The organism is Kocuria sp. ChxB, from assembly GCF_044359605.1.
GTDB classification, from domain to species: Bacteria; Actinomycetota; Actinomycetes; order Actinomycetales; family Micrococcaceae; genus Kocuria; species Kocuria rhizophila.
Window position 1 is genome coordinate 1,492,130 of sequence record NZ_CP121123.1, and the last position, 56,980, is coordinate 1,549,109.

Sequence of the window (56,980 nt, forward strand, 5' to 3'; positions counted from 1 at the left end):
CACGCACGGCTCGCCGGGCCGGAGAGGCGGCGGGCGTCGTCGTTCCCGCCACGCGGGGATGGGGGCCGGGTGCCCCGCTCGTCCCGGAGAAGAGTGACGCACCCACCCCGGACAGCAAAGAACCCCCGCGTGTAGAAGCCACGCGAGGGTTCAGTGGCTCCGACCGGCGTCGATCCGGTGACCTTACGATTTTCAGTCGTACGCTCTACCAACTGAGCTACAGAGCCAGGCACGCACCGGGAGGAAACCTCTCGGTGATATGCCGCGACGGCGCGAAAAGTTGCCTTTTCATCGCCGCCTGAGCGACCCTGACGGGACTTGAACCCGCGACCTCCGCCGTGACAGGGCGGCGCGCTAACCAACTGCGCTACAGGGCCTTGGTTGTTTCCAACGAGTGGATATCCTACCAGGACGAACGACTCACTGTGCAAATCGTGTTCCCGGCGGTGCTCCGAGTGGAAACCGTACCCCCAACGGGATTCGAACCCGTGCCGCCGCCGTGAAAGGGCGGTGTCCTAGGCCGCTAGACGATGGGGGCCAGAACTCCGTCCGACAGCACACAGGGCACCATGGGACGATGGACCTCCAACATCCTAGAGGCAAACCACCCGTTCCACAAACATCCCCGGCCCCCGCCGATCCGGGGCACTGATCCTGCAGGCGCCCTGGACGAACACTCCCGTTGTCACCCCGACCGGGTACGGGGCGGACCGGACGCACGCAGACGGCCCTTCCGGATAAGAGTGGCCCAGCCGGACCCGACCGGCTCCCCGGGCAACGTCCAGCGGGGCTGAGGCCCGTCACGGTGCACCATGGAACGGAGTGCCCGGGGCAGCGGCCCTCCTCTCGCGAATGACGCGGGCGGGAACCACCCAGTGCGGACAGCTGCGCCCTAGACCGCCACCTCGGGACGGTCCGCCAGCCGCGGGTCCTCGAAGGGCGGGACGATCATGACCGGCCCGGTGCAGTTGTGCAGCACCCCCTGGGACGTGGAGCCCAGGAGCATGCCCGCGAACCCGCCGCGACCGCGCGTGCCCGTGACCACCAGCTGGTTCCGGGCGGAGCGCTCCACGAGGGCGTCGATGGGCGATCCGTCCGCGAGCTCCCCGGTGATCTCGAGCCCCGGGAAGTGGCCGCGCAGCCACTGGACGCACACGTCCAGAGCGGCCCGCACCTCGCCCCGCAGGTCGTCGAAGTCCACGGGAGAGGGCAGCCAGGCGTAGGACCCGGCATCCGAGGGTGCGGCGCACAGCACCGTGAGCGGCACCCCCAGCTGCTCCGCCTCGTCCGCGGCCCACAGCATGGCGGCGCTCGCGTGGGGAGAGCCGTCCGAGCCGACCGTCACGCCGTCCACGAACGCCGGGCGGCGGCTCACGTTCTCACTGACCCGGTAGTCGGTGCCCCACTGCAGGGGGATGATCCCCACGGGGCAGTGCGCGTGGGCGGGCACCGCCGTGGACACCGAGCCCAGCAGCCGGCCCAGGAACCTCCCGTGGCCCCGGGACCCCAGGACCAGCAGCTGCGCATCCCTGCTGAGGTCCACGAGCACACCGGAGGGGTCCCCGGCCTGGACCGTGGACCGGACCTCCACGTCCAGCTCGGCCACGCGGCGTCGGGCGTCAGCCACGAGCTCCTCCACGGCGCGGCTCATGGCGGCGTCGTCGAACGCGGCGTAGCCCACGTCGAACGTGGACCCCCCGATCATGGGCACCGTGTAGGCGGTGACCACGTGCAGCGGTGCGCCGCGGCGCCGTGCTTCCCGTGCGGCCCAGTGCAGGGCGCCCAGGCTCTGCTCGGAGCCGTCCACTCCCACGATGATCTCGGCGTCTGGTGCCCTCACTGCTGTTCCCTCCCCGACCGTGGATTCCTGTTCCCAGCCTAGCCACCCGGTCACCGGCGGCGGGGCTGCGGTGAGATGATGGAGGCGTCCGGATCGCTGCGACGACGCCGCGGCGCACGTCAGGCCCGCACCGTGCGGTCCTGGCCACGCGACACGGCCGACCCCCGCGGTTCCGGGCGCCCGCGACGGCTGCGACGCACGCCGCAGGCAGAGCGTCAGCGGTGCGCCGGCGCGGGCGAGGGCACGTGCCGTGTCCGCACGGATGAGGATCGAGGGGGCTGAACGCCCCCGGAACGGAGACGAGCCGTGAGCACAGGCGGAGCACCGGGCATGACGGCCCGGGTGAAGAACGGCACGTGGCGGTCCTGGGGAGGCAACCTCACCGCGGATCCCACGGTGCGGGTCCGTCCCACCACCTCGGACGAGGTGCTGCGCGTGCTGAGCGAGGCGCAGGAGCACGGCCTGTGCGTGCGTCCGGCCGGCTCCGGCCACAGCTGCGCGCCCCTGGTCCCCACGGAGGGCGTCCTGCTGGACACCTCCGCCCTCAAGGGCCTGGTCTCCGTGGACGAGGACCACCAGCGGGTCACGGTGTTCGCCGGCACCACGCTGCAGGAGCTGAACCTGATCCTGGAGCAGCACGGGCTGGCGCTGGCCAACCTCCCCGACTCCTCGCACATGAGCGTGGGCGGCGCGCTGGCCACGGGCACCCACGGCACGGGCCTGGGGCAGCCGTCCCTGGGCGGTCAGGTGATCGGGCTGAGCCTGGCCACCCCCACCGGTGAGCTGATCTCCTGCTCGGAGACCCACCGCCCGGACCTGTTCGACGCCGCCCGGGTGCACCTGGGCGTGCTGGGCGTGGTGGTCTCCGTGACCCTCCAGTGCGTCAACGCGTTCCGGCTGCACTGCGCCGAGTTCCGCGAGCCGCTCGGTGCACTGCTGGACACCCTGCAGGAACGGATGTCCGCCGCGGACCACTTCGAGTTCTCCTGGATGCCCGGGACCACCACGGCCCACACCCGCATCCTGAGCCGCCTGCACCGCCTCCCGGACTCCTACACGCGCCCCGCCTCACCGATCTCCCGGGCGCTGCGCCGCGCGGACGACGCCGTTCTGCGCACCTCCCTGACCGCCGGGCTGGGCCACGTGGGGAACCTGATCCCGCGTGCCGTGACCGGGCTGAACCGCATCGAGTCCCTCGCGGAGAGCTCGCGGCGCTACACGGACGTGTCCTACAGCGTGTTCACGGTGGCCCGCCCGGTGCGCTACGTGGCCGCCGAGTACGCGCTGCCGTTGGAGGCCACGGCCTCCGCGGTGCGGGAGCTGAAGGTCCTCGCGGACGCCCACGTGTACGACCTCTCGTTCCCCCTGACCGTGCGGTGCGCCCCGCCGGACCCGGGACTCCTCTCCCCCGCCGGGGGGCGCTACACGGGGTGGATCAACCTGCGCCAGTACGGCAGGCGCCCCAGCCAGTCCTTCCTCACCGCCGCGGAGCGGATCCTGGTGGAGCACGGCGGCCGCCCCCACTGGGGCACGCTGCACACCCGCACCGCCGCGGACCTTGCACCGCTCTACCCGCACTGGGAGGAGTTCCTGGCACTGCGGGCGGAGCTGGACCCCCACGGGCTGCTGCTCAACGAGCACACCCACCGCGTCCTCGGCGTCTGATCCGCACGCCCGACGCCGCGGGGCGGGGCGGGAAGCCCGGGCGCACCCGGTGTTTCCCGCCCCGCCCCGTGGACGATGCGTGAGGGGCGGGCCTACTGGCCCGCGCCGTTGCGGGAGACGGAGATCATCTCGTCCCGCTCCACCACCTTGACGCGCTCGCGGGGGTTGCCCTCGGCGTCGTGCGAGGACTGGCCGAGGCTCTGCTCGTACTCGTCCAGGGCGAGCCAGCCGTCCCACGTGGTGTACTGCACGTCCTTGGACTCGAGCAGCTCCACCACGGCCTGGGGGTCCGGGTTGTCCGGATCGGCCAGGGAGGCACGGTCCGCCACGAGATGGGTCACGGTCTCCAGGGCGTCGGACTTGGTGGCGCCGATCAGCCCCACGGGTCCGCGCTTGATCCAGCCGGTGGCGTAGACGCCGGGGACCGGGGTGCCGTCCGCCTCAACCACGCGGCCCTCCTCGTTGAGGATGACCCCGCGCTCGGGGTCGAAGGGCAGCTCGGGCAGGGGGGAGCCCAGGTAGCCGATCGCGTGGTAGACGGCCTGCACCGGGTACTCGGTGTACTCGCCCGTGCCGGTCACGGAGGCGTCCCCGTTGAGGCGCGTGCGCTCCATGCGGATGGCACGGACCTTGCCGTCCTCGTCCCCGAGGATCTCGTCCGGGGTCTGCAGGAAGTGCAGGTGCAGCCGGCGGGACGCGGTCTTGGGGGTCTCGTCCTCACGCCACTTCTGCAGCGTCTTCATCATGACCTTGGTCTGGTTGTTCTCGGTGATGGCCTTCTCGGAGGCCTCGTCGAACTGGAAGTCCTCGTCGTAGACCACGATGTCCACGTCCCGGGACTTGGCCAGCTCACGCAGCTCCAGGGGGGTGAACTTGATCTGGGCGGGGCCGCGGCGGCCGAAGATGTGCACGTCCGTGACCGGGGACTGCTTCAGCCCCTGGTACACGTTGCCCGGGATCTCCGTGACCAGCATGTCGTCCGCGTGCTTGGAGAGCACCCGCGCCACGTCCAGCGCCACGTTGCCGTTGCCGATCACCGCGATCTCCTTGGCCTCCAGCGGCCACGTGCGCGGGTAGTCCGGGTGGCCGTCGTACCAGGCCACGAAGCGGGCCGCGCCGTAGGAGCCGTCCAGGTCCGCGCCGGGGATCTCCAGCGGGGCGTCGTTGACGGCACCGGTCGCGAAGATGACGGCATCGTAGTGGGTGAGGAACTCGCCCAGAGTGATGTCCCGGCCGTACTCCACGTTGCCGAAGAACCGGATGTCCCCGCGGCCCAGGATGGAGCGCAGCGCCGTGATGATCCCCTTGATGCGCGGGTGGTCCGGGGCCACGCCGTAGCGGATGAGACCGAACGGGGTGGGGTAGCGGTCGAACAGGTCCACGCTGACCTCGAGCTCGCCCTCGCGGACCGCCTCGGTCTTGGTGAGCATGTCCGCGGCGTAGATCCCGGCCGGGCCGGCGCCGATCACGGCCACGCGCAGCGGGCGGGAGGTGGGGGTTGTCACGGTGGTGATTCCTTTCGACGCGCACACGGATCCCGCGTGCAGACAGGGACTGGGATCAACGGTAGTGAACTCAGGTCAGTCCTGCCTAACCACGCGGCCGGCTGCGGAGGCGGAGCGGCAGCCCCGGATCCTGGCACCACCGGCCCTCCTGCCCCACCGGACCGGGGACCGTGGCGGGCGCTGCGGCACGGTGCGCGGGCGGCGTCGTCGTAGTATTTCTACACAAACACCCCCACCCGTCCCGTTCGGCGCGGCCAGCGCCCACCCGTGAGGATCTGCATGTCGTCTTCCACCCCGCCCGCTCAGCGCAGCGAGCCCCGAGGCGGGCTGGACCGCTTCTTCTCCATCACGCAGCGTGGCTCCACCGTGGGCCGCGAGGTCCGCGGCGGCGTGGCCACGTTCATCGCCATGAGCTACATCGTGGTGCTCAACCCGCTGGTGCTCGGCTACGGCCCGGACGGCGCCGGGAACACCCTGGGCGGCGAGCGCGTGGCCGCCATGACCGCGCTGGTGGCCGGCGTGCTGACCATCCTCATGGGTGTGTGGGCCAGGTCCCCGTTCGGCATGGCCGCCGGGCTGGGCGTGAACGCGTTCCTGGCCGTCACGATCGCCACGAACCCCGGGCTCACGTGGCCGCAGGTGATGGGTCTGGTGATCTGGGCCGGCGTGATCATGGTGGTCCTGGTGGTCACCGGGTTCCGCACAGCGGTGTTCAACGCGGTGCCGGACTCCCTCAAGACCGCGATCGTGGTGGGCATCGGGCTGTTCATCGCGCTGATCGGGTTCGTGAACGCCGGCTTCGTGCGCCGCATCCCGGACGCCGCCCACACCACCGTTCCGGTGCAGCTGGGCACCGGCGGTGAGCTCTTCGGCTGGCCCACCCTCACGTTCGTGGTGGGCCTGCTGCTGACCGTCGCGCTGATGGTGCGCAACGTCAGGGGCGGGATCCTGATCTCGGTGGTGCTCACCACCGTCCTGGCGCACGTGCTGGAGGCGGTCTCCCCCAGCGGCTCCTCCGTGGACAACCCGCACGGCTGGTCGCTCGTGGTGCCGTCCTCCCCGGAGGCGCTGTTCGCGGTTCCGGACCTGTCCCTGCTGGGCTCCGCCGCGCCCATCGACGCCTTCCGCGAGCTCGGCGGGATCGCGTGCGCCCTGCTGATCTTCACCATCCTGCTGTCCATCTTCTTCGACGCCATGGGCACCATGGTGGGGCTGTCCCGCCAGGCCGGGCTCGAGGACGCGGACGGTCAGATCGAGAACGTGGACCGTGTGCTCCTCGTGGACGCCCTCGGTGCCGTGGCCGGCGGCGCGGGCTCCGTGTCCTCCAACCAGATCTTCGTGGAGTCCTCCACGGGCATCGCAGACGGCGCCCGCACCGGCCTGGCCAACGTGGTCACCGGCGTGCTGTTCCTCGCCGCCATGTTCCTCACCCCGCTGGTCAACGTGGTCCCCTTCGAGGCCGTGGCCCCCGCCATGGTGGTGGTCGGCTTCCTCATGGCCCGCAACGTGGTGGCCATCGACTGGGCGGACCTGGGCGTCGCGATCCCCGCGTTCCTCACGTTCGCGGTCATGCCGTTCACGTACTCGATCGCCAACGGCATCGGCGCGGGCTTCGTCTCCTACGTGTTCATCCGCCTGGTGCAGGGCCGCGCCAAGGACGTGCACCCGCTCATGTACGTGGTGGCCCTGGCGTTCGTGGCGTTCTTCGGCATCGGCGTGATCGAGGGCTGGGCCGGCTGATCCAGCTTTCCTGACGACGACGACGCCGCTCGCCGCCCTCTCATGCGACGCGCGGACACCTCCCACGTATCGCCGCCCCGCCCGTCAGGCCGCGTCCGGACCCTCCGGTACCGGGTCCGCCGGCTTGTCGAGCCACGGCCGGGTGTCCGCCGCGAGCTCCCGGCACCACGCGGTGTCCTTGTACTGGGCCGGCAGGGAGCCGCCGAGCAGCTCGCGGCCCAGCGCGGCGGCGTCGGCGGAACCGGCTGCGGGCAGGGGTGCGTGCGAGGCGGCGAGCACCACGTTGCCGTAGCGGCGGCCCTTGAGCATGGGAGCGTCCGCGACGGCGGCGACGTGCTCGAAGACCTCCAGCAGCGCCGCGACCTCCGCCCGGGTGCCCTTGAGGTTGCGGGTGTCCCCCACGTTCAGCAGGTACAGCCCGTCCGGCGCGAGCACGCGGTCCACGTGGCGCGCGAACTCGAGCGTGCGCAGGTGCCCCGGGGTCTGCTCCCCGGCGAAGACGTCCCGGATCACGATGTCCCGCGAGGTCTCACTGAGGGACTCCGTGACCGCCCGCGCCTCCCCCGGACGGATCCGCAGCAGCGGCGCCCGCGGCAGGTCCAACCACTCGCGCACCAGGGTGGCCAGGGCGGCGTCGAGCTCCACGACCACCTGGCGGGCCTGCGGGTAGCGCCACGCGAGGTAGCGGGCCATCGAGCACGCGCCGCCACCGAGGTGCAGCACGCGCAGCGCGGTGGGATCCAGGTGCGAGGACACGTGGTCCTCGAGCACCGTGGAGAACCAGCGCATGTACTCGAACTCCAGCTGGTCCGGGCGGTCCGGGACGATGTGCGAGGACGGCACCCCGTTCACGCGCAGCACCCACGCGCCGGGCACGTACGTGTCCTGCTGCAGCTCCACGGTCCCGGTGTCCGTGGCCCAGGTGCGCTCCACGAGCCCCGGCGCGTCCGACGACGCCGCGGCGCCGGCTTCCGCGCGACCCGCCCGCTTGGCGTTCTTGCTCTTCCTGCTCACGAGGTGCGCGGGGCCGTCACTTCCGACCGGCGGCGTCGGAGCTTGCGGTGCCCTCGGGGCCGGCGGCGCCATCCGAGGCGGGGTCACCTTCGGAGGCGGCGGGGCCGTTCGAGCCGGCGGTGCCCGAGGTGATGCCGCGGCGCTCCTGCGAACGACCCAGCTCGTGGCGGGACAGCGCGGACTCCAGGCGCTCCAGCTTGCCCGTCAGCTCACCGGTGTGGCCCGGGCGGATGTCCGCCTTGAGCACCAGGGACACGCGCGGGCCGTACTCGGCGACCGCCGCGGTGGCCTCCTTGACCACGGCCATGCACTCGTCCCACTCACCCTCGATGGTGGTGAACATGGAGTCGGTGCGGTTGGGCAGCCCGGACTCGCGCACCACGTGGACGGCGGCGGCCACGGCGTCGTGGACGGAGGCATCGGGATTGTCCCCACCGCTGGGGGAGACGGAGAAGGCGACCAGCATGTGACCAGTGTGGCACCGGGGTCGCGGGAGCGCGAGCCCCTGGTGCGGCGCGAACCCTTCCGGCGGATCACCCCGGGACTCGGAGACCCCCCTCAGGAGCGGCTCCGGTCAGGCCGCAGGATTCAGAGTGCGTCGATGAGATCACGGACCAGTTGAGAGGCAGTGGTGTGCCGCGCCTGCGCCGCATCGTTGAGCTTCGCTCGGCGCGCGGCATCCAGGCGGAGGGTGAACGGCCGTGCCGCAACTCCCACGCTGATCGGGCGCCCGGGCACCGACGGCCCCTTGTGTCCTCCGGTGAACCCCTCTGCGGACTCCGCCTCCTCGGCCCACCGTTCCATGTCGTCATCGGTGAACGGCACCCCGTTCACATCCGTGTAGTCGTTCATGTCCCTACCTCCTCAGCCCGACTTCCACGAGCACCTTGGTTGTCACTGGCATCGCGTGGAAAACCAGCCATCCATCCGGTTCGTGCTCCACCGCGATGTACTCCAGCAGTCGCCCGCCAGCATCCGCACCGACGCCCACCCACTGGACTGGAGTGGTGTCCCGGGCGCGGGATCGCAACGTTCCCTCGAAAGCCTCGATCACCTGGTCCACCGTGACCTCCGGGTGACGCGCGACGACTCGCGAATGCACGTGCACTCTCATGACCACCCCCCGCCCGCCCGATTTCGTATGACGCGATGGTAGTACGAAATACCCTGGCATGCTACGGGTCACGTCGTGCGACCCGTTCTGTCGCCGAACTCACCACTGCCCGCGGGTCGGCACGGGGACCGGTTCCCTAGACTTGGAGGCACAGCCGGACGCTACCGAGGGAGCACGTTCCATGACGCAGGGCATCTACATCTCCGCGATGACGCCGCAGAGCGGCAAGACGCTGGTGGCACTGGGGCTCACGGACACCATGTTCAAGCGCACGGACGCCCTGGGCTTCTTCCGCCCGGTGTTCGACGGCACCTCCCCCGAGGAGGATCCGGTGCTGCAGCTCATGAAGCGCACCTTCGACCTCCCGGACTCCCGGTGCCGGGGGGCGGTTTCCCTGGAGCGCTGCCGCGAGATCCTCGCCTCCGGTGAGCACGACGAGCTCGACTCCGCCGCCGTGGCCGTGTACTCCGAGATGGCACGGGAGTGCGACGTGATCGTGGTGGACGGCACCGACCTGGTGGCCCACAACGCCGCCACCGCGGAGTTCGACCTCAACGCCCGCCTGGCCAACGACATGGGCTGCTCCGTGGCCGCCGTGATCGGCGCCCACGAGTCCGAGCGGGTCAAGGACGTGCTCAACGCCGTGGACGTGACCCGCACCGAGCTGCGCCAGGCCGGTTGCGACATCTACGCCGTGATCGTCAACCGCGCGGACCCGGAGCACGCGGAGCAGATCCGCCGCGAGGCCAAGCCCGGCAACCACAACCTCCCGGCGTACGTGATCCCGGAGCTGCCTGCGATCTCCAACCCCACCGTGGCCGAGCTCGTGGACGCCCAGGGCTACGGCACGGACTTCAACTCCTCGTCCCTGGACCGCGACATCAAGGCCGTGAAGGTGGCCGCGATGACCGCGGGCAACTTCCTGGACCAGATCGCGGACGGGGACCTGGTGATCACCCCCGGGGACCGGACGGACGTGGTCTCGGCAACCCTGGCGTCGTCGTTGGCGCCCACGCTGCCGGTGCCCGCCGGGATGCTCCTGACCGGGGGCTTCCGGCCCTCCGGCGCGGTGGGTTCGCTGCTGAGCGCGGCCCCGTTCCCCGTGCTGACCACCGAACGGGACACGTTCACCACCGCGCAGGCCGTGGCGGCCACGCGCGGCACCCTGGCCGGCGCGCACTCCCGCAAGATCGCCGCCGCGCGCGGCGCGTGGGCGGAGCACGTGGACAGCGAGGAGCTCTCCGGCCGCCTGACCCTGCCGCGCCCCGTCAAGCGCACGCCGCTGCGCTTCCTGCACGAGCTCGTGGAGTCCGCGCGTGCGGACCGCAAGCGGATCGTACTGCCCGAGGGGGACGACCCCCGCATCCTGCGCGCTGCGGAGCTGATCCACCGCCGCAACTTCTGCGACCTCACGGTGCTCGGCGATCCCGAGGCCGTCCGCGCGCTCGCGCAGTCCGAGGGCATCGAGTTGGACTTCGACGCCGAGGGCCTGGACCTGGTGGACTTCCAGCACGACGACGCCCTGCGGAACAAGTATGCGGACGAGTACGTGCGGCTGCGCTCCCACAAGGGCGTGAGCAAGGACCAGGCGCTCGAGCGCATGCTGGACGGCTCCTACTTCGGCACCATGATGGTGCAGCTGGGGGACGTGGACGGCATGGTCTCCGGGGCGGCCCACACCACCGCCAACACCATCCGCCCGGCCCTGGAGTTCGTGAAGACCCGCGAGGGCGTGAACATCGTCTCCTCGGTGTTCTTCATGCTGCTCGCGGACCGCGTGCTGGTCTACGGCGACTGCGCCGTGAACCCCAACCCGGACGAGCAGCAGCTCGCGGACATCGCCCTGGCCTCCGCCCAGACGGCGCGCGAGTTCGGCGTGGACCCCCGCGTGGCCATGCTCTCCTACTCCACCGGCGGCTCGGGCTCCGGTGAGGACGTGGAGCGAGTGCGCGCCGCCACCGAGCTCGTGCGCGCCGCGGACCCGGACTTCGAGGTGGAGGGCCCCATCCAGTACGACGCCGCCGTGGACGCCTCGATCGCCAAGTCCAAGCTCCCGGGCTCGCACGTGGCGGGACAGGCCACGGTGTTCGTGTTCCCGGACCTGAACACCGGCAACAACACCTACAAGGCCGTGCAGCAGTCCGCGGGCGCGGTGGCTGTGGGTCCCGTGCTGCAGGGGCTCCGCAAGCCCGTGAACGACCTCTCGCGCGGCTGCACCGTGGACGACATCGTCAACACGGTGGCCATCACCGCGATCCAGGCGCAGACGCTCTGAGGAGGCCGCCCCCGGGAGAACCGGGGGCGGCGTCGCCCGCCCTCACATCAGGGCGGAGGTGAGCCGGAAGACGCTGTTGAGGTAGCGCTCCCCCACAGAGCGGCCCTTCCACTTCTCGGCGGTGAGCACCGTGGAGGCGTCCCGGTACTGCTGGGCGAGGTCCTGCAGGCTGCCCACCATGTCCCCGCCGAACGCGAGCAGGCTGATCTCGTAGTTCAGACCCATCGACCGCATGTCCATGTTGGAGGAGCCCATCACGGACATCTCCTGGTCCACCACCATGAACTTGGTGTGCAGCACCTCGGGGCTGCGGTACTGGTAGATGATCACACCCGCGTCCAGCAGGGCCTCGTAGTAGGACGCCTGGGCGTGGCCCACCATGAACTGGTCCGCCTTCTCACTGGTGAACAGCTCCACGCGCACACCGCGGTACGCGGCCGTGGTGACCGAGGCCAGCAGGGACTCGTCCGGGATGAAGTACGGGCTGCACAGCACCAGGCTCTCCAGGGCGGCGTCGGCCATGCTCGCGAAGAGCCGCTCGTTGGGACGCGTCTCGAAGCCAGGCCCCGAGGGCAGCAGCTGCATGTAGTTGCCCGGGCCGTCCGGGCCGGTCACCGGAACCGGGGCGTGCGTGGGGACGAACGTGTCCGCCATGAGCTGCTCGTTGGTCTCGCTGTACCAGTCCACCGCGAAGACCGCCTCGATCTCCTCGGTGATCTCCCCCGTCAGGCGGACCATGATGTCCACCCAGCGGCGCCCGATCTTCATGTTCTTCTTCGAGAGGTAGCTGGAGTCGATCATGTTCTGGCTGCCCATGAACGCCACGTTGCCGTCCACCACCACGAGCTTGCGGTGGTTGCGCAGGTCCGGGCGGCGCAGCTCGCCGCGCCACGGCCGCAGCGGCATCATGAGGCGCCACTGGAACCCGGCGGCGTCGAACCGCTTGCCCAGCTTGCGGTACCCGGGGTACTTGCGGGACCCCAGCTGGTCCAGCAGCACACGGACGACGACGCCGCGGCGCACCGCCCGCTCGAGCGCCTCGAAGAACGGGGCCGTGGTCTGGTCCCACGCCATGATGTAGACCTCCACGTGGACGTAGTCCTGCGCGGCGTCCACGGCGTCCACCAGGGACGCGATCACAGCGTGCTCCTCCGTGAGCAGCTCCACGTGGGTGCCCGTGACGCACGGCAGACCCGTGAGCCGCCGGTTCATGTGGGTGAAGGACTCGAGCCACCGCGGGGGCTCTGCACCCTCGGGCAGGTCCGGGTACTGCTCCAGACCCTCCGTGAGGCTCTTGTTGGCCTCCTCCTGGATGCGCATCCGCCGCCCTCGCACGTAGGGGCTGCCCAGCATGAGGAACAGCGGCAGGCCCACCACGGGCAGCACCAGGATGATCATGAGCCACGCTGTGGAGGAGGACGGCCGCCGGTTCTCGGGGACCACACCGATGGCGATGATCTTGATGCTGTAGTCGATGATCAGGTAGACGGTGGTTGCGAGGACGGTCCAGTCCATGGGTGCTCCGTTGCAGCGGGGGACACGTGTTTCCCCATGGTAGGGCCCCGGCCTGTCACCGGGCTGGCCCCGGCCTGTCACTGGGCTGTCACCGGTCTGTCACCGGGGCGTCCGGGCCCGGATGCCCCGCAGGTGGCGGGCCGCGCGGGATTGCCCCTGGCCGCTCGGAGACCCGCCTCCCGTGAGATCATGGGAGGAGCCCATCCGCCCGCCGATCCCGAAGGATCCTGCCATGCTCGTGCTCGTCGTCAACTGCGGCTCCTCCTCCATCAAGTACCAGGTGCGGGAGGTCACTCCGGAGGGTTCCGAGCCCAGCGCCTACACGTCCTCCATGCCCGCGATCAACGAGAACGTGCCCCTGGCCACCGCCACCGCGGGCATGGCCGGTGGTGAGGTGATCACCAAGGGGCTGATCGAGAACATCGGCACCTCGGACGTCAAGGACCACACGCAGGCCCTGGAGATCCTCGCGCAGCGCCTGGACGAGGAGCTCGGCGGGCGCACGATCGACGCCGCGGGGCACCGTGTGGTGCACGGCGGTGAGCGGTTCTCGGCCCCCGTGCTGGTGAACAACGAGATCATCCGCGCCATCGAGCGGCTCGCTCCCCTGGCCCCGCTGCACAACCCCGCCCACGCGCTGGGGCTGCGAGCCATCCAGAAAACCTACCCGGGCATGCCCCAGGTGTGCGTGTTCGACACCGCCTTCCACCGTTCCATGCCCGAGAAGGCGTGGCGCTACGCGATCCCCGACAGCTGGTACGAGATGGACGGGATGCGCCGCTACGGCTTCCACGGCACCTCCCACGACTACGTGACGGGCAAGGCGTGCGAGTTCCTGGGCATCCCGCGCGAGCAGTTCAACGCCGTGGTGGCCCACCTGGGCAACGGTGCCTCCGCCACCGCGATCCGCGAGGGCAGGTCCTTCGACACCTCCATGGGCTACACACCGCTCGCGGGCCTGGTCATGGGCACCCGCAGCGGTGACCTGGACCCCTCCGTGGTCACGGCCATGCTGGAGCGCAATCCCGAGATGAGCGCCAAGGAGATGAACCAGATCCTCAACGGGGAGTCCGGGCTGCAGGGCATCTGCGGGGACTCGGACATGCGCGTGGTGGAGCAGCGCGCGGAGTCCGGGGACGAACGGGCGCAGCTGGCACTGGAGATGGCCGCGTACCGGCTGTCCAAGTACATCGGCGGCTACCACGTGGCGGTGGGCGGAGCACAGGCCCTCATCTTCACCGCGGGCATCGGGGAGAACTCCCCCGAGTTCCGGACCCTCGTGTGCGATCAGCTGGGCGCGCTCGGCATCGCCCTGGACCCCGCGCTCAACGAGCACCCCGAGGGGGACGTGGCCCGGATCAGCGCCCCCGGCTCGGCCATCGAGGTCCTGGTGGCCGCCACGGACGAGGAGCGCGCCATTGCGGAGGCCACCGCAGCACTGGTGCAGGAGCGCGTGAAGCACTGACCCACTGCCGGCCGGCCCCGGTTGCCGCTCCTGCTCCCGTTCCGGTCTTAAGTGCAGATATTGCCGCCTACCAGGCAGTAGACGGCAATATCTGCACTCAAGACTCAGGAAGCACGGTGGGCGGCAAGCTGCTCCCCCACGGGCGCGGCACCACGGACCCGGGCAAACCGCGGGCCGGAGGCGCCCCGGGCGGCTGCACCTCAGCCAGGTCCAGCGGTCCGGATCAGCGGGACTTGGTGACCGGCTCCTGCGCGGACCACGGGAAGACGATCCACTCGTCCGTGGACTTCCAGGAGAAGTCGGGGCGGACCTCGGAGCGGGGCTTCTCGTAGATCACCGCGGAGCGGCACTCGGCGCCGTAGCCGCGCAGCAGCTCGAGAACGAGGGCCAGGGTGCGCCCGGAGTCCACGACGTCGTCCACCACCAGGACCTTCTTGTCGCTGATGGACTCGGTGTCCAGCATGGGGGCGAGCAGCACCGGGTCCGGCAGGGTCTCGTGCACGTCCGTGTAGAACTCGACGTTCACGGCGTCCGAAAGCTTCACGCCCATGGCGTAGGAGAGGGACCCTGCGGGCAGCAGGCCGCCCCGAGCCACCGCGATGATGATGTCGGGGACGAATTCCGAGTCCACGATCTGCTGGGCGAGTTCGCGGGTGGCGCTCCCGAACCCTTCCCAGGTGAGAATTTCCTTGTTGTCCAGTTCGGTGGAATCCGCGTGAAAGGCCATTCCCGTAGATTAGTCGGTTTTCCCCGGCGAGCACTGCACATGGCCCGTCCCACCTACACTTCTTGAGGCCACCTCCACTCCGTTTGATCGAGGATCCTCATGTCCAGCAGCGCAGCACCCGCCCCCACCGCGGAACGGGCCACCCGCCCCGAGGACGAACGACTGGGTGCCGGGCGCACCGTGGTCTACGCCGTCCAGCACATCCTCACCATGTACGGCGGGCTCATCGCCGTGCCGCTCGTGGTGGCCGGAGCCGCGGGGTACGACGCCGCCACGACCGCCCTGCTCGTGGCCGCCGCTCTGTTCGTGGGCGGGTTCGCCACGTTCCTGCAGGCGTGGGGGCTGCCGCGGATCGGCTGCCAGCTGCCGCTCGTTCAGGGGGTGTCCTTCACCGGGATCGCCACCATGCTGTCCGTGCTGGCCACGGGCGGTGGCATGCAGTCCGTGATGGGCTCCATCATGGTGGCCTCCGTGTTCGGTTTCCTGATGGCCCCGTTCTTCGCGCGCGTGCTGCGGTTCTTCCCGCCCGTGGTCACGGGGTCGATCATCACGACGATCGGCATCACCCTGGTGCCCGTGGCGGCGTCGTGGTCCATGGGCGGGGACGAGAAGGCGCCCGGGTACGGCTCGCTGGCGAACATCGCCCTGGCGGGGGTCACGCTGCTCGCGGTGCTGCTGCTGTCCAAGTTCGGCGGCGCGGTGCTGTCCCGGCTGGCCATCCTGGTGGCGATCGTCGTCGGCACCGTGGTGGCGTGGGCCGTGGGCATGGCGGACTTCTCGCAGGTGGGGCAGGGCCCGTGGTTCGCGCTGCCCTCGCCGTTCCACTTCGGCCCACCCACGTTCCACATGGCGGCGATCGTGGCCATGTGCATCGTGATCCTGGTGAACATGGCGGAGACCACCGCGGACATCCTGGCCCTGTCCGAGGTTACGGGATCGCGCATCGACTCCGCGCGCATCGCGGACGGGCTGCGCGCGGACATGCTCTCCTCCGCCGTGGCACCCGTGTTCAACTCCTTCACGCAGACGGCGTTCGTGCAGAACGTGGGGCTCGTGGCAATCACCAAGGTCAAGAGCCGCTACGTGGTGGCTCTGGGCGGCGTGTTCATGGTGCTGCTGGGCATGCTCCCGGTGCTCGGCCAGGTGATCGCGGCGATCCCGCTGCCGGTGATGGGCGGCGCGGGCTTCGTGCTGTTCGGCACCGTGATGTCCTCGGGCATCCGCACCCTGGCGCGCGTGGACTACCGCGGCGGCATGAACCTGATCATCGTGGCGGTCTCCCTGTCCTTCGGGATGGTGCCGATCGTGGCCCCGGACTTCTACGCTGCGTTCCCGGCGTGGGTGGGCATCATCTTCTCCTCCGGCATCTCCTCCGCCGCGGTGGCCGCCCTGGTGATGAACTTCTTCTTCAACGAGCTCAGCGTGCACAAGCGCACCACGGAGGCCATGGGCATGGGCACCGTGGGGCTTCGGGTGCTCTCCCCACGGGAGGCCGGCGCCCTGCAGGACGGCGACCAGTTCGTGGACGGCCGCCTGCTGGACGCCCACGGGCGGGAGATCCCGTTCGCGTCCTCCCAGGAGCAGTACGAGTCGGTGCGCGAACGCATCAACGCGGGTGAGCTCACCTCGCTGGACGAGATCCGCCGCGCGGTCGTCGAGTAGCATGTGAACCGGCCCAGCGCATTCGCGTTCGCACAGGGATCGGGCTGACTCCCTGCGGCCGTTCGTTCCGGGCCACGGTCCCCCGCTGCTCTCCTCAGAGGCTCTCCTGTGCACCCCTCGTTCCTCCGCCGTTGCCCCCTGCGCGCACTCGTCGCTCTCGTCCTGTCGCTCGTCCTGGCCCTGGGCGCCACCACGGCGTTCCTGCCGAGCGCCCACGCCGACGACGCTCCCCCGCTCAACGGCGCCATCGGCGCCTACTACACCGCGCACCCCGAGCTCCGCACCGCCATCGGGGAGCCCGTGGAACGGGAGAAGTGCGGGTATCCCTCCAGCGGCTGCGTCCAGCGCTTCGAGCGCGGCGCCCTGACCTACACCCCGCGCACCAGCGTCTCCGTGGTGCGTGGCGGCATGTACTCCGCGTGGTCCCGCAACATCCAGGGTTTCGGTCTGCCGCTGGGCAACGAGGCCACGGACGTGAGCGGGGTGGCATCCCAGCGGTTCACGAACGCCACACTGGTGTGGAGCCCCGCAACCGGCACCCACCCGGTGCGCGGCGGCATGCGCACCGCGTACACCGCAGCCGGCGGCCCCGCCAACGCGGGAGCGCCCAGCGGCCCCGAGTACCCCGTGGCGGGAGGGGCCGCGCAGGACTTCCTCATCCCCTCCACCGGCTCTCGCTACACGTTCACGTGGCACGCCAAGAGTGGGAGCACGCAGACGGTGCGTGGCGGCATCCGCGCCGGCTGGGCCACCGACAAGCGCACGGGTGCGGCGGTGACCCCTGAGCGGGGCGGCCTGGAGCGCGGCGGGGCCTACCAGATGTTCCACGCGGGCCGGGCGTACTGGTCCCCGAAGACCGGCGGCCACACCATCAAGGGCGCCATCCTCAGCGCGTGGCAGCGTTCCGGGTACGAGCGCGGCCTCGGGTACCCCGTGTCCCAGGAGTACGCCGTCTCCGGCGGCGTGGAGCAGCGCTTCGAACGCGGCACCATGCGGTACTCCACTGCCACCCGGAAGGTCACGACCACCCGGTTCAGCACACCCCCTCCCCGCCCGTCGGACACCTCAGCGTTCGACGCCACCGCCACGAAGCACGGGCTGGGTGCCCCCGCCGGAGGAAGGATCTCCGTGGCCGGCATCTCCGCCAGGCGCTACGCGAACGGGACGGTCTACCACTCGGCCACCTACGGCTACGTCCCGGCGTCCAAGAGCGTGGCCGCCGTGTGGGAGCGCAACACCGCGCTCCACGGACTGCCCCGGGCGGCGTCGGGAACGGGTGGCGCGGTGCGCACAACGTTCCAGAAGGACTCTCTGGTGTGGGACGCCTCCCGGGCGAAGGTCATGCGCGCCGACCTCACCCTGGGAGCCGAGGACGCCCTGGTGATCGGGGACTCCCAGGTGGCGGAGAGCTCGTGGGTGGGGCGCGGGATCGCCGCCAACGGCTACCACCAGACCGTCTACCGCATGGGCGGCATCGGGTACGTGGCCAACAACCAGGGCAACAACTACGGCTCCTACGGCATGGGCGTGCTGGACAACCACTGGGCCCTGCCCAAGGGGGCTCCCGGCATGATCTTCGTGGGCGGCTCCGGCAACGACCGCGGCGCCAGCTCCGCGACCATCACGTCCCGCTCCACCGCCGTGGTCCGGGAGCTGCAGCGCATGTACCCCACGTCCACGATCGTGGTGGGCGGCGTCATCTCCCGCTCCGACGTCTTCTACGCCGACCGTCAGCGGGTCGAGGAGGCGCTGCGGGTCACCGCCCGTCAGACCGGGGCGCGCTTCATCCCGATGCGCGGCTGGATCGACACCTACAACGCCCGCGGATACATGTACGACCAGTACCACTTCAACGAGGCGGGGCAGGTCCACATGGGGAAGGTCTTCGCCACCAAGCTCCAGCAGGTCCTCGCCCCGGGTTCCTGAGCCCACCCACCCGGGCCCGACGCGCCCACCCGCCGGGCACGACGTCGCCCGCCCACTTCCGCGCCAGCACACCCGCGCAGGCTGCCACCTCCGCCAGCTCTGGGGGCTGCTGCATTTGCTCCGTTAGTGCAGAATTTGACGCGGAAATCTGCACTAACGGAGCAAATGCAGAAGCGGGGCAGGGACATCCCGCACACCCCGGGCCGGTCAGCTCAGCGGCGGACCCGGTGGTACGCCGCCGCCACGTCCTGCGCCCTGGGCAGCGCCAGGTGTCCCGGGTGGCCCCGGTGGTGGGCCAGGGTGTCCAGTCCGTCCCGCACCACCCGCTCCAGGGCGGCGTCCACGAGCTCGGTGAGGGGTGTGCGGCCGTCCGCCGTGCGCTCGATCTCCTCGATGAGCCGCGCGATCGCCTCCGTCTGCGAGGGGTCCACGAGCTGGCTCAGGGCGGAGAGGTCCACGTCCTCGCGGCCCCGCTGGATGGTGTCGAGACCGCGAGCGCGAGCGGGTTTGCCCCTGCCACCCCGCTGGGCGGTGCCGTGGCGCGGACCGGACCGGGCGGCGTCGTGCCCCGCGGCACCGGATCCGGACGGGGTGGCACCGTGTTCAGCCGGGAGCGTGTGGGACGCTCCCGAGACGCCGCCGGGAATGTGCGGGCGGATCTGCCCGAAGGACTCTGCGGGACGCATGTCGTCGGGGCGCGGGAAGGCCCGGACCACCTGCCGGGCGCGGTCGGTGACGTCCACGGCGCGGTAGGCGTCCATGGCGATCACGAGGTCCGCGACGTCCAGGAACGCCCCGGAGCCGCCCGTGACCAGGATCGAGGACACCCCGCACTCGGTGTAGAGGGCGCCCACCCGGTCCACGAACGGCGTGATGGGCTCGCGCTCGCCCGGGACCATGGCGCGCATGCGCTCGTCCCGGACCATGAGGTTGGTGGCGCACGTGTCCTCGTCCAGCAGCAGCACGCCGGCCTCCGCCTCCACCGCCTCGACCGTGGCGGCCGCCTGGGACGTGGAGCCGGACGCGTTGGACGTGCTGAAGTCGCGGGTGTCCGCGCCGGTGGGCAGGTTGGTGATGAAAGGGGAGACGTCCGTGTGGGACACCGCCCGGCCGTCCTCCGCGCGCACGGACACGGCACTCGGCAGGGTCACCACGCGCTCGCGGCCGTCGCCGGGCACGTGGCTGTAGACCCCGCGCTCCAGGGCCTGCAGCAGCGTGGACTTGCCGTGGTAGCCGCCGCCCACGACCACCGTGACACCCTCCGGCACGCCCATGCCGCTCACGGAGGAGCCGTCCTCGAGCTCGAGCTCCACCCGCAGCGATGGCGGGGTCTCGAACGGCACCGCCCCGTGGGCGAGCGGCTCGTCCCGGTGACCGGAGGCGCGGGGCAGCACGGCGCCGTCGGCCACGAACGCCACGAGGCCGCGCTGGGGCAGCTGCGCGCGCAGGTGCTGGGCATCCAGGTGGGAGGTCACGTGGGCCTGCAGGGCGCGGGCGTCCAGGTTCTCGTACCGGAGGGCGCGGTCGACGACGCCCGGCAGCACCTCCGTGAGCAACCGGTGCGCGGCGTGGCCCTTGATGCGCCGCCCTGCGGCGGGCAGGGCGATCTCGCAGCGCACCTCCACCACAGCGCCGGGGCCAGTGGTCTCCGACGGCGCCGCACGGCCGGCCCCGCCCCGCCGGTCCCCCGCGACGGCGTCCCCCGCCCGGTGCATCCCGGACTCGCGTGCCGGGGCGGGATCCACCGCGTCCCCGGGATCCGGAACGACCACGGAAGAGCGCTCGAGGATCTCCTGGCCCGTGCGCTGGATCGAGATGCCACCGGAGTCCTTGCCGCCGCGCGGACCCAGGTCCCGGGCGGCCCGGGCGAACTCCCGGGTGAGGAAGTCCCCGGCGGCCACGCGGGCGTCCCGGGTGGCGATCAGCTCGGGAGGGATTCCGGTGTCGGCCAGGGAGAGCCGGATCCGGGCCAGAGACGGCGGGGCATACGGGTCCGACTGCACCCGGTCCACGATCAGCTCCGCATCCCCCAGCCGCCACGAGCCCTTGAGCTGCTTGTAGGCGCCGTAGCTGCCGCCGTCCAGGCGGCGGAGGGTCTGGGCGAGGTCCGTGCGGGGTGAGCTCATGGGTCCATGGCACCACACGAACCGGGTCCGCTGCACTCGCCGCCGCGCGGCCACTCCCCTGGCGCGCCACCGCGCGGCGCAGCGGCCCGGCGGTCAGGGTCTGCGCGCGACGAGCTGGTACGTGTGCCAGTGCTTGGGCCCGGAGAACGCGGGGCCGTCGCGCTCCTCCTCGTGCAGACGCAGCACCTCCAGGCCGGTGACCAGCTCGTCCACCTCGTCACGGGTCAGGAACGTGCCGTCCCCCGCGGACCAGTCGTCCCGGTCGCCGAAGAGGTCCACCGCCAGGACACCGCCCGGGCGCAGCGCCCGGAGAGCGGTGCCCGGAGAGCGGCGCCCCACAACGCGGGGAAAGCGCTTCGCGGGACGAACGGCAGTGAGACGCACGCCAGCACCAGCTCGCACGGCGGCAGCTCGCGCAGGTCCTCCAGGCGGGTCAGGGTGTGCTTGATGGCGCGGTCCGTGGCGAGCTCCGCGATGGTCTCCACCACGGTGGGATCGGCGTCGAACGTCTGCACGAGCCAGCCGTGGTCCGCCAGAAAGGCGGCCTCACGCCCCGCCCCGCAGCCCAGTTCGACGGCGCTGCGCCCCTCACCGGGTCCCGCCGCCTCCGCCGCCAGGCGGGCGAGAGGCCGGATGCCCCGTCCGGCCTGGGCGGCGTTGTACCGGCCCCAGTGGTCCGCGTCCACGTGTCCCATGCGGACCAGTATGCGCCGCCCAGGGACTCAGGCGGCGCCCCTCCGCTGCACCCGCCCCAGCACCACCGCCGCCACGAAGCACAGCACGTACGTCCCGGCCACCGCGGTCCATCCGGCGGTGAACGCCCCTGTGAGGTCCACGAGCTGGCCCACCACCACGGGCCCGAGCGCGAAGCCCAGGTACATCCCGGTGGCCACCAGTCCGGACGCCACCCCGATCCGTTCCTTGGGCACGGCGGCCACGATGCCCGAGTTGATCACCACGTTCGCCGCCAGGGGCAAAGCGGCGTGGAAGGCGACGCCCAGCCACATGAGCCAGTGCTGCTGCGTGGTCTCCGCGAGGACCAGCAGCACGAGCCCTGCGATCCCGCCCAGGCTCATGACCTGGATCAGCGGTGCAGGTCTGCCCAGCCTCCCGGTCACCCGGCCCCACCCGATCCGGCTTCCGATCCCGATCACTCCCATCACGCCCAGCAGCAGCCCGGCCACCGTGACCGTGTACCCCATGGCCCGCACCGCGAACAGGGATGCGTACACGTTCACGCCCTGCGTGCCCACCGCGTTGAGGAAGGACGTCAGCGTCAGCAGCCACACCGCAGGCGGCAGCGCGCCCGACGACGCCGCGGCGCTCCCTGCCATGACTCCCGCGCCCACCGCGCGCGGCCCGGGGATTCCCACGGTGCGTTCCCGGGATTCCCGTCCGGGGCCCGTGACGGTAGGAGCGGGCGGCGTCGTCGGGGTGCTCTCGCGGGCGCGGCGCTGCAGCCGGGTGACCACGCTCCACCCCGTGACGAGCAGGGGAACGCACAGCAGCGCACCGAACAGCGCGGCACCCCGCCAGCCGAACGCCGCGCCCACCACGGGGAACGTGAGGCCCGCGACCAGCAGACCCACCTGCACCCCCGACTGCTTCCACCCCATCCACGCGGAGCGCTGGGTCAGCGGGACACGCTGCGCGACGATCCGGTTGGTCACCGGGTTGGAGAAGGACTGCGCAAGCCCGGCGATCAGGGCCGCGACCAGCAGCACGGCGTAGGACTGCCACGCGGCGCTGAGCAGGAACGCCGCCAGCACGCCCCCGAAGATCAGGGTGAGCTGCACGCGGGTGTCGATGCGGTCCGCGAGCACCCCCAGCAGCGGCGCCGCGAGACCCGCCATCACGAACACCGCGGTGATGATGAACCCGTACTGCCCCTCGGTGATCCCGTAGCTCTCCACGATGGTGGCGCTCAGCGCACCCACCCCGTAGTTGAACACCGGCCCGGCGGCCATCGCGGCCATGAGCACCGCCAGCAGGATGCCGGGGGCCTTGCGCGCGGGCGCGGATGGGGTGTGGGTCACAGTCGATCACCCTAGCCCCGCACTGCACCCTCGGCCTCCCGTAGGCTTTCCCCACGACTGAGAAAGGCGGACGTCATGAGTGACTCACTGGATCCGGGCCTCGCCCGGGCCCTGCAGGAACCGGCGCGGCTGGTGCGCGCGGACCCCGCACTGCTGGAGACGGTCCGTCAGGCGGGCTCCCCCGCCCAGGCGGAACTGATGCGCCGCGCCTCGGACGCGGGCACCGTGGAGGACCGGTACGCTGCGGCCGCCATGCTCGCTGCCCTCTTCGGCCACCGCGGCCCGCTGGACCAGGCGGCCCACGGCTACGGGAGCACCCCGCCGCTCGAGCTGCTCGCACTGGCGGACGTCCCGGCACTGCGGCCCGCCCTGCGGGAGTCGCTGTCCTCCCCCGTCCGCACCGGTCTGCTGGAGTGGGCCACCACCGCGGACCCCTCGCGGCCACCCCTGGAACTCGCCATGGCGGCACGGGACCTCGGACTGTCCGACGCCGCGGTGCTACGTTCCGTCGCGGACCGCGCCGACCAGGTCGCCCACGGTGCAGGGCGCGCGCAGAAGGGTCCCCTGGCCCGGTTCTCCGAGGTGCTGCGCGCGGCGGCGGACAGTGCACAGGGTCGCGCGGCGGCGTCGTCGCCCGCGTCCGGTTCCCGCCCGTCCCCGCAGGATCCCGTGCTGTCCCAGGGCCCCGCGGTCACGACCACCGGCATCCCTGCCTCCGAGATGCTGGACGACGACGAACTGGACGAGCCTGCCCAGCCCAGCGGGCGCTACCCCGGTGAGGGCGTGCCCGTACGCGACTCGATCGCGGGCCCCGGCGCGGGCGCGGCGCGGGAGACCTGGGATCCGGGCAGCGCCCCGGGCCACCCTGACTCCCGCCACGAGCCCCAGGACGGGTACGACGCCGCCCGCGCGCCCGGTTCCGCCGGCTCGCCCGACGGCTACGGCCCGCCGGTTCCCCCGCGCCAGCCGTCGACCAACGAGCTGTACTACGGGGTGGGCAGCGAGCGCCACGCTCCGCGCGACCCGAACAGCGAGGAGACGCGGAACGAGAACCGCAGCGTTGCCCGCAACTGGGCCATTACGTTCGCGGTGATCGTGGCGATCATGGTGCTGCTGGTGATCCTGCTCTGACAGCAGCTCCTGGCGGCGTCGACCGGGAGCACGCGGCGGTAGCGTGGCCCGGGTGACTACTGAGCAGAACGGCACCGCACCCTGGCAGCACGGCGTGGTGGTGCGCGGCGCGCGCCAGAACAACCTTCGGGACGTCTCCCTGGACCTGCCCCGGGACGCCATCGTGGTGTTCACGGGGGTGTCCGGCTCGGGGAAGTCGTCGCTCGCGTTCGGCACCCTGTTCGCGGAGTCGCAGCGGCGCTACCTGGAGTCCGTGGCGCCGTACGCGCGGCGGCTCATCGACCAGGCGGGCGTCCCGGACGTGGACGTGATCGAGGGGCTGCCACCCGCCGTCGCCCTCCAGCAGCAGCGGGGCGGGGGTGGTGCGCGCTCGGACGTGGCCACCGTGACCACGCTGTCCAGCCTGGTGCGGATGCTGTACTCGCGCGCCGGGTGGTACCCGCCGGGGCAGGGGATGCTCTACGCGGAGGACTTCTCCGCGAACACCGTGCAGGGCGCGTGCCCCACGTGCCACGGCATCGGGCGGGTGTACGAGGTCACCGAGCGCACCATGGTCCCTGACCCGTCCCTGACCATCCGCGAGCGCGCCGTCGCCTCCTGGCCCGTGGCGTGGGCGGGACAGAACCAGCGGGACATCCTGGTGTCCCTGGGCTACGACGTGGACACCCCCTGGAAGGACCTCCCGCAGAAGGACCGCGACTGGATCCTCTACACCGAGGAGCGCCCCACGGTGGGTGTGTACCGCGGGCTGAGTCCCAACCAGACGCGCAAGGCCCAGCAGGAGGGTGTGGAGCCCACCTACCAGGGCACGTTCATCGGTGCCCGCCGCTACGTGCTGGACACGTTCGCCAACGCCAAGAGCCCCAGCACCAAGAAGCGCGCGGCCCAGTACCTCACCAGCGAGCTGTGCTCCGAGTGCCACGGCAAGAAGATCACGAAGGAGGCGCTGTCGGTCACGTTCGAGGGCCTGGACATCGCCGAGTTCTCGCACCTGCCGCTCGCGCACCTCGCGGAGATCGCGCGCACCGTGGCCGCGGAGGGCTGGACCCCGAGCGAGGCCGGCCACCTGCCGGACCACGTGCTGGACGCCGAGTCCCGCGCGGCCTCCACCGCCGCCCGGGTGGAACAGGGAGGGGCCTCGCACGACGCCGCTCCGGACGTCCGCCGCACACCGAACCTCTCCGTGGAGAAGCGTGCCGCCGCTCAGCGCCTGGCCGCGGACCTCGTGGCGCGGCTGCAGCCCATGATCGACCTGGGCCTGGGCTACCTCTCCCTGGACCGCACCACGCCCACGCTCTCCGGGGGTGAGCGGCAGCGGCTGCGCCTGGCCACGCAGCTGTCCTCCCAGCTCTTCGGGGTGGCGTACGTGCTGGACGAGCCCTCCGCGGGTCTGCACCCTCGTGACCTGGACGCGCTGATCGGGATCCTGCACGGGCTCAAGGACCGCGGCAACAGCCTGTTCATCGTGGAGCACTCGCTCACGGTGATCCAGGAGGCGGACTGGCTCGTGGACATCGGACCCGACGCCGGCGAGCGCGGCGGGCGCGTGCTCTACAGCGGGGATCCCCGGGGCCTCGCGGACGTTCCCGAGTCCGCCACGCGCCGCTACCTCTTCCCGGAGCACGCCACCGCGTGCGCCGCCCGCGAGCCGCGCACGCCGCAGGGCTGGCTGGCCCTAGAAGGGGTCACCCGCAACAACCTGCGCGACCTGGACGTGAGCTTCCCCGCCGGGTGCCTCACCGCCGTCACGGGCATCTCCGGCTCGGGCAAGTCCAGCCTGGTCAGCCAGGCCCTGCCGGCCCTCGTGCGCGAGCGCCTGGGCCAGCGCACGGGCGGGTCCCCGGAGATCACGGGCGATCCGGAGTCGGACCTGCTGGCGGCCGACGACGCCGCCGAGGACGTCCGCGGGAAGGTCACCTCGGTGCCGGAGGGTGTGCGCCGCGTCGTCGTGATCGACCAGAAGCCGATCGGCCGCACGCCGCGCTCCAACGTGGCCACCTACACGGGGCTGTTCGACGACGTCCGCAAGCTCTACGCCGCCACGGACGAGGCCAAGAAGCGCGGGTACAGGGCCGGGCGGTTCTCGTTCAACGTGGTGGGCAGACGCTGCCCCACGTGCGAGGGCGAGGGCAGCGTGATGGTGGAGCTGCTGTTCCTGCCCAGCGTGTACGCCCCGTGCCCGGACTGCCACGGCACGCGGTACAAGGAGAGCACCCTGGAGGTGCTGTGGCGGGAGCGCTCCGTGGCGGACGTGCTGGGCATGAGCGTGGACGATGCGCACGCGTTCTTCGAGGGCGAGGACTCCATCCACCACAGCCTGGGCGTGCTGCGGGACGTGGGGCTCGGCTACCTGCGGCTGGGCCAGCCGGCCACCGAGCTCTCGGGCGGTGAGGCCCAGCGGGTCAAGCTCGCCTCGGAGCTGCAGCGGGCCTCCCGCGGGGACACCCTCTACGTGCTGGACGAGCCCACCGCCGGGCTGCACCCCGCGGACAGCGACCGGCTCATGAGCCACCTGCAGGGGCTCGCGGACGCGGGCAACACCGTGGTCATGGCCGAGCTGGACATGCGCATGGTCGCGCAGGCGGACCACGTGGTGGACATGGGCCCCGGCGCGGGAGCCGACGGCGGCCGGGTGGTCGCGGCGGGCACCCCGCACGACGTCTCCGCGCACCCGGACAGCGCCACCGCGCCGTACCTGCGGGGCGTGCTCGGCTGAACCGGCCCCCTCAGCGACGCCCAGCCCCCACCGTGAGACGCCTTGCGCTGGGGACTCGTCAGCGACCACGTCCTTGGCGAGTCGACGCGGGTCCGTCCGGTCAGTTTCGAGGGAAGCCCGCTCCCCCGCCTGAGGCCTCGGGGTCGCGGATCCGCGTCCGTGAACACGCCGTTCCTGGCTTGCCGGGTGGCCGGACGGCAGATCTTGCACCGGGGACAATGAAGGCATGAGCATCGACGTCCGTCCGGAAGACCCCCGCGATTTTGCTGCTGTCCGGTCCCTCGTGGCCCGCGCCTTCACGGACGCGGAGCACAGTGCCCCGCCCGTGGAGGCGGACGGCGCCCCCGGCGAGACAACGCTGGTGGGCTGGCTGCGCAATTCTCCCGCCCACGACCCCCGCTTCGCGCTGACCGCCCAGGACGGCGCGGACCTCGTGGGTTTCGCGATGGCCACGTGGGGCCGCTGCGGGGGCGAGCCCGTGCTGGGTGTCGGTCCCGTGGCCGTGGATCCGGCCCGGCAGGGCGAGGGCGTCGGTTCACGGCTCATGAGCGCCCTGGTCGAGCGCGCCACCGAGGCCGGGCAGCCGCTCCTGGTGCTGCTGGGCGACCCGGAGTTCTACTCACGCTTCGGGTTCGTCCCGGCCTCACGGCTCGGAATCACCGGGGAGCCCGAGTGGGGCGAGTTCTTCCAGGCGGTGCCCCTGGGGGACGGCGTCGTCGTGGACCCGGGCGAGTACCGCGGCCCGCGCGGCTCGTACGAGTACGCCGAACCGTTCTCCCGCCTCGGCTGACCCGGGATCCACACCGTGTGACCCGTGACACCGTAGGGTGGTCCCCAGAAGGGACGTCGGGGCGTGGCAGCACCCCGGCACGGGGGTCCTGACACGGCTGCCGCGTGCGGGGGCGCGCCGGGGGTGACCGTTCGACGTCGTCCTCCCGGGGTGACCCACGGGACGGGGGAACACCGACATGACCGAGCCAGGCAAGCACCGCGCCGCGCACCGCGCCGAACGGGGAGGTCGGAGCAGGTCGCTGCTGTGGCTCGCCGTGGCCGCCGCGCTGGTGCTGATCCTCAGCACGGCCTTCTCCATCTCGCGCCTGGACTCGGACGACGACGCCTCCGGCGGTTCCGAGGCGAGCGGCACCTCCGGGGCGGCGGGCGCGGAGGGGGGCGAGCCCGTCGTCGTGGGCCCTGCAAAGACCGGAGCGGGGACGTGGGCCGCGGTGCTGCAGGACCCCGCCGTGGAGCTCGGCACACCGAGTGAGGACGCCGGGACGCGTGAGCTGATTTCGCGCGCACTGGGCGAGGTGCAGGACGGACAGGCGGACCGCGCGGCCACCGAGCAGGCCATGAAGCGGCGCGCCCGCACCGAGGGAGATGCCGCACCCGTCCAGAACGCGACGCAGCGCCTGGACCAGGTCGCGGCGAACCCCGCCCCGAGCACCCCGGCGCCCGCGGACCCGAGCGCGCCCGCCTACGCCGCGGGAGCGGAACACCCCGCGGCCACCGTGGTCACGCGCAGCGAGTGGGACGACTTCCGCGCCCAGCACGCGGACACGACGCTCGTGGCGAGCACCCCGGGCGACCGCCCCGCCTCCGAGGCACCCACCGCGGACGACGCCGCCCTGACGCAGGCTCTGGGCGAGTGGGAGCACCTGGCGGAGCCGTTCCACGCCCTGGTGGCCATCGACACGTCAGGTTCCATGAGCACCCCGGCGCTGCCGGACGGCGCCACGCGGATGGACCTCACCAAGGCCGCGGCCTCCACGGCCGTGGGCCTGTTCCCGGAGCACGACGCGCTGGGACTGTGGACGTTCGCGCGCCACCTGGACGGGGTCAAGGACCACCGCTCCCTGGCCCCCGTGAGGGAACTGTCCGCCCCGGTGGACGGCGCCACCCAGCGGGATCAGCTCGCCCAGGACGCCCAGTCACTGACCTATGTGCCCAAGGGGTACACGGGCCTGTACGACACCACGCTGGCCGCCTACCGCCAGGTGCTGCACGACGATGCCCCGGACCACCTGCGCACGGTGATCGTCCTGACCGACGGCATCAACCAGGACCCGGGCTCCATGGGACTGGACGAGCTGCTCACCACGCTGGAGAAGGAGCAGGACCCCGAGAACCCGGTGCGCATCATCACCGTGGGCATCTCCCAGGACGCGGACGCGAAGGTCCTGAAGCAGATCGCGGAGACCACCGGAGGTACCTCTCACATCGCCCGGGCACCGGAGGACATCCAGAAAGTGTTCGTGGATGCGCTGACGGGTGCGTGAAGGGCGCAGCGCTTGCCGGGCGACTCGCACAGCGACCGCCGGGCCCGCAGCGCCTGAGGTGCAGTTCTGACGGGGATCTCCGCGACATCGCAGGCAGAACTGCACCTCACGCGCTTTAGACACTGGGACTGTGGCGGATCCCGCTGAGCTGGCCCAGGGACGCTACCGAATTGACGGCGCTCGTCACATCATTCCGAGACAGAGCCGCTGCAAGGAAATCACCTACCTTAGGAAGATGGGAGAGGCTGAGGAACAGCTGGTTGCGTCTTGGCGCGCTGAGGAGCGTGCGCAGCCAGAGGGGTGGGATTTTTCCGATCTAGCTGATCGGATGACGGAGTCGCCCGAGCCTTGGGATCTTGTGGCGATTTACCGGACAGCGTTGGCGGGTGCGACGAGCGTCCTCGACATGGGGACCGGCGGAGGCGAGTTCTTGAGGTCCTTTGGAGATGCACTGCCGCCAGACACGACAGCGACAGAGGGGTGGCCCCCCAACGTGGCAGTCGCCCGAGAAGCGCTTGCACCTCTAGCCGTCGAAGTCTTTGAATACACAGCGCCGGACGAAGACGTCGACTCGGTTGACATGCCGTTTGCGAACAATCGCTTTGACCTTGTTCTCAACCGGCACGAGTCCTTCTCCCCTCGTGAGCTCGCACGGGTGCTGGTCGAAAAAGGGCAGTTCATCACGCAACAGGTCGGTGGCGACGAAGCGCATGAGCTGAAGGCGTGGCTCGGGCATCACGATGAATTGCCGCATGTCAACCTCGCAGCCATGCGGAGGAAACTCGAGACTGTTGGATTCCATGTCGTTGAGGGAGCTGAGCACGTAGGGGCCTACGAGTTCCAAGACGTTGCCGCACTCGTGGCGTACCTGCAACTGGTGCCGTGGGAGACGCCGGATGACTTCACAGTGGACCGCTACGCAGACCGACTTCTGGCGCTCCACCGAGAGGCCGCTGGCGGACCGGTGCAGCTCACTCGCAAGAGGTTTTGGCTGCGAGCGGTCCGTCAATAACCTTCTTCCAGTCCCTGTCTACCCGACGTCTCCGGGTCTACACCTCCAGCGGTAGACCAGTCGACGGCGCCTAGATCCGCCGCGCAGGGCCTTGAGGGTCTCAGATGCCGAGTTCTCGCCGCAGGTCCTCGTGGGAGACCCGTGGCTCCTGCTCGACGCGCGCTTCTGCCGCCGCCCGGGCATCGGCCAAGTCCTCGAGGGCCGCCACCGCACGGTCGTAGAACTCGGGCGAGACCACGACGGCGCGTCGCCCCGCGCCACGTGAGGTGATCTCGACAGGCTCGCGCTGGGCCGCGGCGATGTAGTTGCTCTGCTGGTTGCGGAACTGGGAGAGCGTCACGGACATCATACCGAAAGCGTACAACTTGTACGTTTGTGCCGCTGCTGATGGGGGGTAGTGATGTATGAACAGGTATTCACTTGGTGCATTGGCTTTGTCCCCACGGACTATCATGCGGACATGATTGAGACCCCTCGTCTCCTACTTCGCCAGCCCCGCCCCACTGATGTCGATGCCGTCCATGCATACCGGTCCCGAGCAGATGTCGCCCGTTACCTGAGCGCAGGAACATGGAGCCAGCAAAAAACTGACGACGAGCTCCGGGTCTATGCCACTGCGCACCTGAAGGGGCCCGGCGATGAGTTGGTACTTCTGGCCGAGCTCCGCGCCACTCAGGAAGTCATAGGAGAGGTCGGGCTGACGTGGACCGACGCGGACGACACCGCCGAAATCGGGTACGTGTTCAACCCTGCTCATACAGGAAAGGGCCTGGCCTCCGAAGCTGTCGGCGGTGTTCTCTCCGCAGCCCTCGGTGCGTGGGGTTTTAACCAAGTCAGTGCGCGAACTGACGCTGACAACCGGGCCTCCCGCCTGCTGTGTGAACGGGTGGGAATGACGCTCACTGCGCGCTCTTTGAGTACAGATGGGCGAGATGTGGAGGAAGTTGTCTACACCACATCCGACGCGTAAGGATATTTGTATGGGACCAGGACGCGATCAAGCCCCCGCAGCCACAAGTTCCGCTTTGAATCCTGCGGAATTCTCCAGCCAGCCAGCATAGTGCTCAGAGCCACCGGCATGGGGATAACGCTCCTGGTACAGCGGGCGCCACCCATGCTCGGGGGCAGCTCTCATGATCTCATCCACGCGTGCGGATCGGCCCGCGATGAATGCGAGATGGTTCACGCCCGGGGCTCGACGGTCGTGGACAGCACCGGAAAGATTCGGCGAGGTGGTCAGCGTGAGATAAGCGCCCCCTGCTGACCAGGACTCGCCCTCAACCCACTCGCCCGACTGGCTGAACCCAAGTTCCTCGAGGAGCCAACCCCACTCGGACCGCGCCTGAGCCAGGTCAGCCACCCACACTTCGACATGATGAAATCCCGTCATAGATCCATGGTGCCACCCTCGCAAAGATTGGCCGGTCGACCATGGTGTCGCCTCCCCGGGCGCACCTACCGTCGTGGGATGGCTACTACCACGACATCCCGAACCCCCTGGCTCCTCGTTCTCGGCGTCCTGCTGGCCGTCGCGGCGGCGGCGCTGATCACGTTCACCGACCTGGCCTGGCGCGGCCTCATCGGCTGGCCGCTGCTGCTGGTGGCACTGCTCCTGATGGTGACCGGCGGGATCCGACGCGGTCAGCAGCGGAGGGACACCCACCGGGTCTGAGACCCACGGAGCGGTCAGCGCTGCATTGCGGAGGCCACCGGCGGCTCCTCCCACGTGGCGCGCACACCGCAGGACATCCAGAAGGTGTTCGTGGACGCGCTGACGGGGGCGTGAGGGGCGCCGCCGGGGGCGTGCGCAGCGTGCGCCGTCGCGTGCGCCGCGTCTGAGGAGAGGTTCTGCCAGGGATTTCGGCGACATCCGGGGCAGAACCTCTCCTCAGACGACGCCCCCGATCCAGGGCTGCTGACCCGCAGCCCCACCGCACCCGGACATGACACGAGCCGCGCCCCCGGTCTCCCGGGAGCGCGGCTCGTGGTCGGTCAGGCGTCAGGCACAACGCCGCCGGGTCAGCGCACCAGCTCGTCCACCACGCGCTGCATGGACTGGCTGTGGTTGCCGAAACGGTGCATGGTGATGGACACGGCCTGCTCGGCCAGCATGTACATCATCTCCACGCGCCCGGTGCCCACCACGTCCTCGGTGATCAGGGCGATGTCCGGGTGCTCGGCGCGCACCGCGTAGAGGTACTTGAGATCCTGCTCAGACCCGTCCCACGGGGAGATCACGCGGACGCGAGCGCCGTGGCGGACGTCCAGGGCGTCGTCGTCCAGGGCGCGCAGGTCCGAGAGCTGACCCAGCGGGCCCAGGGAACCGGTGCCCAGGGCGTGAGCGAACTCGGCGTCGGACGCCGGGTTCAGCACCGTCGCGAACAGCCCGTTCACGGCTGCGGGCAGCGAGTCCGCGGCACTGAGGACCACCTGCGAGCCCGAGCGCACGGCGGCGAGACCCACGCGCAGGACGTCCGTGAGGGACGCCCCCTCCTGGGCGCGCACCACCACGGTGCGGGGGCGGTAGCGGAACAGGTTGGCCTCGCTGCGCAGGGCGGTGGGGTCCTTGACCTGGCCGAACTCGCGCTGCCACTCGGACTGGTCCGACTGCGCGGCGCGGCGCAGCCACACGAGGTCCTCGTCCGAGATCAGCGGGGTCACGGCGTCCAGCGCACGGTGCACGCGCGGATCGAGGACCCACGCACCGGCCGCACCGCGGTCCGTGCTGGAGTCCGAGAACGCGGCGCGCTTCCAGCGGCCCAGCGACGCCAGGTAGTTGGGGCCACCGGCCTTCGCACCGAGACCCACGGAGGAGCGCTTCCACCCGCCGAACGGCTGGCGCTGCACGATCGCGCCGGTGATCCCGCGGTTCACGTAGAGGTTGCCGGCCTGCACGGAGTCCACCCAGCGCAGGATCTCGTCCGCGTCCAGGGAGTGAATGCCCGCGGTGAGCCCGTAGTCCGTGGCGTTCTGCAGCTCCACGGCCTCCTCGAGGCTGTCCGCGGACATGAGCCCCAGGACGGGGCCGAAGCACTCGGTGAGGTGGAAGAAGGACCCGGGCTTCACGCCCGTGCGGATCCCGGGGCGCCACAGCCGGCCGGAGTCGTCCAGCTGCTGGGGCTCGATGAGCCACTCCTCACCGGGCTCCAGCTGCGTGAGCCCGCGCAGGAGCTTCTCCGAGGGCTGCTCCACGGTGGGGCCCACGGTGGCCTGCAGGTTCACGGGCCAGTCCACCACCATGGAGGAGGCGGCGTCCACGAGCTGGCGGCGGAACCGCTCGGACGTGGCCACGGAACCCACCAGGATGCCGAGCGACGCCGCAGAGCACTTCTGCCCCGCGTGGCCGAAGGCGCTGGAGACGAGGTCCCACACCGCCTGGTCACGGTCCGCACTGGGGGTGATCACCAGGGAGTTCTTGCCGGAGGTCTCCGCGGTGAGCGGGCGCTCCGGGTCCCACGAGGCGAACAGCTGCGCGGTCTCGTACGCGCCGGTGAGCACCACGCGCTCCACGTCCGGGTGGGAGATCAGCGTCTTGCCGGCCTCACCCTCCACGGCGTCCACGAGCTGCAGCACGTCGCGCGGCACACCGGCCTCCCACAGCGCCTCGCACACCGCGGTGGAGCAGCGGCGGGACTCGGGGGACGGCTTGTGGATCACGGCCGAGCCGGTGGCCAGGGGCGCCACGGTGGTGCCCGTGGGGATGGCCAGCGGGAAGTTCCACGGCGGGGTCACCACGGTCACGGCGTGCGGCACGAAGTCGCCGCCGTCCACGAACTCCAGCTCCAGCGCGCGGCGGGCGTAGTAGCGGCAGAAGTCCACGGCCTCGGAGACCTCGGGGTCCGCCTGCTCCAGCACCTTGCCGGTCTCGGCACCCGCCACGGCCATGAGGTGGCCGCGGCGTGCGGCGAGGATGTCCGCGGCGCGGTTGAGGATCTCGGCGCGCTCACGGGCGGGAGTGTCCGCCCAGCGCTTGCCGGCGACCTTGGCGGTGGCCACCACGTCGTTCACGGCCTGAACGGCCTCGTCCGAGTCCTGGTCCATGTCCTTCAGCAGCTCGGGCACGGCCACGGAGGCGTACCACTCGCTGCTGCCGATCTTCTCGGCCAGGGTCTCGGCCCAGCGCTGGTTGGCGGGCACGGAGACGTCCGTGTCCGGCTCGTTGCGGAACGGCTCGTCCAACGGGATGGTGGGCTCCGCACCCACGGTCTCCTTGCTGCGGTCCTGGACACGGCGCGGCGAGGGCACCTGGGGGTTCTCCTCCAGGTCCGCGAGGGCGGCGCGGAAGCGACCCTCCTCACGCTGGAACACCCAGTTGTCCGGGCCCAGGTCGAAGATCCCGGACATGAAGTTCTCGCTCGCGGAGTTCTCCTCGAGCCGGCGCACCAGGTAGGACACGGCGACGTCGAACTCCGCGGGCTTCACGGCCGGCACGTAGAGCAGCAGCTGGCCCACGTCCGTGGCCACGGCCTCGCTCTGCGCGGTGGCCATGCCCTGCAGCATCTCGAACTCGATGCGGTCCGTGACGCCGCGCTGCTCCGCGAGCAGGTGCGCGAAGGCGATGTCGAACAGGTTGTGCCCGGCCACGCCCAGGCGCATGCCCGTCATGCGCTCGGGGTGGAACAGCCAGGACAGCACGCGCTTGTAGTTGGTGTCCGTGGCCTGCTTGGACTCCATGGTGGCCAGGGGCCAGCCGTGCATCTCGGCGTCCACGTTCTCCATGGCCAGGTTGGCACCCTTGACGAGGCGCACCTTGATCTGGGCACCGCCGTCCGCCACGCGCTGCGCGGACCACTCGGAGAGCCGCTCCACGGCGCTGAGCGCGTCCGGGAGGTAGGCCTGGACCACGATGCCGGCCTCGAGGTTCTTCAGCTGCGGCTTGTCGAGCAGCCGCTTGAACACCTCGATGGTCAGCTCCAGGTCCGAGTAGACCTCCATGTCCAGGTTGATGAACATCTTCCCGGTGCCCTTGGTGGCCGCGGTCTCGTACAGCGGCAGCAGCCGCTCCACCACGCGCTCGGCGGTGCGCTCGAAGCCCCAGTGGGACAGCTGCGGCACCACGGAGGAGACCTTCAGGGAGACGTAGTCCACGTCGTCGCGGCGCAGCAGGCCCTCGGCGTCCGCGAGGTGCTTCTTGGCCTCGTCCTCGCCCAGCACCTCCTCGCCCAGGAGGTTGATGTTGAGCCGGTGGCCCTGCTGCTTGATGTTCTTCACGGACTTGCCGAACGGCCCGGGGCGGGCGTCCACGACCATGTGGCCCACCATCTGGCGCAGCCGGGTGCGCGCGGCGGGGACCACCACGGAGGGCAGCGCTCCGGAGAGCACGGTGCCCGCCTGGATCTGCGCACGGTCCGCCACGGACATGGACTGCGGGGTCAGCTTGGTGATGTCCTGCAGCGCCTTTGCCGCAGCCTTCGTGTCCTCCGTGCGGATCACGCGGTCCACGAAGCCCACCGTGAACTCCAGCCCGTTCGGGTCCTGGAGCACGGCGGCCAGACGGTCCTCCGCAGGGTTCTTCTGCTTGTTCCTGCGCTGATTCTCCTGCGCCCGCTGCAGCCAGGTGCGCACGAGCTCCACGGCGGAGTCGGCGAGGGCGTGGGGATCAGTCACGGTATTGACGGTGCGTGCCATTGCAGCGCCTCCAAGGTCTCGGCCCGGCGACGGTGCCGAGGCACTCCCTCGGCCACCAGCCGAGTCACACCGGGCCCGGCGTAGCTGGTGCGCTCACGCTACCGTGCGCCTCTGGGTCGCCAGTAATCGGTTCCGCCCCGAACCCGGCACATGACGCCCCGCACCGTCGTCCGCCTCGCACAGGGGTCACGACGACGCCGCACGGCCGCCTCCCGCGCGCCCCGCACCCGGCTGCCGGCGGCCGTGCACGGCTCCCCGGGCGGCGTCGTGGCCCGTTGCGTCAGGAGGCGTCCGGGGCGGTCTCCGCCTGCAGGATGTCGAGCACGCGGATCAGGCGAAGGTGCGCCTCCACCTGGGGGAAGTTGCCCGTGGCGCGGTGCTGGGTGGGCGAGTACGTGGAGGGCAGCAGACCCAGCTCGTTGGCGGTGCCCAGGGCCACGTCCGTGAGGCGCACCGCGTCCTGCGTGTGCCCGCACAGCGCGAGCTGCTCGGCGAGCTGCAGCGTGGCGGAGACGGACGGCGCGGACTGGCCCGCGAAGCCGTCCTGGCCGATCGAGGACGCGAACGCCTCGACGTCGTCCAGGTCCGTGAGCTGCGGCAGGTTGCGGTAGCGGTGCAGCAGCCCGGAGCTGTCCGTGAGCTCGGTACGGATGCGCTGGACGGTGCCGAGCATGCGCTCGTCGTCGTAGGCCACGAAGCCCACCATGGGCAGGTGCAGCAGGGAGGCGTCCACGTCCGTGGAGCCGTAGTACTGCACGAACGATCCCACCTGGGGGTCGTAGCCGCTGGTCCAGATCTCGTGCGCGAGCTGGTCCCGGTGCTCCTCCCACGTCTCCACGTCACCGGGCAGGCCGTGGATGCGCACCGCGTCCACACCCGCCTGCATGGCGGCCCATATCATCACGCGCGAGTGCGTGTAGTACTGGGGCTCGCCGCGCATCTCCCAGATGCCCTGGTCCTTCTCCTCGTAGTTGGCCACCACGGCGCGCAGCAGCGCCTGCTGCAGCGGCCACGAGAGGTGGTCCTCCTGCACACCGCGCCGGCGCAGCATCTCGAACACGCGCAGCACGTGCCCGGCCACGTCCGACTGGTAGTGGCTGCCGGAGGAGTTGCCGTCACGGACGGGCCGCGAGCGCTCGTAGCCCGGCAGGTCCACCAGGCGCTCGCGAATCTGGGGGGAGCCGTCCAGCGTGTAGATGTTCGAGGGGTTGTTGACGTCCCCGGCCACCGCGCGCAGCAGCCAGTTGCGCAGCTGGGCGGCCTCACGGTCGTGGCCGTGGTCCAGCATGACCTCCAGCGCGGACGCGGCATCCCGGGGCCACGAGAGCCGGTGGTCCCAGTTGCGCTCCGCGCCCACGACCTCCGGCAGGGACGTGGTAGGGGCACCGATCAGCCCGCCCGTGGCCTGGTGCATCAGTCCGCGCACCACCAACAGGCTGCGCCGGACGAGGTCCGCGGGCTCGTCGTCCGTGGCCGTGAGCGTGAACCCGCCCAGGGCGGCGCCCTCGTGGTGGGGGCGGTCCCCGTGACGACCCACGTCCCGTGCCGAGGGGCGCTCGGAGGTGTCGAGGTCCCCGGCGCCCGCACCGGAGGCGTGCAGCGCGGGCGGCTGCTCGTCCGGGTCCGTGTGGTTCATGGCCGCGGGATCCGTGAGGGGGTCGTAGGGCTCGTAGCGCTCTGTCCACTCCTGCCACAGGTTCACGGTGGCCGTCAGCGTCTCGTTCACGTCCACCGCCTCCGGGGGCACGCCGTGGGACGGGAACCACGTGAGCGTGAAGTCCCGGGTCTGACCGGCCGCCACCGTGAACGAACCCGCGTGGCGGCGCTTGGTCTTGTCCGGATCCGCCTCCGGCAGCGGATCGCCGTGGAAGACCACGGAGTCCGGACCGGCCATGCCCACCAGCACGGACTCGGCCTCGGCGTCCTCCGACTCGTCCTCGAGCACGTCGAAGCGGCTCAGCCACGGCACGGACGAGCCGTAGTTGAAGCGCAGCCGGAGGTCCTGGAACATCTCCACCTCACCCGTGAGGCCCTCCACCCGGCGGATCAGCTCGGTGCGGGCGTTGAGCGGCATGAAGTCCGTGACGCGCACCGTGCCGGTGTCCGTGGACCACACCGTGTGCAGCACGAACGTGTTCTCCGCGTAGAAGCGCTCCACCGCGATCACACCGGGCAGGGACATGTCCACCGCGGCGTCGTCGTCCACCGCGCAGTACGGCGCGAGCAGCCAGCGTCCGTGGTCCGGGGTGCCCAACAAAGCCGCGAACAGTGCCGGGGAGTCGAAGCGCGGCACGCACCACCAGTCCACCGACCCGTGCCGGGAGACCAGCGGCCCGCTGCGCATGTTGGACAGCAGGGCGTAGTCCTCGATCTTTGAAGCCATGCCCCCAGAATCTCACGAACGCGCGGGCGGCTCACCTCGCACGGGACACTGGCCGTGCGGCCGATGTGGGCTGGGTGGTTCCTCGATACGGTGGGTGGTTCACCCCGTGCCGGTCGGGTTCGTTCCGGGCCGGCCGGCGGACCGCGCGCATCCGATAACCCCGCAGGAGGACACCACCCATGAGCTTGCCCCCTCAGCCCGTGTACTACGACACCCAGCCCGGCGAACCCGTGGGTCCGTGGCAGGCCGTCAAGAACTTCGTCCGCAGGGGCACCACGTTCTCCGGGCGGGCTTCCCGTTCCGAGTACTGGTGGATCGCGCTGTACACGGTCCTGCTCTCGGGGGCCTACGTGCTCGCGGAGGACCGCGGCTACCTGGCCTGGCCGGACGTGGACGGCGGATTCGCGATCGCTCTGCTGCTGCTGTCTCTGGTCCTGCTGCTCGCGGTGGTACTGCTGGCCATTTTCACCGCCGCCCTGTCCGTGCGACGCCTGCACGACTGCAACCTCTCCGGGCTGTGGTTCCTGCTGATCCTCGTGCCGTTCCTGGGCAGCATCGCCCTGCTGATCATGGCCGCCCTGCCCCCGGACCCGCGGGGCGTGCGCTTCGACGCCCATCCCGCCCCCGGGACCGTCATGCCCGCCGGGAGGTAGGACCGCGTCGCTCCTTGCCCGGGCCACCTCCCCGGTCTAAAGTTCGGTACACCGAACTTTAGGATCCACGGGAGCGAGGAATTGGGATGGGACGTCGTCCGGGATGGGCAGTGGCGGCTACCGCAGCCGCGGGTGTGCTGGTGCTGGGAGGCTGCGCGGGGGCCGAGCCCGGCGGCGGCAGCTCCGAGAAGCCCACCGTGCTGACTACGTTCACGGTGCTGCAGGACATGACCGCCGCGGTGGCCGGTGACCACGTGAGCGTGGAGTCCATCACCAAGCCAGGCGCGGAGATCCACGACTACGAACCCACTCCACAGGATGTCACCAAGGCCTCCCGCGCGGACCTGGTGCTGGACAACGGCCTGCACCTGGAGCAGTGGCTCGAGCAGTTCACCTCCTCAGCCAACGTGGCCCACAGGGTGGTCTCCGAGGGCGTGGAACCCCTGGACATCGCCGACACCCCCGGAACCCCCAACCCCCACGCGTGGATGAGCCCGCGCAACGGCGAGCGCTACGTGGACAACATCGTCACCGCACTCAGCGAGCTGGACGGAGAGCACGCCCAGCAGTTCCGGGACAACGGGGAGAAGTACAAGGAACAAATCCGCGCGATCGGCACGGACCTGACCCGGAAGCTGGAGGCCCTGCCCCGCAACGAGCGCGCGCTGGTCACGTGCGAGGGCGCGTTCTCCTACCTGGCGCGGGACACCGGGCTCACTGAGAAGTACATCTGGCCCGTCAACGCGGAGCAGGAGGCCACCCCGCAGCAGGTCAGCTCCGCCATCGAGTTCGTGGACCGGCACAGGGTGCCCGCGGTGTTCTGCGAGTCCACCGTCTCGGACAAGCCCATGCAGCAGGTCGCGGAGGCCACCGGCGCCCGCTACGGCGGCACCCTCTACGTGGACTCCCTCTCGGAGCAGGACGGCCCGGTGCCCACCTACCTGGACCTGTTGCGCCACGACGCGGACACCATTGCCAACGGCCTGTCCGGGAGGGCGCGGTGACGCCCGCGATCCGGGCGAGCGGCGTCGTCGTCGACTACGGCCGCGTGCGCGCCCTGGACGGCGTGGACCTGGAGATCGCCCACGGGCAGGTCACCGGGCTGGTGGGCATGAACGGCTCCGGGAAATCCACGCTGTTCAAGGCGCTCATGGGCACCGTGCGGCTCGAGGCCGGCGAGGTGCGGCTGGACGGGCTGGACCCCCGCACCGCGCGGAAGCAGGGCGTGGTGGGGTACGTGCCGCAGAGCGAAGACGTGGACTGGACGTTCCCACTGTCCGTGCGGGACGTGGTCATGACCGGGCGCTACGGGCACATGGGCCCCACCCGGCGGGCGCGTCCCGCGGACCGGACCGCCGTGGCGGACGCGCTGGAACGGGTGGAGCTCACGGAGCTGGCCGGGCGGCAGATCGGGCGGCTGTCCGGCGGGCAGCGCAAGCGCGTGTTCGTGGCGCGGGCGATCGCCCAGGGAGCGCGGACCCTGCTCCTGGACGAACCGTTCGCGGGCGTGGACAAGCGCAGCGAGGCCACCATCGTGCGGCTGCTGCACGAGCTCGCCGCGCAGGGCTGCGCGGTGGTCGTGGCCACCCACGACCTGCACGCACTGCCGCAGCTCGCCGAGAGCGTGGTCCTGCTGCGCCGCCACGTGCTCTTCCACGGGCCGGTCGCGGAGGGGCTCGCACCCGAGCACCTCGTGCGCGCGTTCGGCCTGGACGTGCTCTCCGACCCGTCCTCCACGCGGTCCTCGGGGGACGACGACGCCGCTCCCGCGGACCGCACGCCGCTCACCGCGGGCGCGGCCCACGAGGGTCCGCCGCCGGGCCCTGCCGCGGGGGACACCCCGGCGCCGGGCGCCGTCACGGCCCCGGGCGGCGTCGTGCCCCCGCGCAACGGATCCGCCGCCGTGACGGGACCCGGCGCACCCACCACGCACCAAGGAGGCCGCGCATGAGCGCCCTGGAGCTGTTCACCCAGCCGCTGGAGTACGAGTTCATGCTGCGCGCGCTGGTCACCACCGTGGCCGCGGCGTCCGTGTGCGCGGTGCTCTCGTGCTGGCTGGTGCTCGTGGGGTGGTCGCTCATGGGCGACGCCGTGTCCCACGCGGTGCTGCCCGGCGTGGTGCTCGCCTACATCCTGGGCATCCCGTTCACCGTGGGGGCACTGGTCGCGGGCGTGCTGGCCGTGGTGCTGATCGGCGGGCTGCGGGGGACCAGCAGGGTCAAGGAGGACGCGTCCATCGGGATCGTGTTCACGTCCCTGTTCGCGCTGGGCCTGGTGCTCATCTCGGTCACCCCCAGCCAGACGAACCTGACCCACATCATCTTCGGCAACGTGCTGGGCATCTCCGCGGCGGAGCAGCTGCAGATCTGCGCGCTGGCAGTGGTGGCGCTGGCGGTGATGGTGCTCAAGCGGCGGGACCTCACCCTCTACGCGTTCGACCCCCAGCACGCGCACGCGATCGGCCTCTCCCCCCGGTTCCTGGGCGGGCTGCTGCTGGGGCTGCTCGCGGTCACCTCCGTGGCCGCCCTGCAGGTGGTGGGAGTGGTGCTCGTGGTGGCCATGCTCATCATCCCGGGCGCCACCGCGCACCTGCTCACCGACCGGTTCGGGGCCATGCTGGTGATCGCGCCGTGCGTCTCGGCCACATCCGCGGTGCTGGGCATCTACCTCAGCTACTGGCTCAACGCCTCCCCCGGCGGGCTGGTGGTGCTCGTCCACGCGGCAGTCTTCGCGCTCGCGTACCTGCTCAGCCCGGCGCACGGGGTGCTGGGAAGCAGACTCGCGGCACGACGTCGCCGGCGGGCGGTGACGGGGTAGGTCGCCTCCGCGCCCGGGCAGGGTCGGGGCGTCCCGTGCCCTTCCCCTGCGACACGAGACCTGCGTGTGCGCGTCGAGCAGGCGTCGTTCCCCGCCGGGCCAAGGTTGCCCGGGCGGCAGCGCTATGAGCTCCGGTCCCTGGCCCGGGCGGCTCGCTTCCGTTCCTGCTGCCGCGCGTAGTAGGCGCGGGAGCGGTTCCGGTCCCCGCAATCTCTCGTGACGCACCAGCGGCGGTTCCGCCGGGGGGACGTGTCGAGGTAGACCCACCCGCAGGTGGCGTCCTCGCACTGGTGGAGCCGGTCGAGGTCGTCCCGGTTCATGAGTTCCACCAGGCCGCGCGTGATGCGGTGGCGGACGGTCGCCAGCGTGAGCTCGTTGTCGGACCAGCACCAGCCCGCACCGCGCCGGGACAGGTGGGAGTGGCCCAGGGTGTCCCGGAAGGCAGTGGCAATGGCCTCTGCGGCGTGCTCGTCACCGTGGAACAGGGCCTCGTAGAGCCGCTCGCGCAGCGCAACGACCCGATCCAGTTCAGCGGCGGCGGTGCACGGATCCTCTCCGGCAAGAACCCGGAGCTGTTCCTGCTCAGTCGCATCGAGCAGCCCGGACTCCCGGCACCACGTGAGCACGCGATCGCAGGAGGTCAGATCCTCCTCCCGCGCGGGGCCGCCGAGCCGCCACTCCACGGTGTTGACCAGGTCGAGCATCCGGTCGCCCGAAATGTGGCTGAACGCCGCCATGCACCCTCCTCACAGACAGGTCAAGTCTTGCACGTGAGGGGGATCCGGGTTTGACTCTCACAAGCAACAGCAATTTCACCCGTGAGAGCCACGCACCGGCCGACCACTCGAGAAAAGAGACCCCTCATGTCGCTCCGCCTGTCGCACACCACCTGGGACGCCATCGACCCGCACGCCGTCGCCGAGTTCTGGCGCGAGCTCACGAACTGGGCGATCCACGAACCCGACTGCTACCACCCGGGCTCCGACGAGTGCTACCTGGTGACCCCCGACGGCTACATCGTGCTCTTCTTCCGGGTCCCGGACGCCAAGAAAGTGAAGAACCGGGCCCACATGGACCTCGTTCCCCAGGGAGCCTCCCAAGAGGAGGAGGTCGCGCGGGCACTTCGACTGGGGGCAGTCATGGTCGACGACCGCCGCCACGACCTGGGCTGGGCCGTCATGGCGGACCCCGAGGGCAACGAGTTCTGCATCCTCTGACCCGCGGCCTGGCGCAGGGTGGCGCCCGAGGGCCACAGGACAGAAAGTCTCCGCCCTCGCACCCCTCTCTGTCGTTGGGCTTGCCTCGACGGCCCCGGGCCCGCTAGGAACTGACCTCGCCCAGCGAGACCCAGACCGCGTCGGTGGCGGTCTGTCCGAGGGGGACGCTGCGAGCGCCGTCGTCCAGCACGGCCTGGACCGAGCCCGAGTAAGGGCCGCCGGAACGGATGTCCAACGGGACCCCCACGCCGATGCCCTGGTCTGCGAAGAAACGCAGCAGTCCCGAGTCCCGGTCCGAGATCCGTTCCACGCGCACATGGGAACCGTCCGGGACGGTGGTGAGGGAGACGGCGTCGGGAGGGGTGATGGTGCCGTCCTTGGCGGGGATCGGATCACCGTGCGGGTCGCGGGAGGGGTGCCCCAGGAGGTCGTCCAGGCGGTCGATCATGAAGTCGGAGGCGGCGTGCTCCAGGTGCTCCGCCTCGTCGTGGACCTGGTCCCAGCGGTAGCCGAGCATCTCCACCAGGAAGGTCTCGATCAGCCGGTGGCGGCGCACCATCTCCACGGCGAGCGCCCGGCCCTGCTCGGTGAGCTCGATGGCGCCGTACGGGGTGTGCGCCACAAGACCCTGCTCCGTGAGCTTCTTGAGCGCGTCCGAGACCGTGGAGGCGCGCAACCCCACCTTCTGGGCCACGGCGGAGGTGGTGACGGGGTCCGCAGACCACTCCCCCAGGTTCCAGATGGCCCTCAGGTAGTTCTGGTGGCTCACCGAGAGCTTCGCGACCGACATGATGGGGAGACTAGCAAAACGGGAGCCGGGAGCTCTGGCGGCGGCAGTCAGGTCCTGCTCCAGCGGTCCAAGCTGAATTGACGGTAGTGCGTGGCCCGGCCGAGGTAGGTGGACGCCGCACCTCGCCCGGTCTCTGTCATACCCAGTCGTTGCAGGATCTTCACTGACGCGGCGTTCGCATCCAGGGCCTCCGCCCAGACCGTCCCCAGCCCCATGCGGTCAAAAGCGAAATGGACCCCGGCCCGCGCAGCGGCCAGGCCCAGCCCCCGCCCCCATGAAGTGCTCGGACCGATGAGGTATCCCAGTTCACGCCGGGTGGGCTCAGTGCCCTGAATATCCACATACCCCACGAGTACCCCATCGCACCAGGCGCTCAAGCGCAGGAGGTCGACGGGCGGGGCCGTGTTCAGGCCTCGTAACGAGGCCGCGCGATCGGCCAGCGGGATCCCAAGGGTCCATTCCGCCGCCCGGCAGAAGAGCTCGTCGGTTCCCCAGAGTGCGTAAGTTTCTGCGTCCGCCGCTGTAGCGGTTCGCAGTTCGACAACGGGCTTTGTGGGCGTCATGCCCTCATAGTGCTCCCCCAAAGCATCTGAGCGCGGGAATGCCGCAACGCACCTCTCCCAACGGCGCCGGAGAATTCCTAAGGCGATACCGTGGACATCCGGGCGCTCCTCATCGCCTGGGCTTCGACCCTGGAAGGTGAATCCGCCATGTCGTACGAGCGCTACACGCCCTCCACCCCTGGGAAGCACCGCATCCATCCAGCGGTCCCCTGGGTTCTGTTCTTCGTGGCCCTGGCCATCCTGGTGGTGGGGACGGTGCTGGACAACCCCGTGTGGATGCTGTCGGCGCCCGTGGCACTGGGTGGGGCCATTACCGGGGGCCTCTCCCGCCGTTACCTGCCCATGATTCTGTGCATCCTGGTGGCGTCCGTGTTCGTCATGGCCATGCTGATCTTCGCGCCCTAGCTGCTGCGGGCATGAGGGCTCTCCGCCGTCTCGCCACCGGTGGGTGAGCGCTGCCACCGCACCGTCCGCGCGGGGTCTCACCGGGTCGACTCACTCACCGAGCGGCGGTGCCGCCGGCGGTTGCGTGACGCCCTCGATCATCCTCCGCAGGAAGTTCGCCACCACGTCCCGCTCCGCAGCGGACATCTCATTGACCACGGCCATCATCCGACCGTGCATGTCCCGCAGGGTGGTGCGGACCTCTTCCGTGCCGTGCTCGGTGGGGACCACGGCCACGGACCGGCGGTCGTCCGGGTGGGGGATGCGTTCGGCGTAGCCGTCGCGGACCAGGCGGTCCACCAGCGCGCTCGTGGAGGCGTTGGTGATCCCGAGCATCGCGGCGACGTCCTTCTGGCGCAGAGCCGTGCCCGTCTTGTCCGCCGAGATCAGGTGCCGCAGAGCCAGGATGTCCTTCTCGCCCATGTCCATGTCCGCGCGCACGCGCGAGCGCATGGTGGTCTCCGCGTCGCGGTAGCGGCGCAGGAGGTTCAGAACGTCGACGCCGCTCGCGGACTCCACGGAGTCGTCGTACCAGAAGTGCCGGGGGACGGCGGGTTCGGACGTCATACAGCGTCGTTCTCGGCGCGATTCGCGGCTGGTGCACATGTCGTCTGCATAGGTCCAGTAGATTAGCTAACAGTTAGTTTCATCATCAACCTGTCGCCGCTCCCCCAAAGCCGTGTTCAGGAGGAGCGGAGGGCTCGCAATGCTGCTCGCACAGGACCCGGCACCGGACGCAGCCAACGTCCCCCCGGTTGTTTCCGCGCCCGCGGGAGACCGCGAGGAGCAGGTGTCCCTCGCCTCCGTGGCCCGCGCCGCCACCAGGGGTGTGCAGGTGTACCCCTCCGTGTCCTCCGCAGAGTTCGCCATCACCGGTGATCCCCGGGCGCCACACCTCACCCTCACCCTGGCGTTCACCCCCAGCCCCGAGAACCAGCGCATCAAGGACGAGATCCGGCACGAACTCCTCCCAGGCCTGGAAGCGATCATTGGCTCCCCGTTCGCGCAGGTCACCCTGGACTACACCACCGCCGAGCAGCCCGCGCCGCAGGCGCCGGTCGTCGCGGCCTGACTTTCCCGTACGACGACGCCGCCCCCACCACCGTTGACTGGCGCCCACCTCGGCGCCGCCAGCATTCGCAGTCAGCAAGGAGGGCAGAGTGCGCAGAGGTGAGGGGAGATCAATCCTCCTGGATCTTGCGAGCGCCGCAGGTCTCGTCCTGGCGGTCTTTTTCTTCGTCTACCACCACCCGCTGCTGGCCATCGCCGCCCTCGTGGTCTCGTTGGTCCTGAGTGGCCGCTCCGGGCAGGCCGCCAAGGACGGCCGGATCGACGAGGCCCTTGCCGCGAAGGAGGAATGGGACCGCCGCCATCCGCCCCAGCAATCACCCGAGAACCTCCCGAGCTGGAGGAACGCTCGCACCCAGCACCCCGCTCCGGATCCGTCGACTGGCCCAGGGGGCGACGACCCGCCCGCCCCGCGACCCGGCTCCTAGACCGACGCCGCCGCCGCGGCCGCGGCGGTGCTGGCCTCTTCCCGTTCGCTCAGCACGGCGAAGAGGTGGCGGCGCTTCTGGCGCAGGGTGCCGAACACGGCCAGGGCGATCCCGCCCGCGATCCAGGCGATCATGATCCACACCGGCGCCGCGAGGGACACGTCCTGGAAGTAGATGGCGTCCCGGATGGCCGCCACCCCTTGGGGCGAGTACAGCCAGCCGTGCACCCAGCCGTAGAAACCGCCGACCATGTCGAGCGGCGTCGTCAGCCCGGAGGCGCCGAGACCCAGCAGCGGCATCAGGAAGATGCACACCGGCATGGCCACGGGCCCGAACACGAGCATGAGCCCGGTGGTCACGGTCACGCAGGACAGGCACAGCATGTAGAGCATGCACCACGGCACGAACGCGCTGCCGCTGAAGATCCCGAACACTGCCCAGCCGTAGACCACCATGCCCGTGGCCACCACGGCCGGCATGAGGAACCACAGGGCGATGCGCAGCTTGGTGCCGGCGGGCATGAGGCTGCTGACGATGCCCGTCATGAACCCGCCCAGGATCGCCCCGAGGGCCAGGTAGGTGATGGTGGTGCCGTTCGGGTCGTTCTCCGCCGTGGGGGCCACGTCCTCGGTGTGCAGCTGCTTCTGCGCCTTCTGCGCCACCGGGGTGAACAGCTGCGTCACGGCGGCGTTCACCTGGCGGCCGTTGGCCCCGGCGGTGTAGAGGGTGCCGGTGGCGGGGTCGTAGGCCGCGCGGGCGTCGTGCGTGCGCACCTCGTGGCGGCCGTCGTCCACGGTGTCCACGCGGTGCACGTCGAAGTCCCCCGCGGAGCCGTCCGTGAGCTGCTGGGCGAGGTCCGAGGTCTGCGCCCCGGTGCCGATCACGGCCACCTGCATGTCACGGGGTGTGACGTCCACGGTGGTGCCCACCATGAGCATGGGCATCACGAACATCATGAACAGCGGCAGCAGCATGCCCACCGTGACCATGCGCTTCTGCGTGAGCTTCGCGTCCACCGTGCGGCGCGGCGGGGCCGTGGGATTCTGCATCGCACCGATGGCCGAGGCCGGCGGCATCTGCGCCATCCGGCCCATGAAGCCGTCCTCGAGCGGGCGCTCGGACTCGGGGACCACCGTGGAGCCCACCGCACTCACCGCGGCGTCCTCACGGTTCTGGCCGGGGGTCGGGTTTTGATCGTTCATGCGTGCGTCACTTCCTGGGCCCGGTGCCGTGCGCGCGGGGCGCGCGGCGGCGTCGTCGTCATCGGAGTCGTCGGAGTCGTAAGCCGTGAGAAGGGGCTCGTCGGGGTGCTTGCGGGCGTGGTCCACCTGGTCCGCGATCACGCCGCGGTCCTCACCCGGGTGCGGGGAGCGGAGGGAGCCCAGCCACAGCAGCCCCGCGCCCAGCAGCAGCCAGGTGGCCAGCAGCAGGATCCAGGGGCCCACGCCGTGGCCGTCGAAGTAGACGATCCGCTGCAGCAGCTCGCCGATGGCGCCGGTGGGCATCATGCGGTGGATCACCTGGAAGAAACCGGGCATGAGGTCCGGGCTGGTGGCGATTCCCGAGGCCGGGATGCCCAGGATCACGAACACGGTGATCCCCACGATCGTGGCGGCCTGGCCCAGCAGACCGCCCACGCCGAGCTGGAACACGGCCGCGGTGAGGTACGCGCCCATGGCCACCAGACCGGCGGCCACCAGGTGCGAGTCGTACACCCCGTAGAAGCCCCAGGTGACGCCGGTGGTGAGCACGGCGGCCACCACCGACAGCACCCCGATCAGCGCCAGCTTGGAGCGCAGCCGCATGCCCTTGCCCAGGTTGCCGAGCATCGTGGAGGTGACGTAGCCGGCCGTCACGCACGCCGTCATGAGGTACATGTACGCGATGCCCAGGGTGTCCTTGGGTGCGGGCTTGCGGAGGTCCTGGACCTTCAGTGGCACCCCCGTCTGGGAGGCCACCTGCTGGAACACCCCCTGCGCGACCCCGGTGGCCTGCCGGCCGCCGGCACTGGCCACGAAGAGGTCCCCGCTCGCGGGGTCGAACGCGGCCCGGGTCCTGCGCTCGAGCACGTCCTGGCGCGCGGTGTCCGCGTCCGCCACCGTGCTGACGTCCAGCGCGTCCTTGCCCTGCGCCGCCACCTGGCGGGCCACCTGCTGGGCGGGCGCACCGGCGCCGATCACCTCCACCTCCATGTGGTGCGGCGCGGGCTGGTGCATGGCCGAGACGTAGGAGGCGGGATACGCGAATGCCATGAAGACGGGGAAGAGCATGGCCACGAGGATCATCGTGGCCGGAACGCGGGACCCTGTCCCGGGTGGTTGAGGTGACGACATGTCGGCTTACCTTACACCTGTAAGTGTGCTTTTCAAATGTAAGGTAAGCCTTTCGCAACTGCTATCCTGGCCCCATGGACGCCCCGGCCGACGACACCCCCCAGGGCCCCCCGGTGGACGTCCGGGTGGCCCACACCCTGAACGCCGTGCGCACCGCGTGCCTTCAGCTGCTGGAGGTCCAGGACGCCCGCAGCATCACCATCTCCCAGCTGTGCAAGAAGGCCGCGATCTCGCGCCCCACCTTCTACCAGCACTACTCGGGCCTCGACGACGTCTACGCCGACATCGTGAAGCAGGAGCTCTCGCACACCGCGCGCGAGTTCGAGACGTTCGAGGGATCCGGGATCGAGAAGCCCCTGGAGCGGCTGATCGACTTCGTGCACACCCACGGCATGGGGAACCTGGCCACCGTGGGCAACCGCCAGCTCGCCTCCCGCGTGCGCCCCATCGTGGAGCTGTGGCTCGCCGAGCGCGTGGCGCGGGCAGCCTTCGACACGGGGCTGGACGACCTCGACCCCGACCAGTGGCTGCGGACCTACTTCGTGGCCGGCGGACTCATGACGGTCCTGCGGCAGCAGGCCGCGGACTCCCCCGCCTCGGCGGTGGGCACGGAGGAAATGGCCCACGCGCTGCAGCGCACCATGCGCACGGTGCTGCGCAGCAGTTCCTGAGCCCTCGCCACCTCCGCAGCACCCGTCCACGACGCCGCCGGGTCACTCCGGGCGTGCCTCGCGCCCCGATCCCCGCACCACTCCGCCCGGCATGGCCCGGCGATCCCGAATCGCCCCGACATCTCGCGTGACCGCCCCCACCTTGAACGCATACCCCCAAGGGGTATACCGTGGAGGCCATGAGCACCCAGGACACCCCCGCCCACGGCTACACCCAGGACAAGGCCTCCTACGCCCGGCGCCTCAAGCGCATCGAGGGCCAGGTGCGCGGGATCCAGCGGATGATCGACGAGGACACCTACTGCATCGACGTCCTCACCCAGATCTCCGCGATCCAGTCCGCCCTGAAGTCCGTGAGCCTTGGGCTCATGGAGGAGCACCTGGGCCACTGCGTCAAGCACGCCGTGGAGCACGCCCACGACACCGGGGACACCTCGGAGATGGACGAGAAGCTCGCGGAGGCCAACGCCGCGATCGCGCGCCTGGTCAAGAGCTGATCCACGCCCCCTCAGACTTCCGGGCCCGCCCCCGGGCCCACCGACTCGAAGGAGAAATTCATGAACACCACCGTCAACGTCTCCGGCATGACCTGCGGCCACTGCGTCTCCTCCGTCACGGAGGAGCTGTCCGAGATCCCCGGCGTGACGTCCGTGGACGTGGATTTCCATGCGGGCGGCACGTCCCCGGTGAGCATCACGAGCGAGCGCGAGCTGAGCCCGGAGGAGATCTCCGCGGCCGTGACGGAAGCGGGGTACACCGTTGAGTGACCCCACCGCATCCACCGACACCCTTGACAGCGAGGTCCACGGACCCCTGCGGGAGCTGGAGCTGGAGATCTCCGGCATGACGTGCGCCTCGTGCGTGGGCCGGATCGAGCGCAAGCTGCGCAAGATCGACGGCGTGGACCCCGCGGTGAACCTGGCCCTGGAGTCCGCGACCGTGAAGGTCCCGCAGAACGTCCCGGACGAGCAGATCGTGGACACCGTCCACCGCGCCGGGTACGAGGCCCGCATCACGGGAGGCGCGCAGCAGAGCGCGCCGGCGTCCCAGGGCCGGACCGGCACCGGCGCCCCCGACGCCGCCCGGGGGACCACCGCGACCCACGGCTCCGGCGCGTCCCCGGCGCCGTCCGGGACATCCCCTCGTGGCACGGAGCCCGAGCCCACCGGCACTCCCCGCCAGGGCGGGAACCCCGTCTCCCACGCAACCCCCGACCAGGCGGACGCACCGGACGCAACGGCGGGCACGACGTCGTCGCCCGCCTCCCCTGACGCAACTTCCGTGGGTGCCGTGCCCCCCGATGCCCCGGAACGCACCGCGGGACAGCCGGAGGACCTCGAGCAGGGCCCGGCCGGGAACGAGCACCGCGATCCGGCGCTCGAGACCACCCCGGCGCAGCGCCGGATGAACGACCTCAAGAGGCGCTTCTGGGTCGCGGCGGCCTTCTCCGTGCCCGTGTTCGTGATGTCCATGGTCCCGGGAGCCCAGTTCCCGCACTGGGGCTGGATGGCGGCGCTGCTCGCGCTGCCCGTGGTCACGTGGGCGGCGTGGCCGTTCCACCGGGCCACCGCCGTGAACGCCCGGCACCTGTCCACCACCATGGACACGCTCGTGTCCCTGGGCGTGGCCGCCGCGTACCTGTTCTCGCTGTGGCACCTGGTGGCCGATCCGGGCATGACCGCCCACGCCCACCCGGGCGCGGCCATGGACATGTCCGGGCACCAGCTGTACTTCGAGTCCGCCGCCCTGGTGACCACGTTCCTGCTGCTGGGGCGCTGGCTCGAGGCCCGCGCCAAGTCCCGCTCCGGTGAGGCCCTGAAGGCCCTGCTGGACCTCGGCGCGCAGCAGGCCACCGTGGTGGCCGAGGACGGCACCGAACGCACAGTGCCCGTGTCCGAGCTGCGGGTGGGAGACACCTTCGCGGTGCACCCGGGCGAGAAGATCGCCACGGACGCCGTGGTGCTGGAGGGCGAGTCCGCCGTGGACGCCTCCATGCTCACCGGTGAGTCCATGCCCTTGGAGGTGGGGCCCGGGGACGAGCTGACCGGAGCCACCGTGAACACCACGGGTCGGCTGCTGGCCCGCGCCACCCACGTGGGCTCGGACACCGTGCTGGCTTCCATGAGCCGCACGGTCGCGCGCGCCCAGGCCACAAAGGCCCCCGTGGCGCGGCTCGCGGACCGGATCTCCTCCGTGTTCGTGCCCGTGGTCATGGGCATCGCCCTGCTGACGCTCGTGATCTGGTTGCTGGTGACCGGGGACCCCAACCGCGCGTTCGTGGCGGCGGTGTCCGTGCTGGTCATCGCGTGCCCGTGCGCCCTGGGCCTGGCCACCCCCACGGCCATGCTCACCGGAACCGGGCGCGGCGCCCAGCTGGGCATCCTCATCACGTCCGCGGAGGTCCTGGAGGACACCCGTTCCGTGGACTCCGTGGTGATGGACAAGACCGGCACCGTGACCCACGGTGAGATGGCCGTGAGCGCGGTGACCCCGCTGAACGCGTGGTCCAAGGATCAGGTGCTGGACCTGTCCGCGGCCGTGGAGCGCTACTCGGAGCACCCGATCGCCCACGCCATTGCGGCGGCCACCCCGCACCGCTACGAGGTCACCCGCTTCGAGTCCGCACCGGGCGGCGGCGTGCGGGGCTACGTCCCGGACGGCATGAACGCGCGCTTCGTGGTGGTGGGCCGGGAGTCCTGGCTGCACGAGAACGGCGTGCGCCTGAACACCGAGGAGACCAACGCCCTGGAGCTGGCCCGCGCGGGCGGCACCACCACCATCCTCGTGGCGGTGGACGGGCGGCTGGCCGGGTTCGTCGACCTGCGGGACACCGTGAAGGACGAGGCCCCGGCGGCGATCGCCGAGCTCAAGGACCTGGGGCTGCGCCCCGTCCTGCTGACCGGTGACAACGCCGCGGTGGCGCGTTCCGTGGCCGAGCAGGTGGGCATCGACCCCGCGGACGTGATCGCGGACGTCACCCCGGACGGCAAGGTCCAGGCCATCGAGAAGCTGCGCTCCGAGGGTCACGTGGTGGCCATGGTGGGCGACGGCGTCAACGACGCCCCGGCCCTGACCACCGCCGACCTCGGGATCGCCATGGGCTCCGGCACGGACGCCGCCATGCAGGCCGCGGACATCACCGTGGTGCGCAGCGAGCTCACCGCTGTTCCGCTGGCCATCCGGCTGTCCCGCAGGACGCTGTCCACCATCAAGTCCAACCTGTTCTGGGCGTTCGCGTACAACACCGTGGCCATCCCGGTGGCCGCCCTGGGGCTGCTCAACCCCATGGTCGCCGGTGCCGCCATGGCGTTCAGCTCGGTGTTCGTGGTGCTGAACTCGCTGCGGCTGCGGGGTTTCGCGCGCTGAGGGCGCGCGCGGCGGCGCGAGCTGCCACAACGGCTCCGCCCCGGGGACCAGGAGTCACCGGGGCGGAGCCGTCAACAGATCAGTGAGCGGATCAGCGGGCGCTCGAGCCCGGCTCCTCACCCTGGGTGTCCGGGTGCACGCGCTGCCCGAACTCCGGCTCGTCCGAGGCGGTGGAGGCGGTGCCACCCTGCTCGGCCCGGCGGGCCCGCTCGGCCTCCCGGCGGGCCTTGTTCTCCGCGAAGATCTTGGCGGAGGAGCGGTTCACGCCGGTGCCCTGGCCGAGCTCCTCGGCGTTGGGCTTCTCCAGCAGCATGAGGGTGGCGCACACCACTACGGAGGCGATGAACGTGATGCCCGCGGCGATCAGCCCGAGGCCCACGCGGGCGGCGTTGTCCGAACCGCCGGCGGCCACCACGGACACGATCACGAAGGCCACGACCGCGAGCACCGCCGAGATGACCAGGGGCCCCTTGATGTCGGTCTTGCGCCGGCCGTTGTGCTCAGTGCGCTGGGCCACGTGATTCCTCCTGGCAGTGCTGGGGGTGTGCGTCAGGGGCGGCTTCCCGCCCGTCGGTTCAAGGGGTCAGTCTACGCCGTCAGGCCTCGCGGGCCGGGCCCGCGGCGGGGCCGTCCGCCACCCGCGCGTCGTGGCGCAGGCTCAGCGCGGCGATCAGCTGGGTGACACCGATCAGGATGGCGGCACCGCCCACCACGCCCAGCTCGGCCTTGGCCCCGAGGGTCTCCACGAGCACCATGCCCATGGCGGCGAACACGGTGATCGCACCGCACAGGGTCCAGTCCCGCCCCAGCGGGAACTGCCCGCGGAAGCGCATGCCGAGCACGAGTTCCGTGATCCCGCACAGCGCCAGGATCACCGAGGACAGCAGGACGAACAACCAGTTGCTCTGGGCCACCACTGCGGTGAGCACACCGCCCAGGACGTACAGCACGCCGTAGGACTGCGGAATGGACCGGCTGGCCCCGAGGTCCACGTCCTCGCGGCGGTTCAGGCGCACCTGCAGGAAGATCGCGGACGCGCCCGTGCCTACCAGGAAGAACGCCATGACCCAGCGCCCGGCCTCGAGCGAGGGCTCCTGCCAGAACACCGTGACGGCCGCGAACACGAGGGCCACCGCCGCGCGCACCAGCGTGGGTGCCCAGAGGTCGTGGCGCACGTCGGTTCCCCGGTCGGCGCGGTTCTCGCCGCCGCGCGGTGCGGAAATCTGTGGGGGCACGCCGGAACTCCTGAATCTGCCGTGGGTGTTTCGGCCAGTCTAGCGAGCGCCCCTGGTGGGTTCCCCGGCATCCGGAGCGCCGCCGGCCGCAGCGCCGCCCAGCACCTCCCGCAGCACACCCGTGCCTCGCGCGAGATCCTCGTCCCGTGCGGTCAGCCCCAGCACCAGCCCGCCCCCGGACGACGACGCCGCCTGCGTCCGTCCCGCGGGGCGCGCTCGTCCCGTCCAGTACTCCCCGAGCCCGCTCACCAGCACGCCCCGCTCACGTGCCCGGGCCACCGCGGCGTCCTCATCCGGAACCTCGACCACCGCGTGGGCGCCACCGGCCATGGGCACCACGACCACCCCGGGGAGGTCCGCGAGCGCGTCCGAGACGAGCGAGCGGCGTCGGCGGAAGGAACGGCGCATGCGCGCGGTGTGGCGCTGGAACTCCCCGGCGTCCATGAACCGGGCGATCGCGTCCTGCGCCACGCGGGACACCGGCGAGCCCAGGTCCGCCCGCGCGCGGATCAGCTCCGGCAGCAGCGGGTCCGGGGCCACCAGGTGGCCCACCCCCACGGAGCTGCCGAGCACCTTGGCGAAGCTGCCGAGGGTGACCACGGTGTCCCGCGCGGTGTCCAGGGCCCCGAGGGCGGGCAGGGGCTGGCCGGTGTGGCGCAGCTCGGAGTCGTAGTCGTCCTCGATGACCACCGCGCCGTGCTCACGCGCCCAGGCCAGCAGTTCCGCGCGGCGGCTCACGGGCATGGTGCCGCCCAGCGGGTACTGGTGGCCCGGGGTGAGCACCAGCACGTCCGGGGGTGCGCTCACGTCCCAGCGGCTCGCACCACCCCAGCATCCGGTGGGCAGGGCGGCGGGGTCCAGGCCGTGGTGGTCCACGGTCACTGGCAGGGCAGTGTGCCCGGCGGCCTCCACCACCCGGCGCAGCGCGGGATAGCCGGGATTCTCCACGGCCACCCGCAGGGTGCGACGCCGTGCGAGCCCTAGCACCCGCAGCACCAGCTGCAGCCCGTCCCGGACCCCGGCCGTGACCAGGATGTCCTCCGGGGCGCGCACGATGCCACGGCTGAGCCGCAGGTACGCCGAGAGGTGCTCCTGGAGGGATGCCCCCGGCGTCTCGCCCCGAGCGGTCGCGCCCGCGGCGTCCCGCCACGCGCCGCGCCACGCGGGGGTGTCCAGGGCGGTGACGGGGCCCGTGCCCGGGCGCAGGTCGAGGACCCGGGCCCCGCCCACGGTGGTCACGCTCGGGAGCGGGGTCCCTGGTGGTGTGGCGGCAGATCCGGCATGCCGCGCGTCGCCCGGGCGGGCGGGCGGCGTCGCAAGGCGAGGTGTGCTCGTGCGGTCGTGCGGCGTCGCGCGGGGCGGAGTCGTCTGAGACGGGGGCGGCACTGAGAGGGACCGGCGCGGCGTCGTGCGGACCGGGGCCGGAAGCGTACGGGATGGGGGCGTCGTCGTTGCCGGTGCGGGCTCCCGGTCCAGGTGCAGGGACGGCGTGATCCGCGTGGCGCCGCGGTCCGCCACGAGGTAGCCCTCCCCCGTGAGGACGTCCCACGCCGCGGTCACGGTGCCGCGAGAGGTGCCCAGGCGGGCCGCGAGCGCCCGGGAGGAGGGCAGCGGATCCCCCGGGCGCAGCACGCCGCGCGCCACGAGGTCACGGACCTGACGCACCAGCTGCTCACCCAGGGGCACCCCGGAGGTGCGGTCCACGGTGAGGGGCAGGTCGATGTCCCGGGGGTGCCTCATGCCCCGAACTGCCGAGCGATGTATCCGGCCATACCAGGCACCGTGAAGGCCACCTTCCCGTGCTCAGGTGCGTAGATCATGCCTTTGTGAAGCAGCTGCGCGCGGGTGGGACCGAGCGTGCTCGTGGTGACACCGAGGCGTGCCGCCAACTCACCGGTTCTCGACGGCCCGTCGCCATCCTGTGCCATGGCGCTCATGTACTGACGCTCCCTGCCAGTGGCCCGCCCCCACCGTGCGGGGAAGAACCCGGCGTCCAGCTGCGCCCATCCCCGCTGGATGGCCAGCTCCGCATCCTCAGCAGTGAAAGGGGTGGACGGGGCGACCTCCCACACGGCCTGGCCGAACTCCTGGATGAAGTAGGGACAGCCGCCCGTGGCGGAGACGAGCGCATCGAGCGCCTCGGGCTCGAATGCTGCACCGACCTCTTTCGCGGGCCTGGAGAGGGCATGACCCGCCGCCTCTCGGCTCAGCGGTCCGATGCTCCGGTAGTCGAAGAGGCGCTCTGCGTAGCTGCGTGCGGCACTGAGGGTCGCGGGCAAGGTGGGCAGTCCCGCGCAGATGAGGTAGAACGGCCAGTCCCGCTGCCCGGCGATGTGCTGCACCGTGATGATGGCACTCATCAGATCCGGATCCAGGTCCTGCATCTCGTCGATGAACAGGCCGAAGGCACTGTGCTCAGCCGCGAGGGGTTCGCTGAGGTCCGCCACGAGTTCTTCCACGTCCACGTCCAGACGCCCGGAACCGGCCCGCCCGCCCGTCAGATCCACCCCTGCGGACACCCCACCGGGGCCCACCGAGACGCTGAAGGACTGGATGGTGGACAGGGCTTCCGCGAAGCGGGGTCCCGGGTGACGCCCGTGGTGCCGCCGGGCGGCGACGATGAGCTCACGGGCGAGCCTGTCCCGGACTTCCTCCCGGCCCCGCCCCTCCGGACGACCCTCCAACTGGACCGTGAGCCAGCCGTGGTGGTCTGCCCGGGCCCGGAGAACGTTCAGGAGCACTGTCTTGCCCACACCGCGCAGCCCGGTGAGGACCATTCCCCGGTTGGGGCGGCGCAGCTTGGTGCGGGCGATCATGAGGTCGAAGGCCTCGACTTCCGCCGCGCGGCCGCTGAGGACTTTCGGGCGAAGGCCCGAGCCGGGGCTGTAGGGATTGGCAGCGAGGTCCATGCAGGAAATTCTATGCGGATATAGCAAATTTTATATACCCGCCACTATTTCCCTCGTTATCGCGTCATCACCGCCCCACGGCATCTGGACCAGCCATTTCCATCAATTATGGCTCTGGCACTGGACCACTTCCGCGCGTCAGCATGGACCCCATGACTGAGACTTCCCAGACCTCCGCCCAGAACCCCACCCCCGTGACCGGCTCGCGCCTCGTGAAGCGCGGTCTCGCGGACATGCTCAAGGGCGGCGTGATCATGGACGTGGTCACCGCGGAGCAGGCACGGATCGCCGAGGACGCCGGTGCGGTGGCCGTCATGGCCCTGGAGCGCGTGCCCGCGGACATCCGCTCGCAGGGCGGCGTGGCCCGGATGAGCGATCCGGACCTCATCGAGTCCATCATCGACACCGTCTCCATCCCCGTGATGGCCAAGGCGCGGATCGGGCACTTCGTGGAGGCGCAGGTGCTGCAGCACCTCAAGGTGGACTACATCGACGAGTCCGAGGTGCTCTCCCCGGCGGACTACGCCAACCACATCGACAAGCACCGCTTCGACGTCCCGTTCGTGTGCGGCGCCACCAACCTGGGCGAGGCGCTGCGCCGGATCACCGAGGGTGCAGCCATGATCCGCTCCAAGGGCGAGGCCGGCACGGGTGACGTCTCCGAGGCCACCAAGCACATCCGCACCATCCGTGCGCAGATTGCGGAGCTGCAGGCGCTCTACACCGCCGC

Annotated in this window: 50 protein-coding genes, 3 tRNA genes and 1 pseudogene (1 of these 54 only partly in view); 25 read left to right on the forward strand and 29 right to left on the reverse strand. The window is 70.9% G+C overall.

The genetic code is table 11. From position 1 onward, the window contains the following. Positions 1-154: 154 nt before the first annotated feature. The 4 genes from P8S73_RS06575 to P8S73_RS06590 form a co-directional block, all read right to left on the reverse strand. Positions 155-227, reverse strand: a tRNA-Phe gene (locus P8S73_RS06575). A 76-nt stretch (positions 228-303) separates the two neighbouring features. Then, positions 304-377, reverse strand: a tRNA-Asp gene (locus P8S73_RS06580). An 88-nt stretch (positions 378-465) separates the two neighbouring features. Beyond that, positions 466-538: transfer RNA gene (locus P8S73_RS06585), tRNA-Glu, on the reverse strand. 354 nt (positions 539-892) lie between these two features. Then, positions 893-1,840, reverse strand: a complete 948-nt coding sequence (locus tag P8S73_RS06590) for a universal stress protein (protein ID WP_396350263.1) — start codon at positions 1,838-1,840, stop codon at positions 893-895. A 306-nt stretch (positions 1,841-2,146) separates the two neighbouring features. Between P8S73_RS06590 and P8S73_RS06595 the strand changes: the two genes are divergently transcribed. Next, a complete protein-coding gene (locus P8S73_RS06595) occupies positions 2,147-3,505 on the forward strand; it encodes a D-arabinono-1,4-lactone oxidase (RefSeq protein WP_396350264.1) in 1,359 nt (452 codons plus the stop codon). 92 nt (positions 3,506-3,597) lie between these two features. Here the strand turns inward: P8S73_RS06595 and P8S73_RS06600 are convergent, their stop codons facing one another. After that, positions 3,598-5,037: an FAD-dependent oxidoreductase gene (locus P8S73_RS06600; RefSeq protein ID WP_083310952.1), complete on the reverse strand. Its 1,440-nt coding sequence runs from the start codon at positions 5,035-5,037 to the stop codon at positions 3,598-3,600. Between the two features lie 252 nt (positions 5,038-5,289). Between P8S73_RS06600 and P8S73_RS06605 the strand changes: the two genes are divergently transcribed. Continuing rightward, on the forward strand, positions 5,290-6,750 hold the full coding sequence (locus P8S73_RS06605; RefSeq protein WP_396350265.1) for an NCS2 family permease: 1,461 nt from the start codon (positions 5,290-5,292) through the stop codon (positions 6,748-6,750). Positions 6,751-6,834: 84 nt separating this feature from the next. Here the strand turns inward: P8S73_RS06605 and P8S73_RS06610 are convergent, their stop codons facing one another. The 4 genes and pseudogenes from P8S73_RS06610 to P8S73_RS06625 form a co-directional block, all read right to left on the reverse strand. Continuing rightward, the gene (locus tag P8S73_RS06610) at positions 6,835-7,764 is read right to left on the reverse strand and encodes a spermidine synthase (RefSeq protein ID WP_019309778.1); all 930 of its coding nucleotides are present in this window, start codon (positions 7,762-7,764) and stop codon (positions 6,835-6,837) included. Between the two features lie 166 nt (positions 7,765-7,930). After that, positions 7,931-8,230 (reverse strand): annotated as a pseudogene (locus P8S73_RS06615) (MTH1187 family thiamine-binding protein); the annotation flags it as partial. Between the two features lie 122 nt (positions 8,231-8,352). Continuing rightward, positions 8,353-8,616: a hypothetical protein gene (locus P8S73_RS06620; RefSeq protein ID WP_019309776.1), complete on the reverse strand. Its 264-nt coding sequence runs from the start codon at positions 8,614-8,616 to the stop codon at positions 8,353-8,355. 4 nt (positions 8,617-8,620) lie between these two features. Beyond that, on the reverse strand, positions 8,621-8,818 hold the full coding sequence (locus P8S73_RS06625; protein ID WP_223110062.1) for a hypothetical protein: 198 nt from the start codon (positions 8,816-8,818) through the stop codon (positions 8,621-8,623). Positions 8,819-9,059: 241 nt separating this feature from the next. Between P8S73_RS06625 and pta the strand changes: the two genes are divergently transcribed. Continuing rightward, complete coding sequence (gene pta, locus P8S73_RS06630; RefSeq protein ID WP_070637103.1) at positions 9,060-11,153, forward strand: phosphate acetyltransferase; 2,094 nt, start codon at positions 9,060-9,062, stop codon at positions 11,151-11,153. 42 nt (positions 11,154-11,195) lie between these two features. Here the strand turns inward: pta and cls are convergent, their stop codons facing one another. Then, entirely contained in the window at positions 11,196-12,668 is a 1,473-nt protein-coding gene (gene cls, locus P8S73_RS06635) for a cardiolipin synthase (RefSeq protein ID WP_070637105.1), read from the reverse strand. Between the two features lie 232 nt (positions 12,669-12,900). Between cls and P8S73_RS06640 the strand changes: the two genes are divergently transcribed. Then, positions 12,901-14,133: an acetate/propionate family kinase gene (locus tag P8S73_RS06640; RefSeq protein ID WP_047979030.1), complete on the forward strand. Its 1,233-nt coding sequence runs from the start codon at positions 12,901-12,903 to the stop codon at positions 14,131-14,133. A gap of 223 nt (positions 14,134-14,356) precedes the next feature. On the opposite strand, the gene P8S73_RS06645 is transcribed toward P8S73_RS06640, so the two are convergent. Then, a complete protein-coding gene (locus tag P8S73_RS06645; protein ID WP_039101528.1) occupies positions 14,357-14,860 on the reverse strand; it encodes a phosphoribosyltransferase in 504 nt (167 codons plus the stop codon). Between the two features lie 99 nt (positions 14,861-14,959). Here P8S73_RS06645 and P8S73_RS06650 point away from each other — a divergent pair, with 99 nt between their 5' ends. Both P8S73_RS06650 and P8S73_RS06655 read left to right on the forward strand, forming a co-directional pair. Next, positions 14,960-16,522, forward strand: a complete 1,563-nt coding sequence (locus tag P8S73_RS06650; protein WP_059281667.1) for a nucleobase:cation symporter-2 family protein — start codon at positions 14,960-14,962, stop codon at positions 16,520-16,522. 108 nt (positions 16,523-16,630) lie between these two features. Further along, complete coding sequence (locus P8S73_RS06655; RefSeq protein ID WP_144802131.1) at positions 16,631-18,448, forward strand: GDSL-type esterase/lipase family protein; 1,818 nt, start codon at positions 16,631-16,633, stop codon at positions 18,446-18,448. A gap of 212 nt (positions 18,449-18,660) precedes the next feature. Here the strand turns inward: P8S73_RS06655 and P8S73_RS06660 are convergent, their stop codons facing one another. The 4 genes from P8S73_RS06660 to P8S73_RS06675 all read right to left on the reverse strand — a co-directional run bounded on the left by P8S73_RS06660 (position 18,661) and on the right by P8S73_RS06675 (position 22,610). Beyond that, the gene (locus tag P8S73_RS06660) at positions 18,661-20,574 is read right to left on the reverse strand and encodes a P-loop domain-containing protein (RefSeq protein ID WP_396350266.1); all 1,914 of its coding nucleotides are present in this window, start codon (positions 20,572-20,574) and stop codon (positions 18,661-18,663) included. 93 nt (positions 20,575-20,667) lie between these two features. Continuing rightward, positions 20,668-20,853, reverse strand: coding sequence for a hypothetical protein (locus P8S73_RS06665; RefSeq protein WP_223110063.1), 186 nt, complete (start codon positions 20,851-20,853; stop codon positions 20,668-20,670). Continuing rightward, positions 20,799-21,269 (reverse strand): hypothetical protein, encoded by a 471-nt coding sequence (locus P8S73_RS06670; protein ID WP_223110064.1) that lies wholly within the window; start codon positions 21,267-21,269, stop codon positions 20,799-20,801. The genes P8S73_RS06665 and P8S73_RS06670 overlap by 55 nt, the downstream gene beginning before the upstream one ends. Before the next feature lie 27 nt (positions 21,270-21,296). Next, complete coding sequence (locus P8S73_RS06675; protein WP_059281666.1) at positions 21,297-22,610, reverse strand: MFS transporter; 1,314 nt, start codon at positions 22,608-22,610, stop codon at positions 21,297-21,299. Positions 22,611-22,685: 75 nt separating this feature from the next. On the opposite strand from P8S73_RS06675, the gene P8S73_RS06680 reads away from it, so the two are divergent. The 5 genes from P8S73_RS06680 (at position 22,686) to P8S73_RS06700 (ending at position 29,745) form a co-directional block, all read left to right on the forward strand. Then, positions 22,686-23,741 (forward strand): hypothetical protein, encoded by a 1,056-nt coding sequence (locus P8S73_RS06680; RefSeq protein ID WP_059281665.1) that lies wholly within the window; start codon positions 22,686-22,688, stop codon positions 23,739-23,741. Positions 23,742-23,793: 52 nt separating this feature from the next. Further along, entirely contained in the window at positions 23,794-26,457 is a 2,664-nt protein-coding gene (locus P8S73_RS06685) for an excinuclease ABC subunit UvrA (protein WP_135010804.1), read from the forward strand. 226 nt (positions 26,458-26,683) lie between these two features. Continuing rightward, positions 26,684-27,247 (forward strand): GNAT family N-acetyltransferase, encoded by a 564-nt coding sequence (locus P8S73_RS06690; RefSeq protein WP_082698390.1) that lies wholly within the window; start codon positions 26,684-26,686, stop codon positions 27,245-27,247. A 178-nt stretch (positions 27,248-27,425) separates the two neighbouring features. Beyond that, a complete protein-coding gene (locus tag P8S73_RS06695; RefSeq protein WP_059281664.1) occupies positions 27,426-28,733 on the forward strand; it encodes a VWA domain-containing protein in 1,308 nt (435 codons plus the stop codon). A 130-nt stretch (positions 28,734-28,863) separates the two neighbouring features. After that, positions 28,864-29,745: a class I SAM-dependent methyltransferase gene (locus tag P8S73_RS06700; protein WP_223110065.1), complete on the forward strand. Its 882-nt coding sequence runs from the start codon at positions 28,864-28,866 to the stop codon at positions 29,743-29,745. 100 nt (positions 29,746-29,845) lie between these two features. Here P8S73_RS06700 and P8S73_RS06705 read toward each other — a convergent pair whose 3' ends face one another. Continuing rightward, on the reverse strand, positions 29,846-30,094 hold the full coding sequence (locus P8S73_RS06705; protein ID WP_039101511.1) for a type II toxin-antitoxin system prevent-host-death family antitoxin: 249 nt from the start codon (positions 30,092-30,094) through the stop codon (positions 29,846-29,848). A gap of 111 nt (positions 30,095-30,205) precedes the next feature. Here P8S73_RS06705 and P8S73_RS06710 point away from each other — a divergent pair, with 111 nt between their 5' ends. Further along, positions 30,206-30,715, forward strand: a complete 510-nt coding sequence (locus P8S73_RS06710; protein ID WP_144802144.1) for a GNAT family N-acetyltransferase — start codon at positions 30,206-30,208, stop codon at positions 30,713-30,715. A 27-nt stretch (positions 30,716-30,742) separates the two neighbouring features. Here P8S73_RS06710 and P8S73_RS06715 read toward each other — a convergent pair whose 3' ends face one another. Then, positions 30,743-31,135: a VOC family protein gene (locus P8S73_RS06715; protein WP_082019294.1), complete on the reverse strand. Its 393-nt coding sequence runs from the start codon at positions 31,133-31,135 to the stop codon at positions 30,743-30,745. Between the two features lie 78 nt (positions 31,136-31,213). Here P8S73_RS06715 and P8S73_RS06720 point away from each other — a divergent pair, with 78 nt between their 5' ends. Then, positions 31,214-31,417 (forward strand): hypothetical protein, encoded by a 204-nt coding sequence (locus P8S73_RS06720; protein ID WP_039101509.1) that lies wholly within the window; start codon positions 31,214-31,216, stop codon positions 31,415-31,417. A gap of 347 nt (positions 31,418-31,764) precedes the next feature. On the opposite strand, the gene P8S73_RS06725 is transcribed toward P8S73_RS06720, so the two are convergent. Then, positions 31,765-35,373 (reverse strand): bifunctional proline dehydrogenase/L-glutamate gamma-semialdehyde dehydrogenase, encoded by a 3,609-nt coding sequence (locus P8S73_RS06725; RefSeq protein ID WP_144802147.1) that lies wholly within the window; start codon positions 35,371-35,373, stop codon positions 31,765-31,767. A 280-nt stretch (positions 35,374-35,653) separates the two neighbouring features. Further along, on the reverse strand, positions 35,654-37,756 hold the full coding sequence (locus tag P8S73_RS06730) for a glycoside hydrolase family 15 protein (RefSeq protein ID WP_012397206.1): 2,103 nt from the start codon (positions 37,754-37,756) through the stop codon (positions 35,654-35,656). 179 nt (positions 37,757-37,935) lie between these two features. Between P8S73_RS06730 and P8S73_RS06735 the strand changes: the two genes are divergently transcribed. The 4 genes from P8S73_RS06735 to P8S73_RS06750 all read left to right on the forward strand — a co-directional run bounded on the left by P8S73_RS06735 (position 37,936) and on the right by P8S73_RS06750 (position 41,226). Further along, positions 37,936-38,409, forward strand: coding sequence for a DUF805 domain-containing protein (locus P8S73_RS06735; RefSeq protein WP_029603163.1), 474 nt, complete (start codon positions 37,936-37,938; stop codon positions 38,407-38,409). A gap of 86 nt (positions 38,410-38,495) precedes the next feature. After that, complete coding sequence (locus tag P8S73_RS06740) at positions 38,496-39,413, forward strand: metal ABC transporter substrate-binding protein (protein WP_012397204.1); 918 nt, start codon at positions 38,496-38,498, stop codon at positions 39,411-39,413. Next, positions 39,410-40,360, forward strand: coding sequence for a metal ABC transporter ATP-binding protein (locus P8S73_RS06745; RefSeq protein WP_019309755.1), 951 nt, complete (start codon positions 39,410-39,412; stop codon positions 40,358-40,360). The genes P8S73_RS06740 and P8S73_RS06745 overlap by 4 nt, the downstream gene beginning before the upstream one ends. Next, on the forward strand, positions 40,357-41,226 hold the full coding sequence (locus tag P8S73_RS06750; RefSeq protein ID WP_019309754.1) for a metal ABC transporter permease: 870 nt from the start codon (positions 40,357-40,359) through the stop codon (positions 41,224-41,226). The genes P8S73_RS06745 and P8S73_RS06750 overlap by 4 nt, the downstream gene beginning before the upstream one ends. Positions 41,227-41,348: 122 nt before the next feature. On the opposite strand, the gene P8S73_RS06755 is transcribed toward P8S73_RS06750, so the two are convergent. Beyond that, positions 41,349-41,963, reverse strand: a complete 615-nt coding sequence (locus P8S73_RS06755; RefSeq protein WP_019309753.1) for a CGNR zinc finger domain-containing protein — start codon at positions 41,961-41,963, stop codon at positions 41,349-41,351. Positions 41,964-42,089: 126 nt separating this feature from the next. Here P8S73_RS06755 and P8S73_RS06760 point away from each other — a divergent pair, with 126 nt between their 5' ends. Continuing rightward, entirely contained in the window at positions 42,090-42,443 is a 354-nt protein-coding gene (locus P8S73_RS06760; RefSeq protein WP_012397200.1) for a VOC family protein, read from the forward strand. Between the two features lie 103 nt (positions 42,444-42,546). Here the strand turns inward: P8S73_RS06760 and P8S73_RS06765 are convergent, their stop codons facing one another. Together P8S73_RS06765 and P8S73_RS06770 are read right to left on the reverse strand one after the other, a co-directional pair. Further along, on the reverse strand, positions 42,547-43,233 hold the full coding sequence (locus P8S73_RS06765) for a metal-dependent transcriptional regulator (protein ID WP_019309752.1): 687 nt from the start codon (positions 43,231-43,233) through the stop codon (positions 42,547-42,549). 47 nt (positions 43,234-43,280) lie between these two features. Continuing rightward, complete coding sequence (locus tag P8S73_RS06770; RefSeq protein WP_059281663.1) at positions 43,281-43,796, reverse strand: GNAT family N-acetyltransferase; 516 nt, start codon at positions 43,794-43,796, stop codon at positions 43,281-43,283. Positions 43,797-43,943: 147 nt separating this feature from the next. On the opposite strand from P8S73_RS06770, the gene P8S73_RS06775 reads away from it, so the two are divergent. Then, complete coding sequence (locus P8S73_RS06775; protein WP_019309750.1) at positions 43,944-44,201, forward strand: hypothetical protein; 258 nt, start codon at positions 43,944-43,946, stop codon at positions 44,199-44,201. A 90-nt stretch (positions 44,202-44,291) separates the two neighbouring features. Here P8S73_RS06775 and P8S73_RS06780 read toward each other — a convergent pair whose 3' ends face one another. After that, a complete protein-coding gene (locus P8S73_RS06780) occupies positions 44,292-44,807 on the reverse strand; it encodes a MarR family winged helix-turn-helix transcriptional regulator (RefSeq protein WP_019309749.1) in 516 nt (171 codons plus the stop codon). 139 nt (positions 44,808-44,946) lie between these two features. Between P8S73_RS06780 and P8S73_RS06785 the strand changes: the two genes are divergently transcribed. Next, positions 44,947-45,312: a hypothetical protein gene (locus P8S73_RS06785; RefSeq protein ID WP_019309748.1), complete on the forward strand. Its 366-nt coding sequence runs from the start codon at positions 44,947-44,949 to the stop codon at positions 45,310-45,312. Between the two features lie 109 nt (positions 45,313-45,421). Here the strand turns inward: P8S73_RS06785 and P8S73_RS06790 are convergent, their stop codons facing one another. Next, the gene (locus P8S73_RS06790) at positions 45,422-45,625 is read right to left on the reverse strand and encodes a hypothetical protein (RefSeq protein ID WP_124109015.1); all 204 of its coding nucleotides are present in this window, start codon (positions 45,623-45,625) and stop codon (positions 45,422-45,424) included. A 107-nt stretch (positions 45,626-45,732) separates the two neighbouring features. Continuing rightward, positions 45,733-48,069, reverse strand: a complete 2,337-nt coding sequence (locus P8S73_RS06795) for an ABC transporter permease (RefSeq protein WP_135010807.1) — start codon at positions 48,067-48,069, stop codon at positions 45,733-45,735. Between the two features lie 74 nt (positions 48,070-48,143). Between P8S73_RS06795 and P8S73_RS06800 the strand changes: the two genes are divergently transcribed. From P8S73_RS06800 to P8S73_RS06815, 4 genes are all read left to right on the forward strand, one after another. Beyond that, the gene (locus P8S73_RS06800; protein WP_019309745.1) at positions 48,144-48,740 is read left to right on the forward strand and encodes a TetR/AcrR family transcriptional regulator; all 597 of its coding nucleotides are present in this window, start codon (positions 48,144-48,146) and stop codon (positions 48,738-48,740) included. A gap of 170 nt (positions 48,741-48,910) precedes the next feature. Then, positions 48,911-49,237, forward strand: a complete 327-nt coding sequence (locus tag P8S73_RS06805; RefSeq protein ID WP_019309744.1) for a metal-sensitive transcriptional regulator — start codon at positions 48,911-48,913, stop codon at positions 49,235-49,237. Positions 49,238-49,297: 60 nt separating this feature from the next. After that, positions 49,298-49,507: a heavy-metal-associated domain-containing protein gene (locus P8S73_RS06810; RefSeq protein WP_144802149.1), complete on the forward strand. Its 210-nt coding sequence runs from the start codon at positions 49,298-49,300 to the stop codon at positions 49,505-49,507. Beyond that, the gene (locus P8S73_RS06815; RefSeq protein WP_396350267.1) at positions 49,500-52,106 is read left to right on the forward strand and encodes a heavy metal translocating P-type ATPase; all 2,607 of its coding nucleotides are present in this window, start codon (positions 49,500-49,502) and stop codon (positions 52,104-52,106) included. Before P8S73_RS06810 ends, P8S73_RS06815 begins: the two co-directional genes overlap by 8 nt. 91 nt (positions 52,107-52,197) lie before the next feature. Here P8S73_RS06815 and P8S73_RS06820 read toward each other — a convergent pair whose 3' ends face one another. The 4 genes from P8S73_RS06820 to P8S73_RS06835 all read right to left on the reverse strand — a co-directional run bounded on the left by P8S73_RS06820 (position 52,198) and on the right by P8S73_RS06835 (position 56,250). Next, positions 52,198-52,623 (reverse strand): hypothetical protein, encoded by a 426-nt coding sequence (locus P8S73_RS06820; RefSeq protein ID WP_070637160.1) that lies wholly within the window; start codon positions 52,621-52,623, stop codon positions 52,198-52,200. Between the two features lie 79 nt (positions 52,624-52,702). Then, positions 52,703-53,341, reverse strand: a complete 639-nt coding sequence (locus P8S73_RS06825; RefSeq protein WP_257744266.1) for a hypothetical protein — start codon at positions 53,339-53,341, stop codon at positions 52,703-52,705. 39 nt (positions 53,342-53,380) lie between these two features. Beyond that, positions 53,381-55,081, reverse strand: coding sequence for a PLP-dependent aminotransferase family protein (locus P8S73_RS06830; protein WP_396350268.1), 1,701 nt, complete (start codon positions 55,079-55,081; stop codon positions 53,381-53,383). Beyond that, positions 55,078-56,250 carry an ATP-binding protein gene (locus tag P8S73_RS06835; protein WP_059281661.1) on the reverse strand — a complete coding sequence of 391 codons (1,173 nt, stop codon included), beginning with the start codon at positions 56,248-56,250 and terminating at the stop codon, positions 55,078-55,080. The genes P8S73_RS06830 and P8S73_RS06835 overlap by 4 nt, the downstream gene beginning before the upstream one ends. A gap of 152 nt (positions 56,251-56,402) precedes the next feature. On the opposite strand from P8S73_RS06835, the gene pdxS reads away from it, so the two are divergent. Continuing rightward, positions 56,403-56,980, forward strand: the 5' portion of a protein-coding gene (gene pdxS, locus P8S73_RS06840) for a pyridoxal 5'-phosphate synthase lyase subunit PdxS (protein WP_019309740.1). Its footprint extends 352 nt past the window's final position; 578 of the gene's 930 nt are visible here — the first part of the coding sequence; its start codon is at positions 56,403-56,405; the stop codon falls past the right edge of the window.

Coding starts and splice junctions, on each gene's coding strand:
- P8S73_RS06605 (WP_396350265.1), top strand. CDS start 5,290: ATGTCGTCTTCCACCCCGCCCGCTCAGCGCAGCGAGCCCCGAGGCGGG.
- P8S73_RS06620 (WP_019309776.1), bottom strand. CDS start 8,616: ATGAACGACTACACGGATGTGAACGGGGTGCCGTTCACCGATGACGAC.
- pta (WP_070637103.1), top strand. CDS start 9,060: ATGACGCAGGGCATCTACATCTCCGCGATGACGCCGCAGAGCGGCAAG.
- cls (WP_070637105.1), bottom strand. CDS start 12,668: ATGGACTGGACCGTCCTCGCAACCACCGTCTACCTGATCATCGACTAC.
- P8S73_RS06640 (WP_047979030.1), top strand. CDS start 12,901: ATGCTCGTGCTCGTCGTCAACTGCGGCTCCTCCTCCATCAAGTACCAG.
- P8S73_RS06645 (WP_039101528.1), bottom strand. CDS start 14,860: ATGGCCTTTCACGCGGATTCCACCGAACTGGACAACAAGGAAATTCTC.
- P8S73_RS06650 (WP_059281667.1), top strand. CDS start 14,960: ATGTCCAGCAGCGCAGCACCCGCCCCCACCGCGGAACGGGCCACCCGC.
- P8S73_RS06660 (WP_396350266.1), bottom strand. CDS start 20,574: ATGAGCTCACCCCGCACGGACCTCGCCCAGACCCTCCGCCGCCTGGAC.
- P8S73_RS06670 (WP_223110064.1), bottom strand. CDS start 21,269: ATGGGACACGTGGACGCGGACCACTGGGGCCGGTACAACGCCGCCCAG.
- P8S73_RS06680 (WP_059281665.1), top strand. CDS start 22,686: ATGAGTGACTCACTGGATCCGGGCCTCGCCCGGGCCCTGCAGGAACCG.
- P8S73_RS06690 (WP_082698390.1), top strand. CDS start 26,684: ATGAGCATCGACGTCCGTCCGGAAGACCCCCGCGATTTTGCTGCTGTC.
- P8S73_RS06695 (WP_059281664.1), top strand. CDS start 27,426: ATGACCGAGCCAGGCAAGCACCGCGCCGCGCACCGCGCCGAACGGGGA.
- P8S73_RS06705 (WP_039101511.1), bottom strand. CDS start 30,094: ATGATGTCCGTGACGCTCTCCCAGTTCCGCAACCAGCAGAGCAACTAC.
- P8S73_RS06710 (WP_144802144.1), top strand. CDS start 30,206: ATGATTGAGACCCCTCGTCTCCTACTTCGCCAGCCCCGCCCCACTGAT.
- P8S73_RS06715 (WP_082019294.1), bottom strand. CDS start 31,135: ATGACGGGATTTCATCATGTCGAAGTGTGGGTGGCTGACCTGGCTCAG.
- P8S73_RS06720 (WP_039101509.1), top strand. CDS start 31,214: ATGGCTACTACCACGACATCCCGAACCCCCTGGCTCCTCGTTCTCGGC.
- P8S73_RS06725 (WP_144802147.1), bottom strand. CDS start 35,373: ATGGCACGCACCGTCAATACCGTGACTGATCCCCACGCCCTCGCCGAC.
- P8S73_RS06730 (WP_012397206.1), bottom strand. CDS start 37,756: ATGGCTTCAAAGATCGAGGACTACGCCCTGCTGTCCAACATGCGCAGC.
- P8S73_RS06735 (WP_029603163.1), top strand. CDS start 37,936: ATGAGCTTGCCCCCTCAGCCCGTGTACTACGACACCCAGCCCGGCGAA.
- P8S73_RS06740 (WP_012397204.1), top strand. CDS start 38,496: ATGGGACGTCGTCCGGGATGGGCAGTGGCGGCTACCGCAGCCGCGGGT.
- P8S73_RS06750 (WP_019309754.1), top strand. CDS start 40,357: ATGAGCGCCCTGGAGCTGTTCACCCAGCCGCTGGAGTACGAGTTCATG.
- P8S73_RS06755 (WP_019309753.1), bottom strand. CDS start 41,963: ATGGCGGCGTTCAGCCACATTTCGGGCGACCGGATGCTCGACCTGGTC.
- P8S73_RS06760 (WP_012397200.1), top strand. CDS start 42,090: ATGTCGCTCCGCCTGTCGCACACCACCTGGGACGCCATCGACCCGCAC.
- P8S73_RS06765 (WP_019309752.1), bottom strand. CDS start 43,233: ATGTCGGTCGCGAAGCTCTCGGTGAGCCACCAGAACTACCTGAGGGCC.
- P8S73_RS06770 (WP_059281663.1), bottom strand. CDS start 43,796: ATGACGCCCACAAAGCCCGTTGTCGAACTGCGAACCGCTACAGCGGCG.
- P8S73_RS06775 (WP_019309750.1), top strand. CDS start 43,944: ATGTCGTACGAGCGCTACACGCCCTCCACCCCTGGGAAGCACCGCATC.
- P8S73_RS06780 (WP_019309749.1), bottom strand. CDS start 44,807: ATGACGTCCGAACCCGCCGTCCCCCGGCACTTCTGGTACGACGACTCC.
- P8S73_RS06785 (WP_019309748.1), top strand. CDS start 44,947: ATGCTGCTCGCACAGGACCCGGCACCGGACGCAGCCAACGTCCCCCCG.
- P8S73_RS06795 (WP_135010807.1), bottom strand. CDS start 48,069: ATGTCGTCACCTCAACCACCCGGGACAGGGTCCCGCGTTCCGGCCACG.
- P8S73_RS06800 (WP_019309745.1), top strand. CDS start 48,144: ATGGACGCCCCGGCCGACGACACCCCCCAGGGCCCCCCGGTGGACGTC.
- P8S73_RS06810 (WP_144802149.1), top strand. CDS start 49,298: ATGAACACCACCGTCAACGTCTCCGGCATGACCTGCGGCCACTGCGTC.
- P8S73_RS06830 (WP_396350268.1), bottom strand. CDS start 55,081: ATGAGGCACCCCCGGGACATCGACCTGCCCCTCACCGTGGACCGCACC.
- P8S73_RS06835 (WP_059281661.1), bottom strand. CDS start 56,250: ATGGACCTCGCTGCCAATCCCTACAGCCCCGGCTCGGGCCTTCGCCCG.